49 protein-coding genes (2 of these 49 only partly in view) are annotated in these 55709 nt (G+C 71.0%); 15 read left to right on the forward strand and 34 right to left on the reverse strand.

Annotated features, from left to right (window positions below):
• The 10 genes from JMJ55_RS16335 to tssA form a co-directional block, all read right to left on the reverse strand.
• Nucleotides 1-441: the 5' portion of an OmpA family protein gene (locus JMJ55_RS16335; RefSeq protein ID WP_202826645.1), read on the reverse strand. It extends 240 nt beyond the left edge of the window; 441 of the gene's 681 nt are visible here — the first part of the coding sequence; it begins with the start codon at nt 439-441; the stop codon falls past the left edge of the window.
• 39 nt (nt 442-480) lie between these two features.
• Nucleotides 481-1056, reverse strand: a complete 576-nt coding sequence (locus JMJ55_RS16340; RefSeq protein WP_236033763.1) for an OmpA family protein — start codon at nt 1054-1056, stop codon at nt 481-483.
• Between the two features lie 133 nt (nt 1057-1189).
• A complete protein-coding gene (gene tssG, locus JMJ55_RS16345; protein ID WP_202826646.1) occupies nt 1190-2191 on the reverse strand; it encodes a type VI secretion system baseplate subunit TssG in 1002 nt (333 codons plus the stop codon).
• Complete coding sequence (gene tssF / locus JMJ55_RS16350; RefSeq protein WP_202826647.1) at nt 2188-4011, reverse strand: type VI secretion system baseplate subunit TssF; 1824 nt, start codon at nt 4009-4011, stop codon at nt 2188-2190. The genes tssG and tssF overlap by 4 nt, the downstream gene beginning before the upstream one ends.
• A gap of 3 nt (nt 4012-4014) precedes the next feature.
• A complete protein-coding gene (gene tssE, locus JMJ55_RS16355; RefSeq protein ID WP_202826648.1) occupies nt 4015-4515 on the reverse strand; it encodes a type VI secretion system baseplate subunit TssE in 501 nt (166 codons plus the stop codon).
• A complete protein-coding gene (locus JMJ55_RS16360; protein WP_202826649.1) occupies nt 4512-5315 on the reverse strand; it encodes a type VI secretion system accessory protein TagJ in 804 nt (267 codons plus the stop codon). Before JMJ55_RS16360 ends, tssE begins: the two co-directional genes overlap by 4 nt.
• A complete protein-coding gene (gene tssC / locus JMJ55_RS16365; protein WP_202826650.1) occupies nt 5312-6886 on the reverse strand; it encodes a type VI secretion system contractile sheath large subunit in 1575 nt (524 codons plus the stop codon). The genes JMJ55_RS16360 and tssC (JMJ55_RS16365) overlap by 4 nt, the downstream gene beginning before the upstream one ends.
• 12 nt (nt 6887-6898) lie before the next feature.
• Nucleotides 6899-8392, reverse strand: coding sequence for a type VI secretion system contractile sheath large subunit (tssC, locus tag JMJ55_RS16370; RefSeq protein ID WP_202826651.1), 1494 nt, complete (start codon nt 8390-8392; stop codon nt 6899-6901).
• Between the two features lie 3 nt (nt 8393-8395).
• Nucleotides 8396-8905 (reverse strand): type VI secretion system contractile sheath small subunit, encoded by a 510-nt coding sequence (gene tssB, locus JMJ55_RS16375; RefSeq protein WP_202826652.1) that lies wholly within the window; start codon nt 8903-8905, stop codon nt 8396-8398.
• 122 nt (nt 8906-9027) lie between these two features.
• Nucleotides 9028-10164 (reverse strand): type VI secretion system protein TssA, encoded by a 1137-nt coding sequence (gene tssA, locus JMJ55_RS16380; RefSeq protein ID WP_202826653.1) that lies wholly within the window; start codon nt 10162-10164, stop codon nt 9028-9030.
• Between the two features lie 143 nt (nt 10165-10307).
• Between tssA and tssH the strand changes: the two genes are divergently transcribed.
• From tssH to JMJ55_RS16395, 3 genes are all read left to right on the forward strand, one after another.
• Nucleotides 10308-12956: a type VI secretion system ATPase TssH gene (gene tssH, locus JMJ55_RS16385; RefSeq protein WP_202826654.1), complete on the forward strand. Its 2649-nt coding sequence runs from the start codon at nt 10308-10310 to the stop codon at nt 12954-12956.
• Between the two features lie 54 nt (nt 12957-13010).
• Entirely contained in the window at nt 13011-13487 is a 477-nt protein-coding gene (locus JMJ55_RS16390; protein ID WP_202826655.1) for an Hcp family type VI secretion system effector, read from the forward strand.
• Nucleotides 13488-13588: 101 nt separating this feature from the next.
• On the forward strand, nt 13589-14056 hold the full coding sequence (locus JMJ55_RS16395) for an Hcp family type VI secretion system effector (protein WP_202826656.1): 468 nt from the start codon (nt 13589-13591) through the stop codon (nt 14054-14056).
• On the opposite strand, the gene JMJ55_RS16400 is transcribed toward JMJ55_RS16395, so the two are convergent.
• The 12 genes from JMJ55_RS16400 to JMJ55_RS16455 all read right to left on the reverse strand — a co-directional run bounded on the left by JMJ55_RS16400 (nt 14053) and on the right by JMJ55_RS16455 (nt 28867).
• Nucleotides 14053-14787, reverse strand: a complete 735-nt coding sequence (locus JMJ55_RS16400) for a PP2C family protein-serine/threonine phosphatase (RefSeq protein ID WP_202826657.1) — start codon at nt 14785-14787, stop codon at nt 14053-14055. The two genes, JMJ55_RS16395 and JMJ55_RS16400, sit on opposite strands and share 4 nt — an antisense overlap.
• Complete coding sequence (gene tagF / locus JMJ55_RS16405) at nt 14784-15329, reverse strand: type VI secretion system-associated protein TagF (protein WP_202826658.1); 546 nt, start codon at nt 15327-15329, stop codon at nt 14784-14786. Before tagF ends, JMJ55_RS16400 begins: the two co-directional genes overlap by 4 nt.
• On the reverse strand, nt 15308-18775 hold the full coding sequence (gene tssM, locus JMJ55_RS16410) for a type VI secretion system membrane subunit TssM (RefSeq protein ID WP_202826659.1): 3468 nt from the start codon (nt 18773-18775) through the stop codon (nt 15308-15310). Before tssM ends, tagF begins: the two co-directional genes overlap by 22 nt.
• Nucleotides 18775-20172 carry a type VI secretion system protein TssL, long form gene (gene tssL / locus JMJ55_RS16415; protein ID WP_202826660.1) on the reverse strand — a complete coding sequence of 466 codons (1398 nt, stop codon included), beginning with the start codon at nt 20170-20172 and terminating at the stop codon, nt 18775-18777. The genes tssM and tssL overlap by 1 nt, the downstream gene beginning before the upstream one ends.
• Nucleotides 20169-21506: a type VI secretion system baseplate subunit TssK gene (gene tssK / locus JMJ55_RS16420; RefSeq protein ID WP_202826661.1), complete on the reverse strand. Its 1338-nt coding sequence runs from the start codon at nt 21504-21506 to the stop codon at nt 20169-20171. Before tssK ends, tssL begins: the two co-directional genes overlap by 4 nt.
• Before the next feature lie 24 nt (nt 21507-21530).
• Nucleotides 21531-23036 carry a type VI secretion system-associated FHA domain protein TagH gene (gene tagH / locus JMJ55_RS16425; protein ID WP_202826662.1) on the reverse strand — a complete coding sequence of 502 codons (1506 nt, stop codon included), beginning with the start codon at nt 23034-23036 and terminating at the stop codon, nt 21531-21533.
• Nucleotide 23037: 1 nt separating this feature from the next.
• The gene (locus JMJ55_RS16430) at nt 23038-23325 is read right to left on the reverse strand and encodes a PAAR domain-containing protein (protein WP_202826663.1); all 288 of its coding nucleotides are present in this window, start codon (nt 23323-23325) and stop codon (nt 23038-23040) included.
• Nucleotides 23325-23924, reverse strand: coding sequence for a DUF6931 family protein (locus tag JMJ55_RS16435; RefSeq protein WP_202826664.1), 600 nt, complete (start codon nt 23922-23924; stop codon nt 23325-23327). The genes JMJ55_RS16430 and JMJ55_RS16435 overlap by 1 nt, the downstream gene beginning before the upstream one ends.
• Nucleotides 23925-23928: 4 nt before the next feature.
• The gene (locus tag JMJ55_RS16440) at nt 23929-26010 is read right to left on the reverse strand and encodes a type VI secretion system Vgr family protein (protein WP_202826665.1); all 2082 of its coding nucleotides are present in this window, start codon (nt 26008-26010) and stop codon (nt 23929-23931) included.
• Between the two features lie 92 nt (nt 26011-26102).
• The gene (locus JMJ55_RS16445; protein WP_202826666.1) at nt 26103-27017 is read right to left on the reverse strand and encodes a hypothetical protein; all 915 of its coding nucleotides are present in this window, start codon (nt 27015-27017) and stop codon (nt 26103-26105) included.
• A gap of 18 nt (nt 27018-27035) precedes the next feature.
• Nucleotides 27036-27461, reverse strand: a complete 426-nt coding sequence (locus JMJ55_RS16450; RefSeq protein WP_202826667.1) for a hypothetical protein — start codon at nt 27459-27461, stop codon at nt 27036-27038.
• 17 nt (nt 27462-27478) lie between these two features.
• Nucleotides 27479-28867, reverse strand: a complete 1389-nt coding sequence (locus tag JMJ55_RS16455) for a carbohydrate porin (RefSeq protein ID WP_202826668.1) — start codon at nt 28865-28867, stop codon at nt 27479-27481.
• 164 nt (nt 28868-29031) lie between these two features.
• On the opposite strand from JMJ55_RS16455, the gene JMJ55_RS16460 reads away from it, so the two are divergent.
• The 3 genes from JMJ55_RS16460 to JMJ55_RS16470 all read left to right on the forward strand — a co-directional run bounded on the left by JMJ55_RS16460 (nt 29032) and on the right by JMJ55_RS16470 (nt 30649).
• On the forward strand, nt 29032-29739 hold the full coding sequence (locus tag JMJ55_RS16460) for an RraA family protein (protein ID WP_202826669.1): 708 nt from the start codon (nt 29032-29034) through the stop codon (nt 29737-29739).
• A gap of 71 nt (nt 29740-29810) precedes the next feature.
• Nucleotides 29811-30110 carry a hypothetical protein gene (locus tag JMJ55_RS16465; protein WP_202826670.1) on the forward strand — a complete coding sequence of 100 codons (300 nt, stop codon included), beginning with the start codon at nt 29811-29813 and terminating at the stop codon, nt 30108-30110.
• Between the two features lie 77 nt (nt 30111-30187).
• On the forward strand, nt 30188-30649 hold the full coding sequence (locus JMJ55_RS16470) for an acyl-CoA thioesterase (RefSeq protein WP_202826671.1): 462 nt from the start codon (nt 30188-30190) through the stop codon (nt 30647-30649).
• Here the strand turns inward: JMJ55_RS16470 and JMJ55_RS16475 are convergent.
• Complete coding sequence (locus JMJ55_RS16475) at nt 30646-31596, reverse strand: Bug family tripartite tricarboxylate transporter substrate binding protein (protein WP_202826672.1); 951 nt, start codon at nt 31594-31596, stop codon at nt 30646-30648. The genes JMJ55_RS16470 and JMJ55_RS16475 overlap by 4 nt on opposite strands.
• A 113-nt stretch (nt 31597-31709) precedes the next feature.
• On the opposite strand from JMJ55_RS16475, the gene JMJ55_RS16480 reads away from it, so the two are divergent.
• Entirely contained in the window at nt 31710-32462 is a 753-nt protein-coding gene (locus tag JMJ55_RS16480) for an enoyl-CoA hydratase (protein WP_202826673.1), read from the forward strand.
• Nucleotides 32463-32473: 11 nt separating this feature from the next.
• Complete coding sequence (locus JMJ55_RS16485; RefSeq protein ID WP_202826674.1) at nt 32474-33484, forward strand: NAD(P)H-dependent flavin oxidoreductase; 1011 nt, start codon at nt 32474-32476, stop codon at nt 33482-33484.
• A gap of 18 nt (nt 33485-33502) precedes the next feature.
• Here the strand turns inward: JMJ55_RS16485 and JMJ55_RS16490 are convergent, their stop codons facing one another.
• From JMJ55_RS16490 to JMJ55_RS16510, 5 genes are all read right to left on the reverse strand, one after another.
• A complete protein-coding gene (locus JMJ55_RS16490; RefSeq protein WP_202826675.1) occupies nt 33503-35032 on the reverse strand; it encodes a DHA2 family efflux MFS transporter permease subunit in 1530 nt (509 codons plus the stop codon).
• A 120-nt stretch (nt 35033-35152) separates the two neighbouring features.
• Nucleotides 35153-36244, reverse strand: a complete 1092-nt coding sequence (locus JMJ55_RS16495; RefSeq protein WP_202826676.1) for an HlyD family secretion protein — start codon at nt 36242-36244, stop codon at nt 35153-35155.
• Nucleotides 36245-36254: 10 nt separating this feature from the next.
• The gene (locus tag JMJ55_RS16500) at nt 36255-36746 is read right to left on the reverse strand and encodes a MarR family winged helix-turn-helix transcriptional regulator (protein WP_202826677.1); all 492 of its coding nucleotides are present in this window, start codon (nt 36744-36746) and stop codon (nt 36255-36257) included.
• Between the two features lie 27 nt (nt 36747-36773).
• A complete protein-coding gene (locus JMJ55_RS16505) occupies nt 36774-40571 on the reverse strand; it encodes a translocation/assembly module TamB domain-containing protein (protein ID WP_202826678.1) in 3798 nt (1265 codons plus the stop codon).
• Between the two features lie 3 nt (nt 40572-40574).
• On the reverse strand, nt 40575-42431 hold the full coding sequence (locus tag JMJ55_RS16510; RefSeq protein WP_202826679.1) for an autotransporter assembly complex protein TamA: 1857 nt from the start codon (nt 42429-42431) through the stop codon (nt 40575-40577).
• A gap of 64 nt (nt 42432-42495) precedes the next feature.
• Between JMJ55_RS16510 and JMJ55_RS16515 the strand changes: the two genes are divergently transcribed.
• Together JMJ55_RS16515 and JMJ55_RS31620 are read left to right on the forward strand one after the other, a co-directional pair.
• Complete coding sequence (locus tag JMJ55_RS16515) at nt 42496-43650, forward strand: amidohydrolase (RefSeq protein WP_202826680.1); 1155 nt, start codon at nt 42496-42498, stop codon at nt 43648-43650.
• Between the two features lie 135 nt (nt 43651-43785).
• On the forward strand, nt 43786-43911 hold the full coding sequence (locus JMJ55_RS31620) for a hypothetical protein (RefSeq protein ID WP_268885324.1): 126 nt from the start codon (nt 43786-43788) through the stop codon (nt 43909-43911).
• On the opposite strand, the gene JMJ55_RS16520 is transcribed toward JMJ55_RS31620, so the two are convergent.
• The gene (locus JMJ55_RS16520) at nt 43908-44927 is read right to left on the reverse strand and encodes a P1 family peptidase (protein WP_202826681.1); all 1020 of its coding nucleotides are present in this window, start codon (nt 44925-44927) and stop codon (nt 43908-43910) included. The genes JMJ55_RS31620 and JMJ55_RS16520 overlap by 4 nt on opposite strands.
• Before the next feature lie 62 nt (nt 44928-44989).
• Here JMJ55_RS16520 and JMJ55_RS16525 point away from each other — a divergent pair, with 62 nt between their 5' ends.
• Entirely contained in the window at nt 44990-45454 is a 465-nt protein-coding gene (locus tag JMJ55_RS16525; RefSeq protein ID WP_236033764.1) for a GNAT family N-acetyltransferase, read from the forward strand.
• Here the strand turns inward: JMJ55_RS16525 and JMJ55_RS16530 are convergent.
• On the reverse strand, nt 45412-46761 hold the full coding sequence (locus JMJ55_RS16530; protein ID WP_202826683.1) for a radical SAM/SPASM domain-containing protein: 1350 nt from the start codon (nt 46759-46761) through the stop codon (nt 45412-45414). The two genes, JMJ55_RS16525 and JMJ55_RS16530, sit on opposite strands and share 43 nt — an antisense overlap.
• Entirely contained in the window at nt 46758-47711 is a 954-nt protein-coding gene (locus JMJ55_RS16535; protein ID WP_202826684.1) for an alpha/beta hydrolase fold domain-containing protein, read from the reverse strand. The genes JMJ55_RS16530 and JMJ55_RS16535 overlap by 4 nt, the downstream gene beginning before the upstream one ends.
• Nucleotides 47712-47780: 69 nt before the next feature.
• Between JMJ55_RS16535 and JMJ55_RS16540 the strand changes: the two genes are divergently transcribed.
• Nucleotides 47781-50429 (forward strand): bifunctional acetate--CoA ligase family protein/GNAT family N-acetyltransferase, encoded by a 2649-nt coding sequence (locus JMJ55_RS16540; RefSeq protein WP_202826736.1) that lies wholly within the window; start codon nt 47781-47783, stop codon nt 50427-50429.
• On the opposite strand, the gene JMJ55_RS16545 is transcribed toward JMJ55_RS16540, so the two are convergent.
• The 3 genes from JMJ55_RS16545 to otnI form a co-directional block, all read right to left on the reverse strand.
• Entirely contained in the window at nt 50426-51310 is an 885-nt protein-coding gene (locus JMJ55_RS16545) for a helix-turn-helix domain-containing protein (protein ID WP_202826685.1), read from the reverse strand. The genes JMJ55_RS16540 and JMJ55_RS16545 overlap by 4 nt on opposite strands.
• 203 nt (nt 51311-51513) lie before the next feature.
• Nucleotides 51514-52401: a 2-hydroxy-3-oxopropionate reductase gene (locus JMJ55_RS16550; protein WP_202826686.1), complete on the reverse strand. Its 888-nt coding sequence runs from the start codon at nt 52399-52401 to the stop codon at nt 51514-51516.
• Between the two features lie 23 nt (nt 52402-52424).
• The gene (gene otnI, locus JMJ55_RS16555) at nt 52425-53207 is read right to left on the reverse strand and encodes a 2-oxo-tetronate isomerase (protein ID WP_202826687.1); all 783 of its coding nucleotides are present in this window, start codon (nt 53205-53207) and stop codon (nt 52425-52427) included.
• Nucleotides 53208-53327: 120 nt separating this feature from the next.
• On the opposite strand from otnI, the gene JMJ55_RS16560 reads away from it, so the two are divergent.
• The 3 genes from JMJ55_RS16560 to JMJ55_RS16570 form a co-directional block, all read left to right on the forward strand.
• On the forward strand, nt 53328-54410 hold the full coding sequence (locus JMJ55_RS16560; protein WP_202826688.1) for an AI-2E family transporter: 1083 nt from the start codon (nt 53328-53330) through the stop codon (nt 54408-54410).
• A gap of 65 nt (nt 54411-54475) precedes the next feature.
• A complete protein-coding gene (locus tag JMJ55_RS16565; protein ID WP_202826689.1) occupies nt 54476-55462 on the forward strand; it encodes an ABC transporter permease in 987 nt (328 codons plus the stop codon).
• Nucleotides 55463-55465: 3 nt separating this feature from the next.
• Nucleotides 55466-55709: the start of an ABC transporter permease gene (locus JMJ55_RS16570; RefSeq protein ID WP_202826690.1), read on the forward strand. It continues 671 nt past the right edge of the window; only the first 244 of its 915 coding nucleotides appear in the window; it begins with the start codon at nt 55466-55468; its stop codon lies beyond the right edge, outside the window.

Genomic DNA, 55709 nt, shown 5'->3' on the forward strand with positions numbered 1-55709 from the left:
CAGCTCGGGCGAGGCCAGGGCCTGGCCCAGCGGCGCCAGGGCCCGCTCGGCCTCCGGCGTAAGGGTGGCGGAGCCGCTGGCAAAGGTCACGGTGATGGAGACGGAGGGCGCATCCGCCGTGGTCTCACGGGGTGCCGCCGGGCGGGCCGCGGTGGGGCGGCCAGCGGCGGTCTGGGTCGGGGCAGCCGTCGGAGCAGGGGTGGCCGGGGCGGGGGCGCGGGCGGCAGCCGGCGCGCTCCAGACCGGCGCCGGGGCCACGACCTGGGTCGGCGCCGGAGAATCGCCGGGGATGCGGATGCCGCGGGTGCCGGAGCCGGCCGAAGGCTTGAGACGGTCGATGAGGGATTGCGCGGCGAGATCGCTCTGCGCCGTGGCGATGGTTGGCAGGGCGAACGCGGCCAGTAGCGCCGCGGTGCCAGCCAGCAGGGTCAAGCGGGCCATGGCAGGGTGTCCTTGGGAGAGAAGAAGGCAGGCATGCGGTCAGCTGCCCAGGTTGATGACCTGGACGCGGCGGTTCCGCGCCTCGGCTGTGTCGTCGGGTGTTGCGACCAGGAGCTGGCCTTCGCCCATGCCCACGGCCTCGAGCCGGCTGGGGTCGATCCCATGACGGTTGGCCAGGTAGTCGCGCACCGCCATGGCGCGGCGCTCCGACAGGGCCTGGTTCAGGCTCTGGCTGCCGACGGTATCGGTATGACCCTCGATCCGGAACCGGTAGGGGGCGAGCTGCTGGGAGGAGAGCGCCCGGCCGAGCGAGTCCAGGCTCTGCTCGGCCGCCGGTGTAAGGCTGGCGGAGCCGCTCGCAAACAGCACGCGCAGCGACGCCGCCGGCATGCCAGGGGGCGCGGTGGTGCCGGCGGCGGCCCGTGCCGGCTGCTCGGGCGCCGGGGCGGCCGGCGCCTGGCCCGGCATGCGGATGCCGCGGGTCGTCGGCTGCAACTGCTCGATCAGGTCCTGCATGCTCGGGTTGGTAGCCGGCGCAAACTGGGCGTCGGCCCGCGGCGGGGCCAGCAGGGAGATGGCCCCGACCAGCGCCAAGGTCCGTAACGCCATCGACATGATACGCTCCTCCTCAGAGGACATCGACTATAGCGAACGAACTCGCTACGCACATGTCCAGAAATGCATTATCCGCCTGGGTTGCAACCACCAAAGCGCAGATCTGTCGCAAATTCTGAGCCGATGCAGTTTTTCAACGAGACGTGACCGTGCTTCCATCGAAATGAGGTTCGGCCCCGTCCCGGCGGCGCGGCCGGGGCGCGGTGAGCCAGGTGCTCCAGCCGAGCCGCCCGCGACCGAGCGCCAGCGGCGGGATTTCGCCCGCCGCCAGCACGGGGTTGATGGCGAAGCCGGTATCGAGCCCGGCGAAAAGCCGGGCCAGGGACAGAATCCGGTCATGCCGCGGCGTACCGGGCAGAAGGGATTCGAAACCCTCGCGGCCCAGCGGGCCGAGGCGGATGACGAAGCGCGCCTGACTGTCCCAGGTCTCCGTCCCAGCCACCGCGCCGCCACCCAGCACCGCATGCTGGCCGCCAAGGCCGCGCCCGCGACCGCCGCGCGGCTCGCCGCCCGCCAGCCGGGTCCGCTCCTCGGGCGGCAGCCTGATCCAACCTCCGGTGAATTCCTGGATCTCGACCCGAACGCCCGTCTCCTCCTCCAGCATGGCCTGGAGCCGCGCGGCCGAGCGGCTGCGCGAGGCGAGGTTGCCGGCATGGTAGAGCAGCCGCTCCATCGGCAGGCCGATCCGGTCGGCCAGATGCGGCGTCGCCAGGCCGATCAGCGCCGCGAGGGCGGCCTCGGCCGGCCGCGGATCGCGGGTGGGGCGGTATTTGTCGCCCGCCTTCACATAGAGGCCGGTGAAGCGGCTGGCGCCGAGATCGAGGAAGGCGTGCAGCGCCCGCGACTGCTTCCGCTGCTCGGCCCCGACCAGCGCCGTGAAATGCCGTGGCAGCACGCCGCCGGCGCCGACCAAGCCGAAGGTCGGCGCTGCCAGCACCGCGGAGTCGCCGCGAAGCGCCGCGACCTCGCCCATCGGATAGCCGAGCCGCAGCACCGTGCGGTAGCGCAGCGCCAGCACATCCCCGGCCGGGGCGAGGAGATGCGCCGCCTGGTCGAGGGTGAAGCGCGTCGCCTCCCGCGCCAGCCGCTCCCGCGGGGGGCCGGGGAGGGGACGGATGGCCGTGATGGCGGTCACAGCAGGGCCCGGGTGCCGCTGCGCGCCGGCCAGCGCGCCGCATAGCCGCTGCGGCCGCGCAGGGCGACCGATGTGCGGACGAAGGCATTGACCGAGACCTGGAGGGCCAGGAAGCGCTCCAGCACCGCGGCCATCAGGTAGAGGCCGCCGCCCTGCCAGCGCTGCGCATCATAGGTGAGGGTCACGTCCAGTCCCCGCACCAGCGCTCCGGGCCGCCCGCCCGGCAGGCGGGCCACGCCGGGCTTGGCATCCACCGCCAGCAGCGCCGCCAGCGAGGCGCGGCTCTCCGGGCTGTCCCGCAGATCGTGCAGCCGCAGCACCTCGCGCAGCGCCAGTGCCCCAGCTTCCCCGCCGCTGACCGAGAGGTGGTTCAGCGCCAGATGTGAGACCAGCTTCCAGGCCCCCCGCTCGCGCAGATTGGGCCGCAGGGTGGGGGTCGGGGGTGTCAGCGCCTCGGCGAAGGCGACCGAAGAGGCGCCGGCGGCGATGCGGAGCTGCGGCTGGCCGCCGCCGAAGGGCAGCATGCTCGGCAGGTCGCGGTTGCAGCAGAGCGCCTCCACCGTCAGCACGCCATCGGCCGGGCGGCTCGGGTCGAAGGCAGCGTCGCGCAGGCTGAGCAGCGTCTCCGTCCCGCCCAGCGCCGGCGGAGCGGAGCGGCGGCTGGCGATGTAATGCGCTTCCGACGCCTCGCCCTCCGCCTCGGCCCGGCCGAGGCGGTGGAAGGGCAGCACGAATCGGCGGGAGCCATCGGCGCGGCTCTCCCGCACCTGCTCCACGGCATAGATCTCGAGCGCGGTTGGGCGGCGGGCATCCGGGACCACCAGCCATTCGGACTGGGTGCCATCGAGCGCGATCGGCTCGCAGCGCTGCGGGAAGAGGTTGACCGCCGGGCTGCAGCCAAGGGCGAAATTCTCGGCGTTGAGGGTCCGCTCCAGCTCCGGCATGGAGCGGGAGAGGTAGAGGAAGACCTCCAGCCGGTCGCCCTTCTGAACCAGGCTGCGGGCATCGAGCCCATCGATATCGAGGAAGAGGAATTTCTCCGGGAAGGCGAAGGATTCCGTCAGCAGCCGATGCCCGCCGAAGGCCCGGCGCGGCCAGGGCAGGGCGGCTTCCTCCGCCTCGAACCCGGCCGGCTGCAGGGCGCCGGCGCCGAGGATGGTCGGGCGAGGATCGGCCGGGCCATCGGCCAGCGCGATGGACAGCGTCGCGGTGCAGAGCAGCTCATGCAGCTGCGCCGCGACCTGGCCGATGCCGCGGAGATGCAGCCGCAGCCGGTCGAGCCCAAGCTCCGCAATCGGCAGGTCCGGCGCGGCGGTGCGGAGGGTGAGGCGCAGGCAGGCCACCGCCCCGGCGGCGCGCGGATTCGGCGGCGCGGCCAGCGGCAGGCCGGTCAGCCGCGCCGCCTCGATCACCAGCGGCCAGAGCGTCACGTCATGGCAGGTGCGGAAGCGCACCGGCTCCCCACGCACCGGCTCGGTCTCCACCGCCAGGCCGCGCGGCACCCGGACCGGCGCCCGGCTTTCGGCCGGCGCGCCGAGCCGCAGCATGGTCATGGAGGGGATCGGCGCCAGGAGATGCGGCGAGAGCATCTCCAGCAGCGCATCGGAGATCTCCGGCAGCTCGTCGTCCAGCCGGTGCTGCACCCGGGCGGCGAGGAAGGCGATGCCCTCCAGCAGGCGCGCGACGAAAGGGTCGTCCACCGTTTCGGCCGAGAGGCGGAGGCGCCCGGCGACCTTGGGGAAGGCCTCCGCGAATTCGCCGGCATCCTTGCGGATCGCGGCCAGCTCGCGGTTGAAATAGGGCAGCAGGGTTTCGGACATCGCCTAGTTCTCCCGCACCGCGACATCAAGGGTGACGGGGCGGAGATGGGTCTCGAAGCTGATCTGCTCCGGCACCGGGTCGCTGCGCAGCACCGCCTCCACCCGCAGCCGCAGCGTGCGGTCGAGGGTATCGGCGCGCTCGCGCGAGGCCTTGGCGAGCGTCACCCGCACATTCATCAGCCGCGGCTCGAAGCGGCGCACGGTGGCCTCCACCTCGGCGGCCAGGGCCTCGCGCCGCTCATCCTCGGTGAAGCTGCCGGCGGTCGGGTCGGGGATGCCATAGCCGAGCGGCGAGAGCGGCAGGGCGGCGAGGCCCGCCGGCAGCGGCACCCGCCGCCGCCGCGCATTCAGCAGGCTTTCCAGGTCGCGCCGCACTGCTTGGCGCAGCGTTTCCACCGCATAATGCGGGGTGATGGGTGGATCCACCGGCGCTGCCGGGTCGGCATCCAGCAGCCGGTCCAGCAGGGGCAGCCGGATGCGCCCGCCGCGCGGCTGGTCGCTCATGCGAAGGTCAGGCTGCCCGCCTCGGCCAGCGGCAGGGCGTCCTCCCCGGCCAGGAAGACGCGCTGGCCGAGGCCGCGCACCGGGCCCTCGCCGGCATCGGGCCAATCCGTCTCCCGCCCGAGCTTAAGGGCAGCCGGCGTCGCCGGATCGGTCCAGAGATAGATGGCGGGGACGAAGACCAGGCCTTCGGTGCCGTCCTTCAGGGTGAGGTTGGTGCGGCGCCAGAAAAGGTCGCGCGGCCGCCGCGCCGCTTCGAAGACCAGGCTCTGCAGCCGCTCGATCGGCACCCACATATAGTCGCCGCCGGCGGTCAGCACTTCGAGATGCGGGCTGAACAGGTCATCCGCGTCGCGGAAATCATCGAAAGCGGTGACGGTCCCGCCGGGCGCCTTGGCCTCACCGGGGGCCCGGGGGCGGAGCTCCTCGGCCTCGGCGGCGGCGGCGGCGGCATTGGCGGTCTCGCCGAGGCGCAGCAGGGTCAGCGCCCGCATCGCCGCGGTCTGCGCCGGCGTCGCCTCATCGCCCTGGAATTTCGGCAGCCGGCCTTCGCCGAAGACCTGGCGGCGCACGACCTCGGCGCGCAGCAGGCGGCGGAATTCGAGCACCGCCGGGGAGGGCTCCTCGGCAATGACGCTGTCGAGGGTGCGGTCGGCCCGCTCCACCTCACCGGAGAAGAGCAGCATCTCCGTCAGCAGCCAGCGCGCCCCGGCATCGCGCGGCGCGGCTTTCACCCCCGCCGTCGCGGCGGCGATGGCCGCGGGCAGGTCTCCCTTCTGGAATGCGTCACCGATCGTGGTCATGCGGCGGCCCTCGGCGCGGAAAGATCCGTGACCAGCCGGAAGGCAGCGCCCACCTCATCCAGCTGGAAATGCGGTTGCATCAGGATGGTGCAGCCATAGACCCCGGGCTGGCCCGGCTTCTCCCGCACCTCGACCTTGGAACTGCGCAGCGGCTGGCGTGCGCCGCTCTCGCCGATGGCGCCGCTGGTGGCGCTGGTGAACTGCATCAGCCAGCCCTGCAGGCGGCGCTCGATATCCTGCGGCGTCTTGAAGCTGCCGACCATGTCGCGGCCCATCATCTTCACGCAATGGGCGAAGCGGCTGACGCAGAGTACGGCATTGAACTGGGCCGAGAGGCGCTGGTTGGCATTGGCTGCGTCCCCGGTCATGCGCGGCGGCCGGTGGAAGCTGGGCGCCGCGGCGAAGACGGCTTCCGGCAGGCCTTCCAGCCCGATCAGCGGCAGCAGCCCGGCTTCGACAACCTGCCGTTCCTGGTCATCGGTCAGCGCCACCTCGACCGGCGGCCGCGCCGGCGGGCCGGGTGGGTCGGAGGCGAAGCGTTCCAGCGGCAGCCCGTCCACCACGCCACCGGAGGCGACGGGGCTGACCATGGCGCCGCGGATATCGGCAGGCCAGCCATAGCTGGCGAAGGCGCGCATCGCCACCGCCGCCATGGGATAGATGGCGTTCATCCAGGCCCGCGCCCCGGCCTGACCGGGATCGGGGCGGTAGCGGAAGCGGTCCGGCCGCGTGCCGTCATCCGGCCAGGGTGGCCGGGCAAGCACCCGCGGCAGCAGCACGGCGAGGAAGCGGGTATCCTCCCGCTCCTGCAAGCCGCGCCAGCGGCGGCGGTCGGGGCCGCGGATCGGCTCGGTCGGGTCGATTGCCGGCCCCAGCTCGTGCCAGGAATCGAGGCCGAGCAGCGCCGGATGCGCGGCGACGACCGTCGGCGCGAAGGCGGCTGCGGCGACGCCGGCCAGGGCATCGAGGCCCGCGACATCGTCGGTATTGCTGCCGGGGCCGGGAAAGGGGCGCAGCTCCCAATCGCCGCAGAGCAGGCCATAGGGCTCGCCGCCCGGCGTGCCGAATTCCTCCTCATAGACTTTCTTGAAGAGCTGGCTCTGGTCGAATTCGATGGCGCGTTCGAAGTCGCGGCAGAGCTCCGCCCAGCGGAGGTTCAGCAGCTTGACCTTGCAGCTGCGGCCGGCAGGCAGGCGGCCCGTGAGCCAGTGCAGGCCGCGCCAGGAGCCCTCCAGCCGGCGCAGGCGGTCCTGCCGCAGCACGGCATCCAGTTGTTCAGAAACCATGCGGTCGGTGGTGGCGAGGTCGCGGTCCACCGCTTCTTCGAGCCGCTGGATCGCCTCCGCCCGGCCGCGGGCGGTGCCGTCATGGGCCAGCAGCGCGGCCAGTTCCGCGGCGCCGAACCACATGCGCAGCGCTGTGGCAGGACCCTCGACCAGGAAGCTGGCCACCGCATCGATGGAGGCAGCGGCGGACCGGCCGAGGAACTGCCCGGCCAGCACCGCCTGCCGGAGGGCAGGCGGCGTGGTCGTGCCAGGGTCGGCTGGGGCCGTGGCCGGCGATCCGTCCATGGCCCTGCCGGATCAGGACTTCTGCGGAATCCGCGCGACCATCCGCATGGAGGTCGAGAGCTCCTCCATCTGCAGCCAGGGCTGCAGATAGGCGACCGCGTTGTAGGAGCCGGGGCGGCCCGGAATCTCCTTCACCTCGACCTTGGCATCCCGCAGCGGATAACGCGCCTTCGTCTCCGGCCCCGCACTCGGGTTGCCGTTGACGTAGTTGTTGATCCAGCGGTTCAGCCAGGCCTCGCAATCCGAGGCCTCCATGAAGGAGCCGATCTTGTCCCGCGCCATGACCTTGAGGAAGTGCGCGAAGCGGCTGGTCGCCATCAGATAGGGCAGGCGGGCCGAGATGGCGGCGTTGGAGGTCGCTTCCGGCCGGTCATACTTCTTCGGCTTCTGCGTGCTCTGCGCCCCGAAGAACACCGCGTAATCGGTGTTGCGATAGTGGCAGAGCGGCAGGAAGCCGAGCGAGGAGAGCTCTGCCTCGCGCCGGTCGGTGATGCCGATCTCGGTCGGGCACTGCGCGTCCATGTCGCCGTCATCGGAGGTGAAGACATGGGTCGGCAGGTTCTGCACCTTGCCGCCGCCCTCGGCGCCGCGGATGGCGACGCAGAAGCTGGTCTGGGCGAAGGTGTCGGTCAGCCGCTGCGCCATGGCATAGGCGGCGTTCATCCAGCAGTAGCTGTTGTGGTCCATCGCCTTGGCATTGCCGGCGGCGTCGAAAGGCGCCTCCTCATAGCCGAATTCCTCGACCGGCACGGTGTTCTTGCCATAGGGGAGGCGGGCGATGACGCGCGGCATGACCAGGGTGACGAAGCGGCTGTCCTCCGTCTCCCGGTAGGAGCGCCACTTGGTGTATTCGGCCGTCTCGAAGATCTTGGTCAGGTCGCGCGGCTTCGACAGCTCCCGCCAGTCGGAGAAGCCGAACATGCCGGCGCCGACGCCCGAGATGAAGGGCGCGAAGGCGCTGGCCGCGACATTGGAGGCAAGGCGCAGAGTCTCGATGTCGTCCGGATGGTTGGTCCATTCATAGTCGCCGACGAGAGCGCCATAGGGCTCGCCACCCGGCGTGCCGAACTCGTTCTCGTAGATCTTCTTGAACATCTGGCTCTGGTCGAACTCGACCGCGCGCTGCAGGTCGCGCGAGAGCTCGCGCTTGCTGCATTGCAGCATCCGGAGCTTCAGTGAGCTGCCGGTCTCGGAATTCATGACCAGGTAGTGCAGCCCGCGCCAGGAGCCTTCCAGCTTCAGGAAACGCTCGTTGTGCATCACGGCGTTCAGCTGGGTGCTGATCTTGGCGTCCAGCTCCGCGATCGCCCGGTCGAAGGTCTGGGTCAGGTTGCGGCTATAGGTGACGGTGCCCTTCAGCGCTTCCTCGGTCAGGGCCTTGATCAGGTCCTGAGCGCGGTCGCGCTCGGTCTGCTTGGTCGCGCCGAGCACCTGGTCGAGGAGGCCGAGGCCGGCCTCCTCGGTGACGGTCGTGGCGCCTGCCGCTGCGGTTTGCGTCTCGCTCATGGCTCAGCCCCCCTGCTTGTCGAGACCGAGCTGCGACGACAGCGCCGCCAGCTTGTCCTTGTCCTGCAGGACCTCCTCGAGGAGGCCTTCCAGCTCCTCGGAGCGGTCCACCTTGCTCATCAAGTCGCGCAGCTTGGCGCGGGTATCGAGCAGCGCCTTGAGCGCCGGCACCTGCTCCGCGACCTTGGCCGGCTCGAAATCCTCGATCGAGCGGAACTTCAGGTTCACCGCCATCTGGCTGCCATCGCCGGTCAGCGTGTTGTCCACCTTGATGTTCAGCCCGGGCTGGATGCGCGCCATGACATCGTTGAAATTGTCACGGTCGATCTGGACGAATTTCCGCTCCGCGAGCGGCTTCAGCGGCTCGGAGGGATCGCCGGCGAAGTCGCCCATCACCCCGACGACGAAGGGCAGCTCGCGCTCGATTGCGGCGCCCTCGGTCTCGACCTCGTAGGTGATATGGACACGAGGCTTGCGGACCCGAGCCAGCTTCTGATGGACGCTGCCGCTCATCCCTGTTTCTCCCAAAACGCACGCGCAACGGTTTCGCCGGACAACCTACACGATACAAGGCGCGGGGAATTCCCGTCAACGAAACCCTTGCCGAATGGTCAACCCCTTATGTCTCGTTTGTCTCACTCGGGCTCGTTCACCTTGATGCCGAGCATGGTCAGCATCGCCTGCCGTGCGCCGCTATCCGGCAGCACTTCGGCCAGCAGGTCGGGCAGCGGCATCCTTGCCCGGCGAACGGCATCGGCCAGGGTATAAGCCAGGGGCGAATGCGGCTCGGTCTTACGGAAGAACTCCGCCAACTCCTCGATCTGACGGATCGCATCCTCCCGCGTCCTCAGCGCCCGCGGCGCCGCCAGCATGCCAGTCATGGCCGGTCCCCCCTCCGCCACCGCCAGGTCCTCCTGTGCCGCTACCGCCTCGGCCGCCGCTTCGCCGGACGGGGCGGCCTCGGCGACCGGTCCGATCAGGCGGGTCGCAATCTCCACCATGCGTACCAGCGCCTCCGACACCCGGCGCGTATTGGGGGCAAGGTCGCCGAAGCGGGCATCCATCTGGGTGCCGAGCGTCGCCCAGCTTCGCTGCGCCTGCATCGCCAGCTGGGCGGTGCGGCGGAGGGTGGCGGCATCGACCCGCGCCTCGTTCTCCAGCGCCTTCATCTCCGGCACGCCGGCCTCGTAGCGGGACTTCCGCCGCTTCCGGTTGTCCCCCTCATCGGGGATGGCGTCCGTATCCTCGGCGATCTTCCACAAGTGCAGGCCGACCGCCCGGCCATCGGGCCGTCGGAACATCGCCAGCCGCCGCAGCGGCTGCATCAGCGTGCCGTCCACGCCATCGCCCGAGAGACCGCCGAGCGGCGCCGCCCTGACATCCATCCCGTCCTCATCCGGCTGCGGGAAGCCGGGCTCCCAGTAGCGCTCCAGCAGACCGGTCAGCAGCTCGCTGCCGGCGATCAGCCCGGGCAGCCCGTCCAGCCGGACCAGCGCCTCCAGCAGCCAGGCAGCGATCTCGAAATCCTTGCTGCGCTCGCCGATGCATTGCAGCCCGACCCGCTTCACCTCGCGCCAGCTTTGCGGCACGGCGGGATCGGCCTCCTCGGAGGTTTCGAGCGCCCGCTCCTCCGCTCGCGCCTCGGCCCGCGCGTCGCGTAGCTTTTGGTAAAGCGAGGTCGGCGAATAGTCGGTCCGGAGGTCGGTCCCGGCGCCGCCCTCGCCATCCAAAGGCGCGAGCAGGGCCTCGATATCGAACAGGCTTTCCGACATGAAGGCTGCAATCTCCCGCGGTTTGGCCCCCTGCCAACCGCATTACAACTGCGACGCTATCATGCTGGACAGGCCTCGCCCAAGCCGTTTACGTTCCGGCCCATCAAAGGAACGGCCGTCGGTTAACGGGAGATGAGCGGGCCATGGTGGCGATCGATCTGAAGTCTCTCGTTGGTCGTCTGAGCTCCCTGTGCCGTCGCCAGCTGGAGGCTGCGGCCGGGCTGACTCTGTCCCGCTCCCACTACAATGTCGAGATTGAGCATCTTCTGCTCAAGCTTGTCGAGACCCAAGGTTCCGACGTCAACACGCTGCTGCGCAAACAGGGAATCGATAGCGGCCGGGTCATCGCCGAGATCACCCGCGCACTCGACAAGCTGCGCACCGGCAACGCGCGCGCGCCGTCGCTCTCGCCCGACATCGTCACCTGGCTGCGCGAAGCGTGGCTGCTTGCCTCGCTCGAAGGCGGCACCGGCAAGATCCGCTCGGGCCATATGCTCGCGGCACTGCTCGCCGACGAGACTTTGTCGCGCACTGTCAAGGACAGTGCGCCGAGCCTGCTCTCGATCCCGGCCGATGCGCTGCGTCGTGGCGGCCTCGACGCGCTCTGCGAAGGCAGCACCGAAGCCGAGGAAGTCGCGTCGCCGCTGCCCGGCGACGCCTCCGCCGGTGCCGCCGCGGCGCCGGGCGAGGCTCCGCGCGGTGGCGGTCCGCTGGAGCAATTCTGCACCGACCTGACCGCCCAGGCGAAGGCCGGCAAGATCGACCCGATCCTCGGCCGCGATGGCGAGATCCGGCAGGTCATCGACATCCTGACGCGGCGACGGCAGAACAACCCGATCCTCACCGGCGAACCCGGCGTCGGCAAGACCGCGGTTGCCGAGGGCCTCGCGCTGCGCATCGCCGCCGGCGACGTGCCGGAGGCGCTGCGCAAGGTGAAGCTGATGTCGCTCGACCTCGGCCTGCTGCAGGCCGGCGCGGGCGTGAAGGGCGAGTTCGAAAACCGGCTGAAGGGCGTCATTGACGCGGTGAAGGCCTCGCCGGTGCCGATCGTCATGTTCATCGACGAGGCGCATACGCTGATCGGCGCCGGTGGCGCGCAGGGGCAGAACGATGCCGCGAATCTTCTGAAGCCGGCGCTGGCGCGCGGCGAGCTGCGCTGCCTCGCCGCCACCACCTGGGCCGAATACAAGAAGTATTTCGAGAAGGATGCGGCGCTGACGCGGCGCTTCCAGGTCGTCTCGGTTGGTGAGCCCAGCGTGACGCTGGCCCAGGCCATGCTGCGCGGCTTGGTTGCGACGCTCGAGAAGCACCACGGCGTCCGCATCCTCGACGAGGCGGTGGAGCAGGCCTGTATTCTCTCGGCCCGCTACATCCCGGCGCGGCAGCTTCCCGACAAGGGCGTGTCGCTGCTCGACACCGCCTGCGCCCGCGTGTCGATGAGCCAGGCGGCGATCCCGGCGCCGGTCGAGGACCGACAGCGCCGCCTCGACCTCATCGCCACCGAGCTCGGCGCCATCGCGCGCGAGACGGCGGCGGGTGCCGACCACGCCGCGCGCGCCACGGCGCTGGAGGAGGAGCGGGACCGGGTCAAATCCGAACTCGCCGCGCTCGAAGCCCGCTGGCAGGAAGAGAAGGCGCTCGTCGCCCGCATCCGCGAGCTGCGCACGGAGATCGAGGAGGGTGTCGGCAGCGCCGGCAATACGCTGGCGCAGCGGGAGGAACTGGCCTCGGTCACCAAGGCCCTGCATGCGCTGCAGGGCGAGGAGCCGCTGGTGCATCCGGTGGTCGATGGCGCGGCGGTGGCCGAGGTTGTGGCCACCTGGACCGGCATTCCGGTCGGCCGCATGGTCTCGGACGAGATCAAGACCATCCTGAACCTGAAGGAAAAGCTGGAGGAGCGCGTTGTCGGCCAGCCGCATGCGCTGGCCGCGATAGCCCAGGCGATCCAGACCAACCGCGCCGGCCTGACCGACCCGCGCAAGCCGATCGGCGTCTTTATGATGGTCGGCACCAGCGGCGTCGGGAAGACCGAGACGGCGCTCGCCGTCGCCGACCTGCTCTATGGCGGCGAGCAGAACCTGACGACCATCAACATGAGCGAGTTCAAAGAGGAGCATAAGGTCTCGCTCCTGATGGGCTCGCCCCCGGGCTATGTCGGCTTTGGCGAAGGCGGCGTGCTGACGGAAGCCGTGCGCCGCCGGCCCTACAGCGTCGTGCTGCTGGACGAGATGGAGAAGGCCCATCCCGGCGTGCAGGACGTGTTCTACCAGGTCTTCGACAAGGGCAACATGAAGGATGGCGAGGGGCGGGATATCGATTTCCGCAACACCGTCATCATCATGACCTCGAATGCCGGCACGGACACCATCGCCAAGCTCTGCGCCGATCCGGACCTGATGCCGGAGCCGGAGGCGCTGACCGAGGCGCTGCGGCCCGACCTGCTGAAGGTGTTCAAGCCGGCCTTCCTCGGCCGCTGCAACATCGTCACCTACTACCCGCTGGCGGACGACATCATGAGGATGATCGTCGGCCTGCAGCTGAAGCGCATCGGCCGTCGGGTGAAATCCGCCTATGGTGTGGAATTCGAGGTCGAGGACAGCGTCCCGACCGAGATCGTGGCGCGCTGCAAGGAAGTCGAAAGCGGCGCGCGTAATATCGAAAATATCCTCAATCGTACGATGCTGCCCGAACTCTCCGCCCGCATCCTCGCGCGGCTGGCGGAAGGCGGGGAGATCGGGCGTGTGCAAGTCGGAATGGGCGAAGGCGACGCATTCCGCTACGATATCGGCTAGGCGCTGGCGCAGGGCCAACGCCGGGAAGCCGGGCAGGACAGAAGGAGTGGACCAATGCCGATCCTGGTGAAGTATCCGGACGTGAAGGGTGAGTCGAAGGTCACCGGTTTCACCGACCATTTCGAGGTCAGCAGCTTCCAGTTCGGCGTCGGCCGGGCGATCTCCTCGGCCTATGGCACCTCGACCCGTGAGGGCAGCGTGGTCTCCGTCAGCGAGATCACCATGACCAAGGTGAGCGACGGCACGACCATAAAGCTGTTCGAAGAAGCCCTGCATGGCGAGCTCGACAACAAGGTCGAGATTAAGTTCGTCCGCACCGGCAAGGGCAATACCCCGGTCGTCTATTTCAGCGTCGAGCTCGAGGGCTGCGGCGTCTCCGGCTTCTCGATGAGCTCGGGCGGCGACCGTCCGACCGAATCCCTCAGCCTGAACTTCGACAAGGTGAAGCTCGGCTACAGCCCGGTCGGCGACGACCTGGACGGCAAGCCGGTCTACTACAGCTGGGATCTCTCCACCGCCAAGGGCGCCTGAGGTCAGCTTCCTGTCCGGGGGCGGGGTGCGGCATGCCGCATCCCGTTTCCCCCGGCCGGCCTGCGCCGGCCGCCATCCCTTAGCCTTCAGGCAGGCCCCGCATGGCGATCTTCATGCTCTATGACGGCATCGATGGTGAGCACACCTTCGATGGCACACCGGGCTATATCGAGCTGCAATCCGTCTCCTGGGGCATGACGCGCAGCAGCGCCTCGGTGCGTCCCAGCCTGCGTTCCCGCATCGAGCCGGCCGTGCAGGAAGTGGCCTGCACCAAGATCATCGATGGCAGCTCGGTCGCGCTGGTCACCGAAGGGCTGACCGGGAAATTCGACCGTACGGTCACCATCAAATTCGTCCGCCAGGGCACGTCCCAATTGCTGCCCTATCTCGTTTACACGCTCTATGAAGCCGGCCTCACCAGCTTCCAGCAGGCCGGCAGCGGCGACGGCACGCCGGTCGAGAGCTTCACGCTCAACTTCACCGCGATCGATGTGCAATACACCGTCTATGAGGATGACCTGACCGGCATCCCTTCGAATGTCCTCTACCATATTGGGGATAGCGGCTAGCCCGCCTCGTCCAGGGCGCGCAGCAGCACCACGCTGACATTGTCCCGCGCGCCGCGGGACACCGCGGCCTCGACCACCGCCGCCGCGCCGGCGCCCTGGACCAGCATCGCGGCCAGATCGGGCTCCGGCAGCGCCTTGAACAGGCCGTCGCTGCAGAGCAGCAGCGCATCGCCGGGCGCGATCCGGCCGCTGACCTTGTCCAGCACCAGCTCGCCGGCCGCGCCGACGGCACGCAGGATGATATTGGCCTGCGGATGCGTCTCCGCCTCAGCCTCGGTCAGCGTGCCCTGGTCCACCATCTCCTGCACCAGGGAATGGTCGCGCGTCACCCGCTGGAGCATGCCGCCGCGCAGCAGATAGGCGCGGCTGTCGCCCGCCCAGAGGCAGGCGAAATGCCCGTCCCGCGCCAGCAGCACCACCACGGTGGTGGCAATGATCCGCCCCTCGCCGAGCGCCGCCGCCTGAGCCTGCAATTCGGCATGCACGCCAGAGAGCCGCAGCCGGGCCTCGGCCAGGATCTCGGCGGCGGAGAGGCCGGGCGGGATCCCCTCCAGCGCCGCCTTCACCGCCTGGCTGGCGACATCCCCGGCGCCATGCCCGCCCGCGCCATCCGCCACGGCCCAGAGGCCGAGATCGGGCCGGTGGACCAGGCTGTCCTCATTGCGCTTCCTGACCGCACCCGGATGGGTCGCGGCATCGGAGGCAAGGCCGGGCTCGATCGAGGGGGTCATGCCGGGGCATCCAGCAGCAGGGCGAATTCGGAAGGCTCCGGCAGGCCGGACAGGGGCCAGACCAGGCCGGGCTCGCCGGCAGTCCACCAGCCGGGCGCGGGCGCTTCGGCGGGGTCCGCCTCGCCGGGTGTGGGCAGCAGGGCGAGCAGCGCATCGGCATCCAGCCCGCCTGCCTGGGCATGGCGGAGCGCGCCTTCCAGCGCGGCGAACCAAGCGGCGGGCCACAACGCCTCGATCCGGCCCGGCGCGGTTGCCGCCACGGTCAGCGGGAAGCGCCGCCCGACGGCATCGGCCGAGGTCGCCATCACGCCCGCCACGGGATCGGGGCCGCAGGCGCCGGCCGGCAGGGCGAAGCGCCAGGCCGGCGCCGCATCCCAGAGCCGCTCCCAGTCCTCCCCGAGCGCATCCCGCGCTGCGGCGATGCCGGCTTGCAGCCAGTTATCCCAAGGGTCGCAGAAGCTGCTCGGCAGGCCACGGCGCACGAAATCCCCATGCGCCGGCAGCTTGCCGTACAGCCCTGTCACGGCGCCAGTTGCGGGCATCGGAATTCCTGCAGCTCGCGCAGGCCGAAGGGGTGGATGCTGCTGCCGGTCCGCAACTCGAAGACGATGGAGCGGTCGCCCTGGGTCACCGTCGCCCGCAGCCGATCCGCCTGGCCAGTGGATTGCAGCGCCGCCTGGCGGCCGGTCACCAGCTTGAAGGCGGACCAGCCGCCATCCAGCGCCAGCGGCCCGGCGGAGGAAGCCGGCTCGAAATTCAGGGTGACATTACCCCGCGTCGGCCAGCTCAGCGGGATCGGTCGGTTGGGTCCGCCGCGCGCCATCTCATGCCGCGTGCCCTCGACCTCCAGGATGGCGCCCTGGGCATTCGGGTCGAAGCCCTGCGGCACCAGCTCGAAGCGGAGGCCGCCCATCATGGCGCCGCCTGGGAAGAAGGCATCGCGGATCGCCTGGGCGCGCTCGAATTGCTGCACATCGGCCTGGGTCACCGGCGGGGCGAGGCCGGCCGTCGCCACCAGCCGCCAGGGCTTCTGCGTGGTGTCCACATAGGGGCGGATCCACTGGGCGAAGAACTGGTCGAGCGACCCGCCCGGCCCGAAGAGCCGCGCGAAATCATCGACCGGGATGTCCTGCGCCGCATCCCGGCGGAAGGGGAAGGGGATGGCGCGCGGATCGCCCAGCGCCCGGCAGACCGGTCCGAGCGCCTGGCCGCCGGCGGCGGCAATGGCCGCCTTGGCGCCGCCGCTGCGCTGGGTCGCGGTGGACTGGCCAAGCGCGGTCAGCCAGCGGGCCAGGGGCTGCGGCTGCCGTGCCGCCTCGGCCAGCAACCGCTGCCCAGGGTCGAGCCCCGCCGCCGGCGCCGGCACCACCGTCCCCGGCGGGGAGGAGGCAAGCCGCGCCACCTGCACATAGAGCTCGTTGACGATGGCCAGCACGCCATCCAGCGGCTGCCCGGCTGCGGTGCGGAGCGCCTGGAAGCGCGTCTCGACCAGCTGGGCCACCGGCTCCGCCCCGGTCGGCGCCGGGGCCTGGCCCTGCGCCGCCTGCACCCGCTGCGCCTCGGCGCCGCGGCCCGGTGCCGCCCAGCCATCCGGCGGCGTGCCGGGCGAAAGCTGCCGCGCCGCCGCCCGCAGCAGGTCGCGGATGGGGGAGGTGGGCGCGCCCAGCACGTTCAGCCCCTCGGCAGCGTCGATCAGGTTGCGGAAGGGCGGCAGCACCAGGTCGTCGAGCAGGGTCTGCCAGGCGCGGGCATAGTCCTCGGCATAGAGGCCGAGCACGGCCGCCTCCAGCCGCGCCGGATCCTCGGCGCCGGCGGCGCGGGCCTCAGGCCCGAGCACCCAGGACTCCGCCGCCGCCGCCCGCACGGCATCACCCAGCGCCGGCATCAGCGTCCGGTAGAGCCCATCGATGGTGAAGAGGCCCGGCACGCCTTCGGTCAGCGGCCGGCCGGAGGCGCGGGTGAAGAAGCGCTGCCCCGCCGGGCCCAGCGCCTCGGCCGGCGTCCAGGGCCGCAGCGACTGGCCAAGCGGGCGCAGGCGGGAATAGACCCGCTCCGCCATCGGCAGGCGGGAGAAGACGCGGCGGGCGCCATCCACCAGCGCGCCATCCAGGGGATAGGCGGAGAATTCCATCGCCAGCAGCGCGTCGAGATGGCCGAGCAGCGCCTCCCGCTGCGGCGCGCCGGTGGCGCCGGGGAAGGCACGCAGCCAGTCGGCCAGCAGCCATTCCCGCACCAGCGGCTTGTCGAGCGGCCCCTGCCGCCCGAGCATCAGATAGACCCGCGTCGCCTCATAGAGGTAGTCGGCGCGCTGGAAATTGGTGCGGATCTGCGCCTCGAGCCCAGCCAGCAGGCGCGGCAGCATCACCCGGTCGAGCACCCGGCGATAGGCCGCTTCCGCGCCCGCGGCCAGCTCTGCCTCCTGCGAAAGACCGAGGCCGCCGCCCGGCGCATGCGCCGCCGCCGGCAGGGGCTTCGCCGCATCGAGATAGGGCAGGGCGCTGGCGAGGTTCGCATCCACCACCGGGTCGAAGCGCACGGTGCGGCCGGCGCCCTCGGCCTTGGCCAGCGCCTCCTCCAGCGCCGCGGCCCGGCGCTGCTCGGCATTGTAGGCGCTATAGGCCCAGGCGAGGCCGCCCGCCGTCACGACCAGGGCGAGGCTCCAGGCGGCGATCGCCACCATCCGCCGCCGCCGCTCCGCCCCGCGGTCACGCGCGGCCAGCCGTGCCTCGTTGAAGACCACCTCGCGCAGCAGCCGGCCGAGGAAGAAGCTGCGCCCCTTCTGGCCGAGCACGCCGACGGGCCGGCGCGGATCAAGTCCGAAGGCGCGGCTGAGAGCGCCGGTCAGACGGTCGATCGGCGTGCCTTCCTGGGTGCCGGAGGCGAGGTAGACACCACGCAGCATCGGCGCCGGGTCGAGCCGGGTGCCGCCAAAGGCAGCCGCGGCGAAGGCGCCAACCGGCTCGGCCAGGGAGGCGACCTGGCCCGGGAAAGCCATGATGGCGGCACGCTGCGAGGGGCCGCGCTCGGCCTGCAGCCGTTCCAGCAGCCGGTCCTGGAGGCGGCCGAGCAGGGCCCCGAATTCGCCGGCGAATTTGCCGGCCACGCCTTCGGGGCCGGCCTCGACCGGGAAGGTCATGCCCCAGACCTGGGCGCGCGTCTCCTTGTCGAGGTCGTCGAAGAACTCGGTGAAGCCCGAGAGCAGGTCGGCCTTGCTGATCAGCAGATAGACCGGCAGGCGCTGGCCGAGCTTCTCCTCCAGCTCCTTGATGCGCTTGCGGACGGCGCGGGCATGGTCCTGGCGGCCCTGGGCGTCGAGCTTGCTCAGCATGTCGACGCCGAAGCAGACCAGCACGCCGTTCAGAGGCTGGCGCGGCCGGTTGCGGCGGAGCATGGCAAGGAACCGGTCCCAGCCCGCCTTGTCCGCGGCGGCGTCGCTGTCCTGGGTGGTGTAGCGGCCGGCGGTGTCGATCAGCACGGCACGGTCGGTGAGCCACCAGTCGCAATTGCGGGTGCCGCCGACGCCGGAGACCTTGCCCTCGGCAAGCGGGAATTCCAGGCCGGACTGGGCGATGGCCGTGGTCTTGCCGCTGCCGGGCGGCCCGATGAAGACATACCAGGGCAGCTCATACAGATAGCCGCCCTTGCCGCCGGTGGCCTGCTTGAGCTGGGCGAGCGCGGTGGTCAGCTTCTCGCGCAGCGCCGCCTCTTCCTCGGCACTGGCCTGGGCGGCGGGGTCGGGCGCCGCGGCCTCGGTCACCAGCGCCTGGTCGCGCTTCGCCCGGCGCAGGCCAATGAGGATGACGGTGACGAGGAAGACGATGACCGGCAGCGAGGCCAGGATCAGCCGGGGGATGAAGCCCTCGAATGGGAAGACGTCTCCGGCACCGATCAGCGGCCCGTAGACCCAGAACACCGCCGCCAGGGCGAGGGCCGCGACCAGCCCGGCCAGCGCCGGGACGCTGCCGAGGACGGAGAGCAGCGCGCTCATCAGCCGGCCCCCCCATAGGTCACGATCACCTCGATGCGGCGGTTTTCCTCCCGCCCTTCGGGTGTCGCATTCGCTGCCACCGGCTCGCTCTCGCCGCGGCCCTCGAAGCTTAAGCGGCCGCGGTCGCCGCCGGTCGCGGTGGCGATGACATCCTGCGCCGCCTGCGCCCGGGCCGCCGAGAGGTGATAGTTGGACGGGAAGCGGGCGGTCTTGATCGGCTGGTTGTCGCTATGGCCGAGGATCTGCACCCGCCCCGGCTCCTCCCGCAGCGCCTCGCCGATGCGGTTCAGCAGGGGAAGGAAGCGCGGGTCGAGGCTGGCGCTGCCGGAGGCGAACATGCCGCGATTGCGGATCCGGACGATGACGCGGTTCGGGTCGGAGAGCACGCTGACCAGCCCCTGCTGAATCTCGGGCGCGAGGAATTGGCGCAGCCGCGTCTGCAGATCCGGCCGGCTCGGCGCCGGTGCGGGCGGCGGCGGGGCCGGGGGCACCGGCGGCGCGGCACGCTGGATGGTCGGCAGCGCCCCCGGAGGCAGGCCCGCGAGGCGGGCGAAGAGATCCTCGCTGCGGCCGGACAGCGCATTGGCGAAGCCGGCATAGCCGAGGCCGAGAGCGGCGATGGCGAGCGCGCCGGCGACCCAGCTCGGCACGCTGCGGCCGGTGCGACGATGTGGTGCATTCACGCCACGCCAATGCGGCGACAGCTCCCGCTCATAGGGACCACGCAGCTGGACCAGCAGCTGGTAGAGACCCTCGCGGATGCGGTCCAGCTCGGCGGCGCCGCGCGGCGAGAGTCGGTAGCGGCCCTGCAGCCCGAGGGCGAGGCAGAGATAGGCCACTTCCAGCGCCTGCCGGTAGCGGCCGGGATCCTTCTGCATGCCGGCCAGCATGTCGAAGAAGCGGTCGCCGGCCTTCACCTCCTGATGGAAGGTGGAGACCAGCGAATGGGCGCCCCAGCCGCTCTGCTGGCCCCAGGGCGTCGCCATGGCCACATCGTCGATGGCGGCGCAGAGGCCGTAATGCGCGGCCCTGATCTCATCGGGGTTGATATCGGCGCCGCGCGCCTCCGCCTCGAAGCTGCGGAGCGCGCGGATGGCGCGTTCGCGCAGCTCAGTGGGATTGGGCACATGCACGCTGGCGACGAGGCGCGAGAGCAGGTCGAGCAGCGGCGCGGCGGCGGCCGAGAGCGGGCCGAGGCCGATTTTCGGCAGCGTCTCCGCCTCGCCCGCCATACGCGGTGTCGGACCGAAACTCGGGGCCGCCGCAGCCGTGGGCGGGGCGCCGAAATTGGGCGGCACGGCCGGGGCGGCGGCCGGCATGGGCGCAGCGGCGCGGGCCGGGCCGCGGACCACCGTGCGGTCGCTGTCATCCGGCTCGGAGAAAGGATTGTCGCTCATGCGAGGATCGCCCACAGCTCCATGCGGAGGTTCGGGAACTCACCGGAGACATGGATGGCGAAGCCGCCCGATGTCTGCATCTGCTGCCAATGCGGGCTGCCGCGATCCAGCTCGAAATAGGTGGCGCCGGCATGGAAGGGGATCTGCCGTGGGGCGACCGGCAGCGGACGTACTGCGATGCCGGGCAGGGCCACATTCACCAGCTCCCGGATATGCTCGACCGCGCCGATCTTCACTTGGTTCGGGAAGAGCCGGCGCAGATGCTCGGACGGCATGTCCGCCTGCACCGCGAGCACGAAGGAACCGGCGCGGAGCCAGTTGCGGTCGGTGATCGGGCCGATGCGGACGCCGTGCCGCGCATCCCGCAGCGGGATGGCGACGGCATTCTGGTCGATATCGGCGGACAGCGCCCGGCGGAGATCGGCGATGACCGGGGCGAAGCTCCGTTGCAGATCCTCATGGCGGTAGCCGGGATAGCTGCTGGCACGGCGGCTCGGATCGGTGAAGGTGGCGAGCTCGCCCGCCAGCTGCACCAGCGTGGCGTAGAAGGCCTCTGGATGGACATTGCCGGCATCGGCCCAATGCGCCAGCAGCGGCTGCCAGCGGTTCAGCGCCTGGAGCAGCAGGAATTGGCTGACATCGGCGACGCCGCGCGTGCCCGGCTGCGCCAGCCGCCCGGCCAGCGCCTCGGCGCGCTGGCCGATCATCCCGACCAGCTCGGCGATCAGGTTCGCCAGGGGTGGCGCGGCGGAGATGCGGAGGCAGGTGGGGATATAGCGCTCATCGACGACGACGCGCCGGTCGGCCTGGACCTCGACGATGCGGGCGATGCCGATGCCGGTGAAGCCGGCGCGCTCCTCCGTCTCCAGCATGAAGCGAAGACGCGGGCGGCCGACCTGCAACTCGGCCGGCAGGGTGCTGTCGGAATGGGTGTCGAAGGCCTCGAAGCTGCGCAGCGCATAGCGCGCACCGCCGCTCTCGGGCCCCTCGGTGAAGGCGATCTCGGGGCTGCCCGGCTGGCGGATTGGCGCCGCCAGATAGACCACGGCGTTGCGCGTGCCTTCCGGCAGGTCGAGCGGTAGGGGTTGGTCAGCCTGGCCGGGGATGGCGAAGGGCGTGCCGTCCTCCAGCACGCCGGCGGCATTGGCGAGGGCGAATTTGCCGGCCCCCAGCAGGTCGCGGTCGAGGGACAGCTCCGTCACCCCCCAAGGATGCGGGCGCAGTGGCGCGGTGCGCGCCTGGAGCAGATGCTCGAGATACCGGTCCTGCTGCTGGAAGTGCTGGGCGCGGAGGAACATTCCCTCCTGCCAGACCACCTTGTCATACCAGCTCATCCCCACTCCCCCCGGCGGTGCCGGCTACCGCCTGCCATCCTTGCGCGACGCTTCCTCATAGGCCCGCGCGAAGGCCTTGCCGAAGGCGCTGTCGAAATCATCCTCGAACTGGTCGAGCAGCTGCGTGTGCAGCGCCTTGTAGGCTTCCCAAAGCCGCTTCTCCTTCGCGCCGAGGAAGCCGCCGCCCTTATCGCCGGCCTCAATCCCCGCGGGCGCCAGCTTGTCGAGCAGGGCCCGCGCCGCCGCCTGGGTTGCGGCCAGCGAGGCAACCTGATGCGCGTTGAGGTCGGCGACCGTCTCCTCGACCGCCTTCACCATCGGCTTCGGGCCAAGCAGCGCGGCGAGGGCGGCGTCGTCGGTGGCGGCGAATTTCAGCGGGTTGTTGCCGGCGGCACGGAGCATGGTCTGCTCGATGCGGAATTCCCGCTTCACATCGGCCCGCGCGATCAGCAGGGCGCGCAGCCCGGCAACGGCGGCGCGCAGGCTGGCCCCGGCGGCGACCAGCGCGGCGGCCGGATCGGCCCCGGCCAGCGCCGTGGCCGGCAGGCCGGCGCCTTGCAGCACCAGGGCGAGCGCCGCATCCGGCCCCATGGCGGCCGGGGCGGGGGCTGCGGCGGGCGGCGCCACCGCCGGGGCGGCGGGCGCCACCGGCGCGACCACCGCGGGCGCCGGGATGGCGATGCTCGGCACCCCCTCCTCGGCGAAGGGATCAGTGGAGTCTGCCGCCGGCGGCGGGGCCGCGACCGGGGCCGCAGGCGCGGGTGGTGGCGGGGGCGGCGGCTCCCAGGCCGGCGCGGCCGGCGGTGCTGCAACCGGCGGGGGCGTCTCCCGGGCGGGGGCAACGGGCGGCGCGGCCACCGGCAAGACCGGTGGCGGGTTCGTGGACGGCGCAGCCGGCGGCGTCAGATCGAAACCAAGGTCCCAGTCATCCGGGATCGGCGCCGCCTTGCCGACCGTCCGGGGCGGCATGAAGGCATCAGAGGCCGCGGGCCGGTGGTCCGGCATCGGCGGCTCGTCGCCGAAAGGGTCGAAATCATCCGGCAGCGCCACTCCGGCCGTCGGCAGGGGCGGCGTGGCGAAGCCGGGCGAGGGACCGGAAGAGGGCGGCGGCGCGAACGGATCGGCGAAGGGGTCCGGCACCGCCCGCCCCATGCCGGCGGAAGGAGCGCCTCCCCAGGCGGGCGCCGCGGGCGAACCGAAGCCCTGGCTGGCGGCGGCGCTGATCCGCACCTCGATCTCATAGCTGCCGAGCCGCAGCCGGTCGCCATCCGAGAGCGAGGCGACCAGGTCGCGCCCGATCGGCGCCGTCGCATGGTTCAGGAAGGTGCCGTTGGTCGAGAGGTCGCGCACCTGCCAGAAGCCGCCGCGAAACTCCAGCACGCAATGCCGCTTCGACAGTACCCGCTCGGGGTCCGAGAGCATCCATTCGCATTCGAGGCCGCGGCCGATCGTCAGGTCGCCGCCGGAGGAACGGCGGCTCTCGGGCACTGCCGCTTCCGGGCAGCGCAGCACGTTCAGCGTCAACTCCATCTCAGCTCACCAGCACAGTCGGGCAACCCAGTATCACCGTCCCGCCATGCGCGGTGAGGCTGCCCATATAGGCTGCCGGCATTCCCTTGATGAGAACTTTCACCGAGCCCATGGCGATGACGTCCGGTGGCCCGACGCAGACGCACATATCGCCGACCCGCGCCGCCGGCAGCCCGCCGATCAGCACCGTCATCCCGCCCGGCGGCAGGACCGGCCCGCCGACATGCGGCACGACGCCGGTTACCATCGGGCAGACATGCATATCCGAGACGCGGGAGGCGGGCGGCATCAGCCGCCCCCTTCGGGCGGCATCCGGCCAGCGCCGCCGAGACCGATATCCCGGGCGCTGGCGATGAAGCGCGGATAGCGCTGGGGCGCCTGCTCCGGCGCGACGCGGACGGTGGCCAGCACCACTGCGCCCGCCACCGCGACGCCGGTCAGATGCTCGGCCGGCGGCACCACGGGCTGGCCCTCGGGCGCCATGCTGCCGCCGGACCAGAAGGCGCCGACCGCGGCCCAGGCCTCGGTGCTGCGGAAGCCGGCCTTCTCGGCCGCGGCCATGGCGGCCCGGCGCGCCGGTTCCTCCGGCCGGCGAACCCAGGATTCGGCGGCATCCAGCGCGGCCTGATCCTCCGGCTTGGCGGCCGGGTCGGGCACGGCGCGGGCGCACATGCAGGCCCACCAGACCGCTTCGCGCTTCGGCAGGGCATGCGCCAGCAGCCGCAGCGCCTCGGTCATCTTTCCAGAGGATTCGAGGCAGCGCAGCGCCGCCTCGGCATCGGCGAGGCCATGGAGCAGGGCGCCGCATTCGGGATCGAGCTCCAGCCGCGGCAGCAGCGGGGGCAGGGCGACCAGGAGCTTGGAGGAGGGAGGACGGGTTCCGCTCATGGGCTCAGCCGATCATGATGATGGCGCCGGAGACCTGGGTCATGGCATCGCCCTTGACCGTGGTCATCAGCCCCTTCGCCTCGAGCATCACTGTGCCCTCGAGCTTCACCATCATCCCCTTGATGCTGACACCTGTCTGATCGACCTTCACCTCCGAGGCGCCGACCTTCAGCGTGATCCCCTGCATCGCCTCGATCGTGACGGCGCCAAGATCAAGCTTCAGCCCGAAATTCCCCATGGCGAGCTTGGTGCTCATATTCCCCATGGAGAGTTTCAGATCGTAATTGCCCTTGTCCAGGGTCTGCGACAGGTTCCCGGTACTGAGCTTGTAGGTGTCGTTGCCGGTCTTGATCGTGGTGGAGAGGTTGCCGGTCGACAATTCGTAAGTGTCGTCTCCCTGTTTGATCGTGGTGGTCCGGTTGCCTTCCTTCACCGTCAGGGTCTCGTCGCCCTTGATGGTGGTGGTCCGGTGGCCGGTGTTCTGATCCTTGTGGTCGCCGACCACGTCGCGGACCTCGTCGCCGCCGACGGTCGTCTTCAGCTGCCGCTCGACCTCGACATTCATGTCCCGCTCGGCGTGGATCAGGACCTCCTCGCTGTCCTTCTTGTCGTCGAGGCGGATGATGTTCGCGGTGTCCTTGCTCTCCGATTTCGAGGAACGGGTGCGGATGCCGCTTTGGGTCTTGTTGTCGGGCAGCGGGAAGGGCGGCTTGGCATCGGCATTGTAGAGCGAGCCTATGACCACCGGCCGGTCCGGGTCGCCATCGAGGAAGGCGATCAGCACCTCATCGCCGATGCGCGGCAGGAACCAGGTGCCGCCCCAGGCGCCGGCGAAGGGCTGCGCCACCCGGATATAGCAGGAGGAGGTCTCGTTCTTCTTGTCGTCCCGATGGTCCCAGAGGAAATGCACCTTCACGCGCCCATGCGCGTCGCAATGGATCTCCTCGCCCGAGGGGCCGGTGACGATCGCCGATTGCACGCTCGGGACCAGCGGCCGCGGCCGGTGGCGCGGGCTGCGCCAGGCCTGCTCTGCGGGGATCACCGTGAAGCTGTTGGAATAGCCCGCGCTGCCCGCCTCCTCCATGCCTTGCAGGCGGGTCTCGTCATAGGCCTCGTGCGTGACCTCGGTGATCAGCCAAGGCGCCGTCGCGCCGGTTCCGTCCGTGATCTGCACCTTGTGGCCGGGCGAGAGCGGGGCGAATTGCGACCGCCCGGTGCGGAGGCGCGCCGCCGCCTCGTGCCGCCGCATGCGCAGATCGGCGGTATTCCCCGCCTCCGGCCGAACCGTCTGGCCGCCGGGCCAGCGATAGACCTGCAAGGCTTCGGCGAATTCGTCGGGCAGCGGCAGCACGGTCGGTGCCGTATTCTCGGTGAGCTGAGTGGGCTTGAGATTGTCGAAATCGACCGTCTTCAGCTTGCCTGGCTGCGCGACCGTCACCGAGGACCAGCCGGTCACCGCCACCGCCTTGTCGGCATTGCCGCGCACCTCGAGGGTGATGCCGTCGAGTGCGGGGAAATTGCTCGGCTCGCCGCTGATGGTGAAGCCGTGGGAGCCCTCGCCATGGACGAAGTAGTAGGTGCAGCCGGCCTCATCCAGCAGGCGGCAGATGAAGTCGAAATCCGTCTCGTTGAACTGGGTGCAATAGGGCCGCGGATCGCCCGGCATGCCGCGGAAGGTCACCGGGCCGACATTGCATTCGTCGATCAGCGTCTGGATCACCGTCTGGACCGGCTGGTCCTGGAAGATCCGGCAATCCATCGTCCGGGTCAGGAACCAGAATTTCGGCACCGCCTCGAAGCGGTAATGCGAGAGGTCGTCGCGGCGCGAGCCGCCGCTGCCGAAGCTGCTGATGATGCCGTGGAAATGCCGCCCGGTGCCATTGTCATGGTCGGCAATGGTGCAGGTGATGGCGGTGCCGATCATCTCCGCCGCGGTGATGTCGTCCCGCTCGGCGACGAGGTTACCCTGTATGACGAAGGGCTGTTCCAGGGCCTCGCTGACCACCAGCCGGCGCAGCAGGACCGCATCCTCGCCAAGCACGGTCTTGGCCCGGAGCATCCGCTGCGATTGGTTCAGCCCGGCCATCCAGCGTCTGCTCCCGACCCACTCGTTTCCCCAAGATAACCCCCTTATACCCTAGGTTGGAAGTGAAGCAGCGCCTCCCTCTGTCGCAAGCGTCACCGGGCGGGGCAGACGCAGGCGAAGCCGCTGCAATTGAGCGGGATGCCGGAGCGCATCGCCTGGCTCGCCGCATGCGCGTCCTCGGGGAAGACCACCCGCTCCGCCACCATGCCGCCGACCACACCGCCCACCAGCCCGGCGACGAGGCCCACGGTGATGACCACCCAGCCAGGCGGCGTGGCGACCAGCAGGCCAAGCCCGACGCCGGCCAGGGCGGCCGCGGCCTCCCCGCCAACCACGCCGCCGGCGAAGCCGACCGCCTGGTGCTTCGCAAGGTTCGCCCGCTGCTCCGGCGGCGCCTCGGCGATCTCATGCGCCGAGTAAGCCAGGGCAAGGCCGGCCAGGATGCCGCCGCCGAATCGCAGATGCCGCGCCGAGCGTGGTATGCTGGCATCGACCCCGGCATTGGACTGGGTCGCACTCAGGATCAGATTCTCATAGGCAGTGGCGCCGGTGAAGCCGCCTCCCTGTTGGCGGCGCAGGAGGTTCTGATAGGTGCGGCCGCCGAAGCCATATTTGCGCCAGTCCCGCACTTCCAGCCGGACCTGCATGGCGGGCCCGGTGGGGATGCGCCAGAGCCGCGCGGCCTGGGCCCGCCGCCGCACCGCCCATTCTGACAGTTCCCGGAGCGCCGCCTCGCTCGGAGCTGGGCCCAGCTTCGCCCGCCGCTCAGCGATCTCGGCGGCCGCTTGGCTCAGGGCCTGGTGATAGCGGTGCCGCACGGGCTCCAGCACGCTGCCAAGATAGAGGTTCCGCATTCCCTCGCCGGCGAGGCCGCTGCCGGCCTCGTGCAGGATGGCGATCGCCTCCTGCTCGTTCCTGGCCGGGACGGTAACGCTGTAGCAGAGCCCGGCCGCGTCATCCTCGACATGGACGGTGACGAGGCTGATGCCGGAGATCTCATCGGCCATGGCACGACGCCTTCCTGTTCAGGGGATGACCGGGAGGTCGCGGGGGGAGGGGAGATGGCGGAGCGCCCGGTCCCGCAGCGCCGCCGCCTCGGCCAGGGTGAGGCTGGCGACGCCGTCCCGGCTGCGCCGCAGCGCCGCCGGCGCCTCGGCCAGTTCGACCAGCAGCACGCCGCCCGCGGCTTCCAGCACCGGCCGCAGCGGGCCGCGCAGGGCCGGCTCCGCGCCGCGGCACTCGATGCTGATGGCGGTCGCACCCCCGGCTTCGGGCAGCACCCACCAGCCGGCCTCGCCGCCCGTGAAGCTGTCGCCGATCCGGATGAACATCGCCTCGCCCATCCCCCGGAGGCCGATCCGCCGGGCCTCGCCGCCAGGGCGGCGCAGCAGGAGGGCCGTGCCGGACGCGTCCGGCATCGCCTCAGCCCTGGCGCGTCCGAGCCAGCCCAAGCCCGCCTCCTTCAGTCCTAGAATGCGGCATGCAATCTTAGGCCGAAAACCGGTACCGGCCCACGATCGGAATTATAGGCCGGGTTCACCAGCAGCTGGGCATTGGCCGCGAGGTTCAACCCCGGCGCCAGGTTCCAATCGTAATAGGTCTCCATGATCGCCTCCGGCGCATAGCGCAGACGCCCGTCGCCGGTGATGAAGCCGATACCGCCCGCCTCCAGGAAGCGGCGATGCGCGCCGGACAGGCCGCCGACATTGAAGCCGAAGCCGAGCGTATCCAGCGCCCGGCCCCAGGTATGCCCCTTGACCGAGGCACCGGCCGAGACCGACCAGTCCATCTCGGTGAACATCCAGTTCTGCGCTCGCCCGTCATTCCAGCCGAGCCGGGCGAAGAGGCCGAGGCTGTCGCTCACCTCCTGCTCAAGGTTCAGTGCCGCCATGCCCTTGGTCCGGTAGCCGCGCAGCGGCTCGGTATCCTCGACGCCGGCCTCGACCGCCGAGGTCAGCCGGTTCCAGGTGGAGGAGCGCGTGCGGGAGAGGCCGCCGAGCAGCCGCAGCACCCCCGGCCGCCGGCCGATCTCCCAGGCCTGCTCGAACTGCGTCAGCCACTGCCAGGCCCGGCCGATATTGGTGTCGAGCGAGAGGCCGTTGGCCTGCCGTGCCACCATGAAGGCGCCGGTGCGGATGGCATTGGTGCCGTTCTCCCATTCCAGCACCAGCCCGTTGGTGAAGCCCCGCGCATCGGCCGCGTAGTCCACGGCCCCGGCGGCGACCAGCGCCCAGTTCAGGAACTGGCTGCGCGCATCATGGGCGTAGCGGTTGTCGTCGAAGAAATCCCAGGCGGAGACCTTGCCGATGGTGATGGTGATCCTCTCCCGCGCCAGCGGGCCGGTGAAACGCATCGGGTCGGGGTCCTGCCCGGCGGCATCGGCGGACAGGTCGATGGTCTGCCGGAGGAAGATCCGCGACATGAATGCGTAAGGGTCGTTGCTGCCGAGCCGGAAGGCCTCGTTGTTCGGGAAGGCCGCCGCGCCGCGGGCATTGGAGAGGCCGAAGCCGCGGGTGACGGAGGGCACCGCGATCACCTCCGCATTGCTCCAGAGCCGGCGGCCGAGCACGATGTCGATCGACTGGGTGTTCTCCAGCGAGAATTTCGGAGAGAGGCTGTTCTCCCCCTGATAGGGCGAGCGGAAGCGGGTATGACCCTGCAACACGCCGGTGAACTGGCCTCGCAGCAGCCAGCCCTCCGCCTCCCGCCGGGCCAGCCATTCCTCGCCACCATCGATCAGGGCATCGATATTCGGCTGGTAGATCGGTCCCGCCGTGCCACGCTGCGCCCGCGCCGGCGCGGCCCAGGTCAGCGCCGCCAGCAGCACGAGGCCTATCCGTCCAAGCCTTGCCTTCATGCCACCGACTCCCGCCTCGCCCGGCGCTGTTACGCGAGCCGCGGGGCCGGCGGCAACCGGCCGGGCTGCACTGTCCCGGAAGCGTCATGCAGCCGGAGCGGCGATCCGGGTTTGACCCGGGACCGGGCCTCCCCGAAGCTAGGGCAGTCGGGAGGACAGACAGCATGACCGAACGCCCCTTCACCCGTGCCGACCTGGATCTGCTACGGCGCTGGGACACGCCCACCATCTGCAATGCGCTGGAGCTGGTGGCGCCGGCCCGGCGCGGCCGCGGCTTCACCCTGAAGCCCTTCACCGCCGCCGATCCGTCCCTGCCGCCGCTCTGCGGCCTGGCCCGCACCGGCCAGATTCGTGCCGCCGCCCCCTCCGGCCGGACCCGGGAGCAGGACCGCGAGGCGCGGATCGGCTGGTACGAGTATGTCGCCGATGCCGACCTGCCGACCATCGTCGTTATCGAGGACCTGGACGAGACGCCCGGCATCGGCGCCTTCTGGGGCGAGGTGAACAGCAATGTCCATAAGGGCCTCGGCTGCCAGGGCTGCGTCACCAGCGGGTCCTTCCGCGACCTCGACATGCTGGCGCCCGGCTTCCAGATCATCGGCGGCATGATCAATCCGAGCCATGCGCATGTGCATATGGTGGATTTCGGCCGCGACGTGATCGTCCACGGCATGCCCTGCATGCATGATGATGTCGTCCATGCCGACCGGCACGGCGCCGTCGTCATCCCGGCCGATGCGGTGCGGCAGCTCCCTGCCGCGATCGATCTCTGCACGCGGCGCGAGGCGGTGATCCTGGAGATGGCGAAGCGCGACGATTTCGACATCCACAAGCTGAAGGACGCGCTCTCCCGCGCCGACGACATCCACTGATCCGGGGCCTGCTGCCGGCGCTGCTGCTGATCGCCGCGCCGGCGCTGGCCGAACCGGGCTGGGAGGCGGCGGTGCCGCAGATCCTGCCGGCGCTGCGCGCCTGCCTCGGCGGCGATCTCGGGGCCTTCGTGGACGATGTCCGGCCGAGCGGGAATGGCCGGCTGGAAATCCGGGTGCGGCGCGGCCGCGCGACGGAACGCTGCCTCGCCAGCCCCGCCGGCCAGGTGGCGATGCGCCTGCCGCTGCCCGATGCGGCCCCGCCGGAGCCGGCGGCGACGGCCTTCTTCCTCGAACGCCGCTGCGTCGATGCGCGGCGCGTCGCGGCGCCGGGCGGCACGATCCTGGGCTGGCTGGCCTATCCCGCCTGTTGAAGCGGTTCGGCCTCTCGCCGGCCCCGGCTGGACAAGCGGCGTGTCTTGCGGAGGATGGCGCCCGCAGGAGGGTGCGGATGGCGGAATCTGGCAGGCCGGTGCTGACGGTGGTGCGCCCCGATTGGGTCGACCATTACGGCCATATGAACATGGCCTTCTATCTGGCGGTCTTCGACATGGCGACCGACCAGCTCTGGCCCAGCCTCAATCTCGGCCCGGCGCTGCATGCGCAGGGTTTCGGCACCTTCGCCGCAGAGACCTGGGTGAATTATGTCCGCGAGGTGCGGGAGGGCATGCCTCTCTCCTGCACCAATGAGGTGCTGGCCTATGACGGCAAGCGCCTGCTCGCGCTGCATCGGATGTTCCATGCCGAGGAGGGCTGGCTCGCGGCGGAGAACGAGGTGCTCTATCTCTGCATGGACCTCTCGGTGCGACGGGTCGGGCTCTGGCCGGAGGATGTGCTGGCCCGCTTCGCCGCCCGCTGCACCGGCAACCCGCCGCGCCGCCTCTCGCTGCAGCGCCGGCCGCAGCCCTCCTAGTCGATGCGGAGATTCATGCGTTGCAGCACGGGCGCCCAACGCGCCGCCTCCTGCCGCATGAAATTGGCACATTCCTCCGGCCCGCTGCCGATGGCGAACTGCCCTTCGCCCAGCAGCCGGTCGCGGAGACCGGGCTCCTGCAAGGCCTGGCCCGCCGCCGTGGCCAGGCGTTCGATCATGGGGCGCGGCGTCCGGGCCGGGGCGACCAGGCCGAAATACGTCTGCGCCACCGCCTCCGGCGCGGTCTCGGCGAAGGTCGGGATCTCGGGAAAGCCGGGCATGCGGCGGTCGCCGGTCCAGCCGATGATATGGCCCTGGCCGTTCCGATGGGTCCCGATGGCCGATGCGCCACCGACCACCAGCAGATCGAGCGTGCCCGCCAGGAAGTCGTTCAGCTGCTGCGCGTCGCCGCGATAGGTCACGTCCTGCATGCGGATGCCGAGGCTGTCCGCCACCAGCACCGCGGCGATGTTGTTGAAGCTGGACGGTCCGTTGGTGCCGTAGTTCAGCTGACCAGGTCGCGCCTTCGCCAGGGCGACGAAATCCGGGATGGTCTTCGGCAGCCGGTTCTGCAGCACGAAGGCGAAGGGCAGGATGCTGAGCAGCGAGACCGCGGCGAAATCCTCGGGTCGGTAGGAGAGGTTGCGCATCAGCAGGGGGTTGAGGGTCAGGGTTGTGCCGGAATTGACTAGCAGCGTCAGCCCGTCCGGCGCCGCCCGTGCGACATACTCCGCGCCCACCACCGTCGCCGCGCCCGGCCGGTTCTCTACCTGCACCGGCTGGCCGAGCAGGGGCGCCATGCGTTCGGCCAGCAACCGGCCCATCACATCGGTCGAACCGCCGGGCGGGAAGGGCACCAACAAGGTCACCGGCCTCGCCTGGGCCAGTGCCGGTGCCGCAAGGCATAGCCCGAGCGCGGCGCGCCGGCCGATCCTGGTCCAAGCCATCCTGGTCCTCCCTTGGTCTTTGGGCGGAGCCTCGCATGCCCGGCGGCGCAGGGGGAGGGCCGCTTGACGCCGGCCGAACGAACCGCCCCAATGCCAACCAAGGAGAGGGTGCCATGACCGAGAACATTCAGGTGGCGGTGGAGAACGGCGTCTGCACCGTCACCATCGCCCGGCCGGAGAAGAAGAATTCCCTGACCCGCACCATGTATGCGGGCCTTGCCGGGGCGATCGAGAGCAGCGCCGCCGACCCGGCCGTGCGCTGCCTGCTGCTGACCGGCGCGGGCGAGGTCTTCTGCGCCGGCAATGATATCGGCGAGTTCCAGAACCGGGCTCCGGAAGATCCTAACGCGCCGCCGCCGAGCCGGCGCTTCTATTATGGCCTGGCGAATTACGAGAAGCCGATCGTCGCCGCCGTGCCCGGCCTCGCCATCGGCATCGGCTGCACGATGCTGATGCATTGCGACATCGTCTATGCGGCGCCGGAGGCACGGTTCCGCATGCCCTTCGTCGATCTCGGCCTGGTGCCGGAGCTTGGCTCCTCGATGATCGTCCCCTGGATGGTCGGGCGGCAGAAGGCGGCGGAGCTGATGCTGCTCGGCGATTTCTTCGATGCCGCGGCGGCGAAGGAGATGGGCTTCGTCAACCGCATTATCGACCGGACCGAATTGCTGGCGAAGGCCCGCGCGACCGCCGCCATGCTGGCGGCGAAGCCGCCCGAGGCGATGCGGCTGACGCGGCGGCTGCTGCGGCAGCACCATGCCATCCTGCTCGAGCGGATGGAGGAGGAGAGGAGTATCCTAGGCGCACAACTCCGGACAGCCGAGACCCAGGCCATCATGGCCAATGTGCTGAAGCCGAAGCGCTGAAGGAGGCCCGCATGTCCCTCATTGATTCCTTGAAGGGCCGGCTCTCCTTGCCGCTCATCGGCTCGCCGCTCTTCATCATCTCGGTGCCTGATCTGGTCGTCGCGCAATGCACGGCGGGCATCATCGGTGCCATGCCCTCGCTCAATGCACGGCCGGCGGAGCAGTTCGAGGAATGGGTGATCGAGATCAAGGAAAGGCTGGCGGCGCATGATGCGCGGCATCCGGATAGGCCGTCGGCGCCCTTCGCCATCAACCTCATCGTGCATAAGTCGAACGACCGGCTGGAGCATGACCTCGCCATCTGCGTGAGGCACAGGGTGCCGCTGATCATCACCTCACTCGGCGCGCGGCCGGAGGTGAACCAGGCGGTGCATTCCTATGGCGGCTATGTGCTGCATGACGTGATCAACCAGCGCTTCGCGCATAGCGCCATCGACAAGGGGGCGGATGGGCTGGTGCTGGTCTGCGCCGGCGCGGGCGGGCATGCGGGGGCGCTCTCGCCCTTCGGCTTCATGCAGGAGACGCGGGCGTGGTTCGACGGGCCGATCGCGCTGTCGGGCGCCGTCGCCAATGGGCGGAGCGTGCTGGCGGCCGAGGCGCTCGGCGCCGACTTCGCCTATGCGGGCAGCGCCTTCATCGCCACACAGGAGGCGCGGGCGCAGCCGGAGCAGCAGCAGATGATGCTGGAGTGCGGGGCGGAGGACATCATCTACACCAACCTCATCACCGGCGTGCACGGCAACTACATGAAGCCGAGCCTAGTGCGGGCGGGTCTCGACCCGGACAACCTGCCGGGCAGCGATCCGAGCAAGATGGATTTCAGCTCCGACCGGAAGAAGCGCTGGAAGGATATCTGGGGCGCCGGGCAGGGGATCGGCGCCGTGAAGGCGGTGGAGCCGGCGGGCGATGTGGTGGCGCGCTGGCGGCGGGAGTACCACGCGGCGCGGGCGCGGCTCGGGGCCGGCTGTCCGCTGGTCAACCCCGCCTGGGAGAAGGTGATGGAGGCGGCGGCGGCCGAGTAGGCCGCCGCCCGTCGCGCATCAGTCCATCGCCGCATGCGCCGGGTCGGGCGCGGCGGCCTTGGGCGGGCGCTTCATCAGCGGCAGCAGGACGAGCATCGCCAAAGCGAGGATCATCAGCAGCCAGTAGTCGTCGGCATAGGCAATGATGCTGGCCTGGCGCGTGACCTCCTGGTTCAGCAGCGCGGCGCCGGGGACGGTGGAGGGGTCCCACCAGCGGTGGATCGCCGGGATGTCGAAGACCCGGTTCAGCGGCGAGACGTGCATCGCGAGATCCGCATGCACGATCTGGGTGTTGCGCGTCAGCATCGCCGACATCGCCGAGATCCCGATGGCGCTGCCGAGGTTGCGCAGCAGGCTGATAAGCGAGGTGCCGTCGGTGCGGAGCGTCTGGTCGAGCGTTGCGAAGGCGACGAGGTTCAGCGGGATGAAGACGAAGCCCAAGCCCACGCCTTGCAGGATGGTTGCCGTGACCAGCGTCCGCATCGAGACATCGGGCGTCCAGCCGGTCATCTCCCAGAGCGTCCAGGCGAGGATCAGCACGCCCATCGCCATCACCTTGCGCGGATCGAAGCGGCTGGCCAGGCGCCCGGCGATGAACATCGCGGCCATGGTGCCCAAGCCCCGCGGCGCCATCGCTAGGCCGGCGGTGAAGACGGGGTAATTGCCGAGCGTCTGCAGGTAGGGCGCGAGGAGCGCCGAGGTGGCGAAGAGGATGACGCCGACGGCGAACATGATGCCGAGCCCGGCGGCGAAGTTGCGGTCGCGGAAGATGTGCGGCGGGATGAAGGGCCGCTCGGCCGTCGCCATGTGGACGAGGAAGAGGTAGAGGCCGAGCCCGGCGAGCACCGCCTCGACGATGATCTCGGTCGAGCCGAACCAGTTCAGCAGCTCGCCGCGGTCGAGCATGATTTGCAAGGCGCCGACGCCGAGGGCGAGCACGCCGAAGCCGAACCAGTCGAAGCGGCGGCCGGATTGCGACTCACCTTTGGGCAGGAAGAACATCAGGCCGAGCAGGGCGAGGATGCCGAAGGGCAGGTTGACGTAGAAGACCCAGCGCCAGTTCAGGTTCTCGGTCAGGTAGCCGCCGAGCGTGGGCCCGAGGATCGGGCCGACCATCACGCCCATGCCCCAGATCGCCATGGCGGAGCCGCGCTGCTCGGGCGGGTAGATGTCGAGCATGGTCGATTGGCTGAGCGGCACCAGCGCGGCGCCGAAGGCGCCTTGCAGCAGGCGGAAGATCACCATCTGGTCGAGTGACTGCGCCGCGCCGCAGGCGACGGAGGCGAGGGTGAAGCCGCCGACCGAGGCGAGGAAGACGGCGCGCCGCCCGAAGCGGGTGACGAGGAAGCCGACCGGCGCCGTCAGGATCGCGGCCGCGGTGATGTAGCTGGTCAGCACCCAGGTGATCTGGTCGGAGGTCGCGGCCAGCCCGCCCTGCATATAGGGCAGGGCGACATTGGCAATGGTGCCGTCCAGCGCCTGCATCAGCGTCGCCACCATGGCGCAGACGGTGATGATGCCGCGATGCGGCACCGCTTGCTCGCTCATTGCCTGTTCCTGCCCTGGCCGGTGCCGATCCGCGGCTCTGCCGCGGACCGCGTGCCGAAATCTCGGGCGTGGGGGAGATCGGGGCCTCCGCGACGCCGCGCAGCGGTGTCGCGGGGAGAACTAGAAGATATCGGAGAGATGCCGCTCATGGCCGGTATCGATGGAGACAATGGCGCTCATCCCCGCGCGCAGCGGCGGCGCGCCGTCCTGCGGCTCGACGCGGATGCGGACGGGGATGCGCTGCACCACCTTCACCCAGTTGCCGGAGGCGTTCTGCGCCGGCAGCACACTGAAGGTGGAGCCGGAGGCGGGGCTGATGCTCTCGACCACGGCCTTCCAGGTGATGCCGGGATAGGTGTCGATGGTGACGGTCGCCGCATCGCCCGGCTTCACATAGGTCAGGTCAGTCTCCTTCGGCAGCGCATCCACCCAGACCCGGTCGGAGGAGACGAGGGCGAAGGCCGGCGAGGCGGCAGCGAGATACTGGCCCGGCTGCAGGCTCGAGACCTGCGTCACGGTGCCGGCGAAGGGCGCCCGCAGCGTGGTGTGGTCGAGCTGGCGCTGCGCCTCGGCGAGGCGGGCCGCGGCCTCCAGATAGTCAGGATGCTGTTCGACCGGCATGTCCGGCTTCCCGCCAAGCTTGGCAAGCTGCACCTTCGCCTGGGCGCGCAGGGATTCGAGCTGCTGCTGCGCCTGCTGCAAGCCGTAGCGCGCCTGGTCATAGGCGGAACGGGTGACGGCGCCGCTGTTCACGATCTGCGCCGCGCGATCAAAGGTCGCCTGGGCAAGCTGCACCGCCGCCTCCTGCGCCGCCGCGTCGCGCAGCAGGCGCTGGTAGTCGGCCTCCATGGAGGTGAGGGTCAACGCGATCTGCTGCTGCTGTGCCCTGGCCTGGTCGAGCGCATGCTGGAACGGGGACGGGTCGAGCTGGACCAGCACCTGGCCCTCGGTCACGCGATCGCCTTCGCGCACCGCGATGCGCTGGACGATGCCGGAGATATCGGTCGCCAGCAGCAGCCGGTCGGCCTGGACATAGGCATCGTCGGTGCCGGCATAGCGGCCGCCATTCAGCCAGAACAGGCCGGAGCCCGCGACGACGGCGAGCACGCCACCCACCATCAGCACGGGCCGCAGCCAGCGCCGGCGGCGCTTTGGCGCCTCCGCCGCAGGCTCGGCCTCGGGCTTCGCAACGCGAATCGAACCTTCGGGCATGGGAATTCTCTCAGGCAGCGAAGCCGGCTTCGTCATCGCCGGCCAGCAGGTTGGATTTCATGAGCAGAAGGGCATCCCGAACCGCAGCGCGTTGTGCCTCGGGGAGGTTGCGCGTGGTGGTCGCATCGAAGGCGGCCTTCGCCTCGTCGATCTCGGCCAGCACCGGCGCCGCTTCCGGCCGCAGATGCAGGCGCCAGCAGCGGCGGTCGCTGGGATCGGCCCGGCGCTCGATCAGGTTGCGGGCCGCCAGGCGGTCCACCAGCCGGCCGACGGTGATCGGCTCCACCTCCAGCAGTTCCGCCAGCTCGCGCTGGGTCAGCCCGTCATGGCGGCGGAGGCGGACCAGGATCATCCATTGCGCGCGGGTCATCCCATGCGCTCGGGCGACCCGGTCCGCCATGGTGCGGATCAGCCGCGCCACATCGGTCAGGAGCAGCAGGAGGTCATCGTTCGGCGGGATCGTCACGCCGCTGAAGATAAGCCGCGTTATTATCAGCCGCATCAGGGCCGACGCGCACGTTCCTGTGTTTTAGTATTCGAACTCGTAGGAAAGCCCGAGCCGATCGCCCGCTGGCCCGGTCGCGGTCTGGCCTTCGAGCTTGATGTTGGGGGTGATCTCGACCTGCACCCCGACACCGGTCTGGCCCCCATTGGTGCCCTGCCGCACGCCGAGGAAGACGCCCGGCGCCACATACCGCCCTGCCTCGACCGTGGCGCCGGAGGTATTGCCGGCCGTGCCGCTCGACACCCCCAGCCGATCGAGGCCGAGCGCGCTCCGCACTCGGTCCAACGCCCCGGCCCCGCCACCACCGACGCCCGTGAGCTGCGCCACCGCGGCGGCAAGCTGGGCAATCTCGAAGGGCGAGAGGTTGCTGGTCGAGCGGTCGAAGAGGAGGCGCGCCAGCACCTCATCCTGCGGCAGCTCCGGCGAGGAGGTGAAAGCCACCTCCGGCGCGGTCGGGGTGCCGGTGACCGCGACGGTGATGGTCGTGCTGCCGCTGACCGTCGCCTGGGCCGCGAGATCGAGCTGCGGCGTCAGATTGCCCGAGACGAAGCTGATCGTGCCGCGCTGGAAGGTCAGCGTCCGCGTGAGGATGTTCAGCGTGCCCCGCCGCAGCTCGAGATTGCCCGAGGGCACCGGCGCCGCCACCGTGCCGCCGACATCGATGGCGCCGCCCATCTCGACATCGATCCCTCGTCCGCGGATGAAGACCCGCTGCGCCCGCACCTTCACCGCGAGGCCGAGCGGCGGCGCGCCGGGGGCAGGGGGGCCGCTGGCCGGCTTCGGTGGCGGCGGCTGCACCACCCCGGCGGGGGGGCGACCGCGCTGCCGTACATTGGTCAAGGTCGGGACACTGGCCGGAATTTTCTCCGGCACCCGCACCTCTGCCTGATCAATCCGCACCTCGCCCGTGACCTGGCCGCCGCCGGTGATCGGCCCCACCACTTTGAGGTCGGCGCCGATGCGGGCGGTGACGAGGTCGGAGGTGACCGGCCTGGCATTGCGCGCGGTGATGGTGAGGTCGGCAGGGAAACCGGGCGCCCCGGCATCGAGGCTGCCGCGGACACCGATCGTGCCGCCGCCTGTGGTCTTGCCCTCCAGCCGCTCGATCACCAGCCGGGTGCCATCCCCCGTCACGACGCCGCCGAGATCGGAGATGCGCACGCCGGTCGCCGCATTGCGGTAGTCGCCGCCCGACAGCGTGGCCCGGCCGCCGAAGCGCGGCGCGCCGATGCTGCCTTCCGCCCTCAGCGCGAGCGCCAGCCGGCCCGTCACCCGATCCGCTCCGGCGGCGAGGAAGGGTCCGGCCAGCGGCGCCAGGTTCAGCGTGCCATCCACTCCGGCCGTCAGCGGCGCCTCCGTCCCGAAGCCGCCCGGCAGCCGGGCCGTCGCCACCACCGTCCCGGCCGGGCCGGCGCCGATCTCGGCCCGCAGTTCCGCGGCCTGACCGGTCATGCCACCCTCGGCCCGCAAGGTTACCGGCGGCAGGCCGCGCGCCCAGTCGGCGCCGAGGCCGATGCCACTGCCGTTCAGCCGCGCCCGGATCTCCGGCCGCGCGACCGGGCCGGTGGCGCGGACCTCGCCGGTCAGCATGCCCTGGGGCTTGAGGTCGGGGGCGAACCGCTCGGCGAGGGAGAGGGGCAGGGCGGCGATGGTCACACCGAGATCGGCCCGCTGCGGCCCCCAGCGCCCGGCGGCCTGAACCCGGCCGCCCTGGCCGATGGCGAGTGCCAGACCCGCCACCTCCACCCCGCCATCGCCGCCGAGGTTGATGCGTGCCGGGCCGGCGAGGCGCAACGTCTCACCCATCGCCTGCGCCTCCAGCGCCGCGAGGTCGAGCCGCCAGCCGCCTTCCGCCGAGGCGAGGCGGCCGCGGCCGGAGACCTCGCCTTCCGTCGCCTTGCCCCGCAGGGTCCAGTCGAGCGCCGCGGGCGTGCCCCGGGCCGTCGCCTGCAGGCTGCCCTGCTGCCCGGCATAGAGCAGGCGCGGCGCATCGAGCCGGATATCGAAGCCTTGTACACCAGAGTCCGGCGCCAGCTTCGCTTCCAGCACCAGCCGCCCGCCGAGCCCGGCCTGCCCGGCCAGCCGCCCGAGCGGCGCCAGGTCGGTGGCCTCCAGCCGCGCCTCGCCGGTGAAGAGCTTCGCCGCCGGCTCCAGCCGGCCGCTGGCGGTCAGTTGGGCCGGGCCCAGCCGCGCCTCGGCGGCCTCGATCTGCACCGCATCGCCGTCGGGCTGGCCGCGGAAATCGATCACCGCCGGCAGCCCGTCGAGCGTCGCCGTCAGATGGGCCGTGCCGCGCGGGGCCGAAGCGGGGGTCGCCACCTGGGCGTCGAGCACCAGTCCTTCCAGCACCCGGCCCGCCGCGGCGATTCGGCCGGAGCGGGCATTGATGGTCAGGTCGGGATCGGCCAGCTTGCCGGCCGCATGGACGGTCGCCTCCAGGGCACCCTCCGAGCCGGCACCAAGCACCTCGAGCCGCGGCAGGGAGAGGGTGGCGTCGAGCCGCACCGGCTCGGCCAGGTTGCCGCGGGCGGCGAACCGTCCCTCGGCGCCGTCCAGACTCGCATCGAAATCGGGACCGGGCAGCGCGCCGCGGAGCGCGAGGCGCGGCGCCGGGCCCAGCACCGCATCGGCCTGCGCCACGCCGGTGGCGAGGCCGGCGGGGGTTGCCGTCATCTCGACCGCCGGCTTCGCCATGGTGCCGGTGACATGCGCCTCGGCCGCCACGCCCTGCCAGGCGAGCCCGGCCGGCAGCAGCGCGCCGAACCGGGCGGACTCCGCCAGGGCCAGCCGCAATCGCAGGTCCAGCGCCTCGGTGCCGAGATCGGCGGTGCCGGTCGCATCCAGCCGACCGGCCGGCAGGGTCAGGCCGAGCCCGTGCAGCGCCAGCCGCCGGTCGGCCGGGAGGTCGGCATCCAGCCGGAAGCCGAGCGGCACCGCGAGCGGCCTCAGATCGGCCGGCAGCAGCGGTGCTGCCCGCGCTTCGCCCTCCAGCGTCGCACCGAAGGCACCATCCGGCGCGGCCCGTACGGTGCCCTTCGCCGCCAACGCCACCTCCGGCCCGAGCCCGGCCTGGAGGTCCAGCGCGGCGCCGGAGGCCGGCCCGTCCAGGGTCAGGGCCAGCCGCAGCGGCGCATCGCCCCAGCCACCCTCGGGCGGCGGGATGAAGCCGGCGATCAGCCCGCCCGGTGCCTCGTCGAGCTGGAACCGCGCCGAGAGCTTGTCCGCAGCTGGGGTCAGGGCGAGGTTGAGCGAGGCGGTCAGCTCCGCATCCAGCCGCCGCAGATCGAGCGAGGCCAGCAGCGCGCCGGAGTTGAGCCGCGCCTGACCCTCCAGCGCCAGCACCGCCGCCTGGCCAAGCACGGGTTGCCCGAGTTCGATCCGCCCGATCGTCAGCCGGTCGAGCGCCACCGCGACCGGCAATTGCGGCAGATGCGGGAGCACATTCTCGGAGGCGGGCGTGGGTTCGGCCGGCTGATCGCCGCCGGCCGGCAACCGGGACAGCGCCACCCGCGCCACCTCGATCCGCTCCACCCGGAGGGTGCGGGAGGCGAGGGCGAGGAGGTCGAGGTCGATCCGCCCATTCTCCAGCACGACCCATTCGCCTGCATCATCGGCATAGGCAATCCGGTCGAAGCCGAGATGGCCGGGCAGGGGCCCGCGCAGCCCCTCGATCCGCAGGCCGGGGACGAAGCCCATCGCCTGGCGCGCCAGGAATTCCCGCCCGCCCTCGGTATTCACCCAGGCCAACGCCCCAGCCAGGACCAGAACCGGCAGGAGGATCAGCAGCGCCAGGGCGCCCAGCAGCCATCGGAGCCAGCGCATCGGCTAAAAGGCCTGCCCGATGCCGACATAGAGGCCGTAGCCGGAGGAATTCGGCTCCCGGATCACGGGCAGGGCGACATCCGCCCGGATCGGCCCGATGGGGGTGTAATAGCGGAGGCCGAGCCCTGCCCCGACCCGGAGGTTGGAGGTATCGGGCAGCGACCCGGTGCCGACCGTGCCGGCATCGACGAAGACCACTCCGCCGATATCGCCCCAGACCCGCTGCCGCCATTCCACACTGGCTTCGAGAAGGCTGGCGCCGCCCGAGGGCTTGTTGCGCTCATCCCGTGGCCCGATCGACTGGTAGTCGAAGCCCCGCACCGAGCCGCCGCCGCCGGCATAGAAGCGCATATGACGCGGCACGCTGCCCCGGCCCGACCCCATCAGGGAGCCGAGCGTGCCGCGGACGGCGAGGATGCTCCGCCGGTCGCCGAACACATCCCAATAGGTGCTGCCGGTGATCCGCACCGGCAGGAAGGGCTCACTCTCGCGGAGGCTGTAGGAGGGGGTGACAGTCCCATCCGCTCGCCAGCCCTTGGACGGGTCGAGAAGGCTGTCCGTCCCGTCATAGCGGGCGCCGAACAGGACGCCTACGATCTGGTAGGGGCTCAGCTTGCCGTCCGGTGGCCCGATCGAGCCGAATTCCGCCATGGGCCCGGCGCGGACCGTGAGTTGGTCGCTCAGCCGCCGCTCGAACAGGATGGAGGCGGCGAGGGCGTCCCGGTCATAGGCTTCCAGCCTTTCCCGCAGCGCGCCGATGGTGGCGACGAGGGTCAGGTCGCGGCCGAAGATGCCGGGGCTGCGATAGGTGGCGGCGGTGCGGTAGGTCATCTGGTCGACGCCGCCGCCGGTGCCGATCCGCGCCACCTCGCCCTCCAGCCGCAGCCGCTCGGCGCCGCCGAAAAGATTGCGGTGTTCCCAATAGACCCGGATCGAGGGGCCGTAATTGGTCTCATAGGCGGCGGTCGCGCCCACCGCATGCCGGGCCCGCTCGGCGACGGTGAAGGTGACGGGCAGCCGGCCTTCGGCATCCAGCCGCTCCGCCGCCCGCGCCCGCACCGAGCCGAAGGGGCCGAGCGCCATCAGCTCCTGCCGCTGTTTCTCCAGCCGCTCGGGGCTGTAGATGTCGCCGGTCATGTGCCCGGCTTGGCGGCGGAGGAAATCGGGATCGACCCGTACCGCGCCTTCCACCTGTGGCGGGGCGAAGGTTGCGACCGGCCCGGGGGCAAAGCGCCAGGCGATCTCCATGGTCTTGCTGCCATGATCGACCAGGGTCTCCCGCCCCGCCTGGCTCGCCAGGGGATGGCCGGCCGCCAGCAGCCGGTCGAGCATGGTCCGCTCGGCGGTCAGCACCGGCTCGGCCCGCGCCACATCGCCTGGCGCGATGCCGATCGGGGTAGCCAGCACCTGGTTGATAGACGGCTGCTCGGCGGGGGTGGTGGCGCGGATGGAGATGCTGCCGATCCGATAGGGCGTGCCCGGCTCGGCCGTGATCCGCACCGGCACCGGCCGCTCGGGCGGGTTTTCCAATCGGATCGGCAGATCAGGATTGCCGAGCGGCAGGCCAGCCAGGGTGATCCGGGCGACGCCGCCCCAATAGCCCTCGGATTGCAGCGCCTGCTGCAGCCGCTCCCGGTCGCCCTCGGCGCGTCCCAGCACGCCGCCGGCACTGGTCGGCGCCTGGTCCTGCAGCGCGACGAGCTGCGAGACGGCGCGGAGGGCGGCGTCGAGCCGGCTGTCGCCGGTCGGCGCGATCTCGACCCGATAGGGCAGGGTGGCCGGATCGCCATCCTGCGCCAGGGCGGGCGAGGCGGCGAGCAGGGCCAGGAGCAGGAGGATGGAGCGCAAGCGGGACAACACGGGGGCGAAAGCATCCTCCTATGCCAGGGTTCCCTCGGCAGATAGGGCGGATTAGGGTTCTTTCATGGATCAAGCCCTCGCCGATACGCTCACCACCTGGCGCCGCCACCTGCATGCGCATCCCGGATTGACCCTGAACGAAGGGGAGACCGCCGCCTTCGTCGCCGCCCGGCTCAAGGAAATGGGGATCGAGGTCACTGAAGGTGTCGGCGGCCATGGCGTGGTCGGCACGATCCGCCGCGGGGCCGGGGGCTCCAACCGCTCGGTCGGGCTGCGCGGCGACATGGATGCACTGCCGATCCAGGAGCAGAACGAGTCGCTGCCCTATCGCTCCACCATCCCCGGCGTGATGCATGCCTGCGGGCATGACGGGCATACCACGGCGCTACTCGGTGCCGCCGCGCTGCTGATGCAGGATCCGAACTGGACCGGCACCGTCCAGCTGGTCTTCCAGCCGGCCGAGGAGGGCGGCGGCGGTGCCCGGTCGATGATCGCCGACGGGCTGTTCCAGCGCTTCCCGATGGAGCGCATCTTCGGCTGGCACAACTGGCCGGGGCTGGAGGCCGGGACCGTGGCCGTGCATGAGGGGCCGGTCATGGCCGCCGGCGCCCGGTTCGAGATCGCCTTCACCGGCCATGCCGGCCATGCCGCCCTGCCACATCTGACGCGCGACCCGATGCTCGGCGCCGGCCACGCCATCGTCGCCCTGCAATCGATCGTCGCCCGCAATATCGACCCGATGCAGGCGGCGGTGGTCAGCGTCACCGTGGCCGAGGCCGGCGAGGCGCAGAACCAGGTCCCGAACCGCGCCGTGCTCAAGGGCACCGCCCGCTGGCTGCTGCCGGCGACCGGTGAGGCGATCGAGGCCGGCATCCGCCGCGTCGCTGCCGGCATCGCCGCCACCTTCGGGCTGGAGGCCGAGGTGCTGTTCCGCATCGGCGTCGAGCCGACCGTCAACCATCCGGCCGAGCGGGAACTGGCGGCCGCCGCTGCCGCGGCGGTGACCCCGCTGCGCCGTGACATGGCTCCGGCCATGACCGGGGAGGATTTCTCCTTCTTCCTGAAGGAAGTCCCCGGCGCCTTCGTCTGGATCGGCAATGGCCCGGGCGAGGGCGGCTGCGAGCTGCACAACCCCGCCTATGACTTCAACGACGCCATCCTGCCGGCGGCGAGCGGCTTCCTGGCCGAGGTGGCGAAGCGGGCCCTGGCCGGGGGCTGACCATCCACCACATGGATGGCGGCCATCCGGACTCCGGCTTGGCCTTTCGCCATGGGCGGCACGATCTTCCTGGCCAAGCAAGGCCGGCCCAAGCGGTCAACCCATGGGGTCGGCCCCGGACCAGGAGATCGAATCATGCGTGCCATCGCCCATGCCGCCACCGACCACGTCGGTGAGGCTGCCACTTACGCCGCCGCCGCGGCCTATTTCACCGGCTTCGTCCTTGCCATCGAGGTGGCGCTGAGCAAGCTGGTCTACTAGGCGGCGACGGTCCCGTCCTCCCCGAGGTCGCACCAGCCCGGCCGATCGCCCACCGCCGTTGCGTGATAGACCCCACGCGCCACCGCCCGCGCCAGGGTCTCCGCCGCCAGATGGCCGAGCCGTGCGAGCATGGCCGGGCCGCTGAGCGGAATCCGCCCGGTCGCCAGGGCGAAGACGCTGTCCCCATCGAAGGGGGTGTGGATCGGCCGGATCGACCGCGCCAGCCCGTCCTGCGCCATGATCGCCAGCCGTTGCAGCTCCCCCTTCGACAGCGCCGCATTCACCGCCACCACGGCGATGGTGGTATTGGCCATCGGGTTCAGCGCCGAGCCGAGCGGCAGCGGCATCTCCGGATCCGGCCGCCAGCCCGGCGAGGGGGCGCCGAGGCCGCCGAATTCCGTGCCCATCTCGTAAGGCCAAGCCCAGAAATGCCGGCTGCCGGGCATGACCGTGCTGCCGAAGCTGTTCACCGCGACCAGCGCGCCGACCTGCACCCCATCCGCGGTCACGCAACTGGCGCTGCCGAGCCCGCCCTTCACCCGCCCGGCCCGGGCGCCGACCCCAGCCCCGGCATTGCCCAGCGCGAATTCCTCGCCCACTGAGGCCAGTGCCGTCCGGCCGAGCGCGGCATAGGGCGGCGTCTCGCCCCAAGCCTTGTCGCCGCCATTCATCAGGTCGAACAGGATCGTCCCCGGCACCACCGGCACGGTCGCCCCGCCGAAGACGACGCCCCGCCCGCGTGACCCGAGCACCGCCACCACCGCCCCCGCCGCATCCAGCCCGTACATCGAACCGCCGGAGAGCACGATCGCATCGACGGTATTGCCGAGGCTCGCCGGATCCAGCGCGTCGATATTCAGCGTGCCGGGCGCCCCGCCCCGCACATCGGCGGCGGCGGCGCAGCGCTCGGCCGGGTAGATCACGGTGGTGCCGGTGCGAACCCGATGGTCCTCGGCATTGCCGACGAGGATGCCTTCGACATCGGTGATGAGGTTGCGCGGGCCGGGCTGGATCATGGCGGGAAGCCTCGCATGCCGCCCGGCTTCGCGCTATCCGCAGCGGCATGCGCTGGCGCCCGATGACCAACGCGGACCTGCCCGCCGTCCTGGCCCTGGCCGCGGCGCTGCATCCGCATCACCCCGAATCCCCCGCCGTCTTCGCCGAACGCCTGGCCCTGGCGCCGGAGGGGTGCTGGGTGCTGGGCGAGGGTCGGGGCTATGCGGTCGCGCATCCCTGGGCCGGCGCGCCGCCGCCGCCGCTCGACACGCTGCTCGGCGCCCTTCCGGCGTCGCCGGACGCGCTGCACCTGCACGACATCGCCCTCGAACCCGGGATGCAGGGGGCCGGCCATGCGGCGGCATTCGTCGCGGATTTGCTGCGCGATGCCGAAGGCCGAGGCCTCCGGCGGGCGACCCTGGTCGCGGTCGATGGGAAGGATGCCTATTGGGCCCGACAGGGCTTCCGGCCGCTGCCCGGGGCGGCCGGCCCGGCGCTCGCCAGCTACGGCCCCGATGCGGTGGCGATGGCCAGGCTTCTCGCCTGAGCCTCGGCGCGGGAGGCTGCGGCCGCGGCCTGGGTCGCCGCGGGATCGTCGAACAGGCAGGTCCGGCAGCCCTCGATCTGCTGCCAGTCGCGGTGGCGGAGCTGGCGGAACAGCCTCTCCCGCCGCGCATCGGCCAGGATCGTGTCCAGCGGCGCCGTCGCCAGGGAGCCGAGATTGCTGCGCTTGGCGAAGTCGTTGCAGCAGGTCAGCACCCGCCCATCCCAATCGACGATCAGGTCATAGGCGAGATCCTGGGTGCAGGCCCCCGTCACCGGCGAGAGATGCAGCGCCGTCACCGCCGGGTCGAGATTGGCGCGGTTGGTGAAGGACTGATGCTCCACCCCACCGCCACCGAGCCGCCGCCACCAGGCTTCGAGATCGGCGATCTCCGCCCGGTTCCGCTGGTGGACCGGCAGGGCGAGGATCGCCTTCGGCCCGGCCAGCGCCACCAGCCGCTCGACCCGGGGGATCACCTCGGCGAAGCGCAGCGGCGCCATCAGCGCCTCATAGGTCTCGGGGACCAGGGATTCGACATGCACCCCGATGGAATCCACCGCCTCGACCACCGGCGCCTGGCGGGGCACGAAGGCGGCGCCGGTGGTGCTGACCGTCACCGGGACCCCGGGCAGGAGGGCTTTCAGCCGGCGGATGCGCTCGGCCAGGCGGCGGTCGATCAGCGGGTCGCCGAACAGGCCGAAGCCGATGCCGCCGATCGGCAGGCCACAGGTGGCGAGCCCCTCGGCCAGCCGCTCGAAGATCGCCTCCGCCATCACCTCGCCCCGCGGCACCGGGAGCCAGGGCTTGTTGGTCGGGCAATGCAGGCAGGAGGCGGTGCAGATGCCGCTATTGCCGACCATGACAAAGCGGATGCGATCCAGCGGCCAGAGATTCAGCCGCCCATGCGTCCCCGACCAGTCCAGCGCCTGCCCCGGCACCGCCCGCTGCAATTTGGCCGCCCGTAAATAGAAGCTGCCGGCGCGGGTGGAGGCGGTCAGCCGCAGCGTCACCCGCTGCGGCGCTTCCAGCGTGAAGGCCATCATCAGGTGGTCGGCGGCCTCGGGCGTCTCCGCCGCGACCGGCCAGCTTACGGTGGCGAGCACCTCGCCCTCCTGACCCAGGATCTCGGCCGTGACGCTCTGGCCCGGCGGCAGGTCGGGCGGCAGCATGAGCTGGATGCGCCCGGCCATGGTGGCGGCCGGCAACGGGACGCTGCGGCTGTAGAAGCAGCCGGGGCCGTGCGGATCGGGCAGTGCCGGGCGGTGCCGCGGCGGCGGCGTTACCTGTTCGAAGAGGATGTCCTGAATCATGCCGATCCAAGTCTAGCACACAGCCAGGCGGCGGCGGTGGCAACGGATCGGTCCGCGGCGCCGACATGGCCAAGGGCACGCAGGAAGCCATGCACCGTGCCGGGAAAGAGCGCCGTCTCCAGCGGCACCCCGGACGCCTGCAGCCGCGCCGCCATGGCGTGGTTCTCATCCACCAGCACGTCGAGCTCGGCGATATGCATCAGGCAGGGCGGCAGGCCACGGAGATCGGCGCGGATCGGCGCCGCCACAGGGTTGAGCCGGTCGGAGGGGCGCGGTGCATAGACGCTCCAGTAGAAGCGCATCCGCTCCTCGGTCAGGCCGTAGCTGGTGGCGAATTCGCGGTAGCTCGGCCGGTCGAAGCGGCAGTCATAGACCCCGTAATTCAGCAGCAGCCCGCGCAACGGCACCGGTGCCCCGCCATCCCGCAGCGAGAGGGCGAGGCCGGTGGCGAGGTTGGCCCCGGCGGAGTCGCCCCCGACCACGATCCGCCCCGGATCGAGCCCCCAGGCCGCACCTTCGGCGGCAATCCAGCGCAGCACCGCCTCGCATTCCTCGAGCGCCTGGGGGAAGACCGCCTCCGGGCTCAGCGCGTAATCCGGCCCGATCACCGCGCAGCCGGCCGCGACGGCATATTCGCGCATCAGCCGGTCATGGGTGTCGATGCTGTTCCAGACCCAGCCGCCGCCATGCAGATAGAGCAGCACCGGATGCGGCCCGGGTCCGGCAGGCAGGTGGACGCGGCACTGGATGCGCCGGCCGCGCACCGGCAGCCAGCGATCCTCGCTCACGGCCGGCGCCGGCCCGCCGGCGGAGAGCGGGACGTTCAGCGCCTCGGTCAGGGCGCGCGGCCGGTCAAAGGGCAATTCCAGGCAAATCGGCGGCAGGGCGGCGGCGCGCTGCTCCATCATTGCGTTGAAGGCTGCCATCTCCGGATCCAGCCGCGGGTCCATCCTGCCTCTCCTGTCCTGGGTGGCGCATGGTTGCCGCCCGGCCGGGCCCGGTCCATCCTGCGCCGCACCATGCCGACAACCCTGCCGCGCAGCCTCGTCAAAGGCTATCATCCGGCGGCCCTCTTCCGGCCCCGCAGCCTGGTCCTGATCGGCGACCCGGTGCAGCCGGAAGCGCCGATCCTCGCCGCGAACATCGCCGCCGGTGGCTTCCGCGGCAATGCCTGGGCCATAGGCATCGAGGCGCTGGGGCTGCGCCCGGTCGAGTCGGTCGAAGCCCTGCCGGAGGCCCCCGACCTCGCGGTGCTCTGCCTGCCGCCCGCGGCGCTGGAGCCGACCATGGCGGCGCTGGCCCGGCGCGGCTGCCACGCCGCCATCATCCCCGGCCCGGCGCCTGACCTCGGCGCCATCTCCGCCCGGACCGGAGTGCGCGCCCTTGGCCAGGGCAGTTTCGGCCTCTGCATTCCGGCGATCGGGCTGAACGCCTCGCTCTCGCATATCGCGCCGGCGACCGGGCGTTTGGCCCTGGTCACCCAATCCGCCGCGCTCGCCCGCGCCGTGCTGGACTGGGCGGCGGCGGAGCGGCTGGGCTTCAGCCATGTCATCGGCATCGGCGGCAATGCCACGCTCGGCTTTGCCGCCAGCCTCGACTGGCTGGCGCGGGATGCGGCGACGGGGGCGGTGCTGCTCGACCTGCGCCGGGTGCGCAATCGCCGTGCCTTCATCTCCGCCGCCCGCGCCGCCGCCCGCACCCGGCCGGTGATGGCGATCCGCGCCGGCGGGCGGACCGCGGATGCCAGCGGCCTCGATGATGCGGTGATGGAGGCGGCGTTGCGCCGCGCCGGCGTGCTGCGCCTGGCGGGGCTCGAGGATCTGCTCGCCGCCACCGAGACCCTGGGCCGCGTCCGCCTGCGCCCGGCGGCCCCTGGCCCGCAGGGGGAGCCGCCGGCGACGCGGATCGGGATCGTCACCAATGGCATCGGGCTCGGCCATCTCGCCGCCGATGCGGTAATCGCCGGGGGCGGCACGCTGGCCAGGCTTCGGCCTGAATCCCTGGCCGCCTTCCAGGTGCTGATGCCTTCCGGCTGGGTGGTGGGCAACCCGCTCTCCCTCGGCCCGCTGGCCGGTCCGCGCCTGGCCGAGGCCGCCGCCATGCTGGCCGGGCTGCCGGAGGTGGATACGGTCCTCGCCCTGCATGCCCCCGCGCCCGGCGAGGCGCCGCCCGATGCCGCCGATGCCGCGGCCGAGGCGATGATCGCCGCCGCCCGGGCCGGCGGCGGGCGGGCGGCACCGATCCTGGTCGGCTGGGTCGGCCAGGCGACCGCGGGCCGGCAGCGCCGCGCCATGGCGGAGGCCGGCCTCGCCGTCTTCGCCACGCCCGAGGCGGCGGCGCGCGGCGCACTGCATCTCGCGGCCGATCGGCGCAACCGGGCGGCGGCGGCCGAGCTGCCCTCGCGCGAGGTGCTGGAACTGGCGCCCGACCGCGCCGCGGCCCGCCGGATCCTGGCCGGCGCCCGTGCCGCCGGGCGGCTGGCCCTGACGGTGGAGGAGGGGCTAGGCCTGCTGGCCGCCTATGGCATCCCCGCCGTGCCCGGCCGCCGCGCCGCCGGGCCGGAAGAGGCAGCGGCCGCCGCCGCCATGCTCGGCTTCCCGGTGGTGGTGAAGGTGCTGAGCCCCGACATCCCTATGAAGAGCGAGATCGGCGGCGTCGTCGCCGGCTTGGCCAGCGCCGAGGCGGTGCGGGCGGCAGCCCAGACGATGTTGGCCCGCATCCCGGCCGCCCGGCCCGGCGCGCGGATCGAAGGGCTGCTGGTCCAGCGCCAGGCCGCCCGGGCGCTGGAGCTGCGACTCCGCCTTGGCGAGGAGGCGATGTTCGGCCCCTGGATCGGCTTCGGCCCCGGCGCAAGCTTCGCCGCCGTGGCCGGCGAGGAGGGGCTGGACCTGCCGCCGCTGAACCTCGCGCTGGCGCATCAGCTGATCGCCCGATCCGGCGCCGCCCGCCTGCTCGCCGGCTTCCGCGGCCGCCGGCCCGCCGACCATGGCGCGGTGGCGGAGGCTCTGGTGCGGCTGTCCCAGATTGCCGTCGATTTCCCCGAGATCGCCGGCCTTACCATCGACCCGCTTTTCGCCGATGCGGATGGCGTGCTGGCGGTGGATGCGGCCTTGACCCTGCGGCCGCAGGGCGAGGTGGGGGAGCTGTCGATCCCGCCCTATCCGGCGGAGCTGGCCCGGCCCTTCCGCCTGCGCTCCGGCGAGGTGCTGGAGATTCGCCCCATCCGGCCCGAGGATGCCGCGGCCCTGGCCGAGGCTTTCCGCCGCCTCGACCCCGAGGATATCCGCCGCCGCTTCTTCTCGCCGCTGAAGGAGCTCTCGCCGGTGCTCACCGCCCGCCTCACCCAGATCGACTACGACCGGGAAATGGCCTTTGTCGGCTGCACCGCGGACGGGGCGATCCAGGGCGTGGCGCGGCTGATCCGGGACCCGATGGCGCCGGCCGCGGAATTCGCGGTGATCGTCGCCAAGGCGATGAAGGGGCAGGGCCTCGGCCGGCACCTGATGGAGCGGCTGTTCGAATGGGGCCGCGAGGCGGGCGTGACGGAAATCGCCGGCCAGGTCCTCACCGAGAATCGGCCGATGCTGGAATTCGTCCGCCGACTCGGCTTCAGCCTCCGCCGCTCCCCCGAGGAGGAGGAGGTGATGGAGGCGCGCCTTCTTCTCTAGCCCTGTTCGGCGCGGGTCGCCGCGATCAGCTCCCGCACCCGCGCCGCGGCGGTGCTGCCCTTCAGCGCATCGCGCCAGGCCGTCTCGGCGACCCGCTGATGGACGGAAATCGCCTCATCCGCCGCAGTGATCATGGCGACGCCGAGGCCGGCGGTGGGCGGCGCATCGGGCGGGAAGGGGCTGCCGACCACATGCGCGCGGTCGCGGCCGCGCAGCACGATGAAATTGCCCGAAGGGTCGGGCCCGGCAGTCAGGCCGAGCTGGAGGCCGATGGGGACGCTTTCCATCAGATTGGCAATGCTTTCCGCCTCGGTCAGCGCGGCGGCGCGGCAGCGGGACCGGCTGCGCTCCGGCAATGGGATGCCGGCGGCGACGCCATCCTGCAGGAAGCGCCGGAGCGCGCCTTCGGAGAGGATGCCGATGATGTTCGGCCGGCGCTGCTGGTGGACCTTCTTCCGCGCCGCCAGCAGGCCGAGCGCCTGATCGGCCATGGCCCGCGCCGGCACCCGGTCGGGCGCAGCATCGGCCGCCTCGGTCCAGGCCTCGGCCAGGGCGCCTTCGAAGGCTTCGGTGGAGACCTGGTAGCAGAGCGCACCGCCGACCATCAGGATCTGGTCGGCCTGTTCCTCGACCTGGCGAAGCCGTTCCTGAAAGGCGACGGGACGGGAAAAATACTCGACTCCGATCCCGAGCAGCGACAGCGGGGAAATCTTCAGCAGTTCGGCCAGCCGCCGGATCGTATCCAGCTTGATGACCTCGCCCTTCTCATAGCGGTAGAGCGCAGCACGGGAGACGCCCAGGCGGGCGGCGATTTCCTCTGCCCGCAGGCCGGATTCCAGCCGGTAGGCCCGCAATTGCTGCCCGATATCCGCAAACCGCATAGTCGCCTCCGAGACGTCTCAATGCCTTGCCATTTTGGCCGCGCCATCTGGACCTGAAATGGTTAGCTTTTTGAGAAGATATCTCACGCCGATGACGGAACGCGCAAAAGCTTGCCGCGCACCGATGCCGAAATCAAGTAACTGAGATCATTGCAACGCTTCTTCATGGGGCCGCGGGCCGTTCGCCTGCGGCCCCATGCGCGTCAGCCAGGCTCGGCCGCGACCGGATGCGCCGCCATCACCTCCAGCGCCTTCACCAGCCCGGAATGGTCGAGCTGCCCGCCGCCGGCGGCGATGCAGGCCGAGAAGAGCTGCTGCGTCGAGGCAGTGTTCGGCAGCGCCACGCCCAGCTCCTTGGCCGAGGTCAGGGCCAGGTTGAGGTCCTTCTGGTGCAGGACGATGCGGAAGCCCGGATTGAAGGTCCGCTTGATCATCCGCTCGCCATGGAGCTCGAGGATGCGGGAGGTGGCGAGGCCGCCCATCAGCGCCTGGCGCACCTTGGCCGGATCGGCGCCGGCCTTGCTGGCGAAGACCAGCGCCTCGCCCACCGCCTCGATCGTCAGGGCGACGATGATCTGGTTGGCGACCTTCGTCGTCTGCCCGGCACCGTTCGGTCCGACCAGGGTGATGTTCTTGCCCATCGCCTCGAACAGCGGCTTGGCGCGCTCGAAGGCCTTCTCCTCGCCACCCACCATGATGGTGAGGCTGGCCTGCTTGGCGCCGACCTCGCCGCCCGAGACCGGGGCGTCGAGATAGTCGCAGCCGAGGGCATTGACCTTCCCGGCGAAGGTCTTGGTCGCGGTCGGGCTGATCGAGGACATGTCGATCACCAGCTTGCCGGCGGACAGCCCCGCCGCCACGCCGCCCGGGCCGAACAGCGCCGCCTCGACATCCGGGGTATCGGGCACCATCAGGATGATGACCTCGGCCGCCTTGGCGACGGCGGCGGCGTCGGCGGCAACGGTGAAGGCCGCGCGCGACTCGGCATCGAGGCTCCGCCGCTCCGGCACGATGATCTCGTGGCCCGCAGTCTTCAGATGCCCGGCCATGGGCTTGCCCATGATGCCGAGGCCGATGAAGCCGATCTTCATATCCGGCTGATCCTTCTTGCTGGTCAGGATTTGTAGGGGGCGAACCAGCCGAGCCCGGCCTCGGTCTCGCCGGCGGGCCGGTATTCGCAGCCGATCCAGCCCTGGAAGCCGAGCCGGTCGATCGCCTGGAAGACGAAGGGCCAGTTCACCTCGCCGGTGCCCGGCTCGTTGCGGCCCGGATTGTCGGCCACCTGCATATGCGCGATCAGCGGCATCTGCCGCTCCGCGGTCTTCACCAGATCGCCCTCGGTGATCTGGCAGTGATAGAGGTCGAATTGCAGGCCGAGCTTCGACGGCCCGCCGACCGCGGCGATGATCGCCGCCGCCTCATCCGTGGTGTTGAGGAAGAAGCCCGGGATGTCACGGTGGTTGATCGGCTCGATCACCGGCAGCACCCCGGCCTTGCCGCATTCCTCCGCCGCCCAGGCCAAGTTGGCGGCATAGACCGAGAGCATCGTGTCGCGCGCCATGCCGGCGGGGACCAGCCCGGCCATCAGATGCAGGCGCGGGCAGGCGAGGGTGGTGGCGTAGTCGAGGGCCTTCCGGACGCCCTCGCGGAATTCGGCCTGCCGGCCGGGAAGCGCCGCCTGGCCGCGCTCGCCCTTCGCCCAGTCGCCGGGCGGGGCGTTGAACAGCACCTGGGAGAGGCCGTTATCCTTCAGCCGGGTCGCGATCTCCGCCGCCGGGAAGTCGTAGGGAAAGAGGAACTCCACCGCCTCGAAGCCCGCCGCCCGGGCCCGGGCGAAGCGGTCGAGGAAGGGCACCTCGTTGAACATCATCGACAGGTTGGCGGCGAAGCGCGGCATGGTCCCCCCCCGGCAGGCTTTCGGCGCGCACGCTACTCAGAGCCGGCCGCCCTGGCTACAGGCCCGCTGGTCAGTCCTGCCGGGCATGCGCTGTAGCGCGGCGGATGATACGCTGGGGGCATGACGGAGCGACGCATCCCACCCGAAGCCTTCACCCCGGTCGCGCTGCTCGGCCTGCTCGCCGCCCTGGCGCTGGCGGTCGGGTGCCTGCTGGTGCTCTGGCCCTTCCTCTCGGCGCTGCTCTGGGCGGCGATCCTGGTCTACTCCACCTGGCCGGCCTACAGGGTCCTGCGGGAGCGCACCCGGCTCTCGCCCGGGCTGGCCGCCGGGGTGATGGTGCTGCTGGAATTCCTGCTGATCGGCCTGCCGCTGGTCTTCGCCACGCCCACCCGGCGGGAGGATATCGAGGGGCTGCGGCGGGCGGTCGAGACCTTCCTCACCCAGGGCATGCCGGGCCTCGGCACCTGGCTCGGCAATCTGCCGCTGATCGGTGGCTATCTCGGCCATTACCTCGAAGGGGTGGATTTCGGCTTCTCCGGCCTGACCGACCTGCTCAGCCCCTATGCCGGAACGCTGGCGCAGAATGCGCTCTCGGTGCTGCTCGCCGTGCTGTCCGGCCTGGCCGAAGTGCTGGTCGCCATTTTCCTCGCCTTCTTCCTCTACCGCGACGGGCCGGCGATTGCGCTCCGGGCCGAGCAGGCGCTGGAGCGGCTGGCCGGCGACCGGACCCGCCACCTGGTGGCGCTGACCGGCGATGTGACCCGGGGCGTGGTTTATGGGCTGCTCGGCACGGCGGTGGTGCAGGGGATCATGACGAGCTTCGGCCTCTGGATCGCCGGCGTGCCGCGGCCGGTGCTGCTCGGCGTCGTGGCCGGCGTCATTTCCATCATGCCGGTCGGGGCGCCGCTGGTCTGGATTCCGGCGACCCTCTGGCTGTTCAGCCAGGGCTCGACCGGCTGGGCCGTCTTCCTCGGCCTCTACGGCGCCTTCGGCATCAGCAGCGCGGATAATGTGATCCGGCCCTGGCTCATCTCCCGCGGCGCCGACCTGCCGCTATTGTTGACCCTGCTCGGGGCGCTCGGCGGGGTCTTCGCCTTCGGCTTCCTCGGCCTGTTCCTGGGGCCGGTCCTGCTCGCCGTCGGCTATACCCTGCTCAAGGACTGGGCAACGGAAGGGTCGAAGCCGGCCGGAACATCCGGCTAACACCCTTTCGCGGCAGGGGCCTGCGGCCTATAGGGGCGCGATCCGCCCAGGGACGGTCCCCCCGCATGCTCGCCTTCGTCATCTCCCGAATCCTGCAGGCCCTGCCCGTGATGGCGGTGGTGGCGCTGATCAGCTTCGCCATGTTCGCCTATGTCGGCGATCCGGTGGCGATCATGCTCGGCCAGGACTTCACCGAGGCGCAACGCCAGGCGCTGGTGGCAAGCCTCGGGCTCGACCAGCCCTTCTTCGTGCAATTCGCCAAATTCCTCTGGAATGCGCTGCACGGCGAATTCGGCCTGTCCTACCGGCTGTCCCGCCCGGTGGCGGAGCTGATCGCCGAGCGCGCGCCGGCGACGCTGGAACTCGCCTTCTGCGCCGCGCTGGTCTCGATCTGCATCGGCGTGCCGATGGGGGTCTATACGGGGCTCTACCGCAATTCCTGGCTCAGCCGGCTGTTCCTGACCTTCAGCCTGATCGGGGTCTCGCTGCCGACCTTCCTGATCGGCATCCTGCTGATCCTGGTCTTCTCCGTCTGGCTCGGCTGGCTGCCGAGCTTCGGCCGGGGCGATACGGTGCAGGTCGGCTGGTGGAGCACCGGATTGCTGACCGCCTCCGGCCTCAAGGCGCTGATCCTGCCCTCGATCACCCTCGGCCTGTTCCAGCTCACGCTCATCATGCGGCTGGTCCGGGCGGAGATGCTGGAGGTGCTGCGCACCGACTACATCAAATTCGCCCGCGCCCGGGGCCTCGCCAACCGGGTCATCCATTTCGGCCATGCGCTGAAGAACACGCTGGTGCCGGTCATCACCGTCGCCGGGCTGCAGCTTGGCGGGATCATCGCCTTCGCCATCGTGACGGAGACGGTGTTCCAGTGGCCGGGCATGGGCCTGCTCTTCATCCAGTCGGTCAACTCCGCCGATATCCCGGTCATGGCAGCCTATCTGATGCTCATCGCCCTCGTCTTCGTCACCATCAACCTTGTGGTGGACCTGCTCTACTACGCCGTGGATCCGAGGCTTCGCGTCGGCGGCGGCGCGGCGCGGGGGCACTGAGCCATGGCCGCCGCCATCGCCCGCATGCTGGACAGCGACCTCTGGTGGTCCTTCCGGCGCTCGCCTGTCACCATCGCCTCGGCGGTGGTGGCGCTGGTCTGCATCCTCGGCGCCGCCTTCGCGCCCTTCCTGGCGCCGCATGATCCCTTCGACGTGGCGACGCTGAACCTGATCGATGCCTTCAAGCCGCCGGCCTGGGCGGCAGAGGGCGACGCTGCCTACCTGCTCGGCTCGGACGACCAGGGGC

It is taken from the genome of Belnapia mucosa (assembly GCF_016775475.1).
GTDB lineage: Bacteria > Pseudomonadota > Alphaproteobacteria > Acetobacterales > Acetobacteraceae > Belnapia > Belnapia mucosa.

What these genes read in the sequence shown, in the direction of transcription:
- JMJ55_RS16340 (WP_236033763.1), bottom strand. Translation starts at nt 1,056, where the DNA reads ATGTCGATGGCGTTACGGACCTTGGCGCTGGTCGGGGCCATCTCCCTG.
- tssF (WP_202826647.1), bottom strand. Translation starts at nt 4,011, where the DNA reads ATGTCCGAAACCCTGCTGCCCTATTTCAACCGCGAGCTGGCCGCGATC.
- tssE (WP_202826648.1), bottom strand. Translation starts at nt 4,515, where the DNA reads ATGAGCGACCAGCCGCGCGGCGGGCGCATCCGGCTGCCCCTGCTGGAC.
- JMJ55_RS16360 (WP_202826649.1), bottom strand. Translation starts at nt 5,315, where the DNA reads ATGACCACGATCGGTGACGCATTCCAGAAGGGAGACCTGCCCGCGGCC.
- tssC (WP_202826650.1), bottom strand. Translation starts at nt 6,886, where the DNA reads ATGGACGGATCGCCGGCCACGGCCCCAGCCGACCCTGGCACGACCACG.
- tssC (WP_202826651.1), bottom strand. Translation starts at nt 8,392, where the DNA reads ATGAGCGAGACGCAAACCGCAGCGGCAGGCGCCACGACCGTCACCGAG.
- tssB (WP_202826652.1), bottom strand. Translation starts at nt 8,905, where the DNA reads ATGAGCGGCAGCGTCCATCAGAAGCTGGCTCGGGTCCGCAAGCCTCGT.
- tssA (WP_202826653.1), bottom strand. Translation starts at nt 10,164, where the DNA reads ATGTCGGAAAGCCTGTTCGATATCGAGGCCCTGCTCGCGCCTTTGGAT.
- tssH (WP_202826654.1), top strand. Translation starts at nt 10,308, where the DNA reads ATGGTGGCGATCGATCTGAAGTCTCTCGTTGGTCGTCTGAGCTCCCTG.
- JMJ55_RS16390 (WP_202826655.1), top strand. Translation starts at nt 13,011, where the DNA reads ATGCCGATCCTGGTGAAGTATCCGGACGTGAAGGGTGAGTCGAAGGTC.
- JMJ55_RS16395 (WP_202826656.1), top strand. Translation starts at nt 13,589, where the DNA reads ATGGCGATCTTCATGCTCTATGACGGCATCGATGGTGAGCACACCTTC.
- JMJ55_RS16400 (WP_202826657.1), bottom strand. Translation starts at nt 14,787, where the DNA reads ATGACCCCCTCGATCGAGCCCGGCCTTGCCTCCGATGCCGCGACCCAT.
- tagF (WP_202826658.1), bottom strand. Translation starts at nt 15,329, where the DNA reads ATGCCCGCAACTGGCGCCGTGACAGGGCTGTACGGCAAGCTGCCGGCG.
- tssM (WP_202826659.1), bottom strand. Translation starts at nt 18,775, where the DNA reads ATGAGCGCGCTGCTCTCCGTCCTCGGCAGCGTCCCGGCGCTGGCCGGG.
- tssL (WP_202826660.1), bottom strand. Translation starts at nt 20,172, where the DNA reads ATGAGCGACAATCCTTTCTCCGAGCCGGATGACAGCGACCGCACGGTG.
- tssK (WP_202826661.1), bottom strand. Translation starts at nt 21,506, where the DNA reads ATGAGCTGGTATGACAAGGTGGTCTGGCAGGAGGGAATGTTCCTCCGC.
- tagH (WP_202826662.1), bottom strand. Translation starts at nt 23,036, where the DNA reads ATGGAGTTGACGCTGAACGTGCTGCGCTGCCCGGAAGCGGCAGTGCCC.
- JMJ55_RS16430 (WP_202826663.1), bottom strand. Translation starts at nt 23,325, where the DNA reads ATGCCGCCCGCCTCCCGCGTCTCGGATATGCATGTCTGCCCGATGGTA.
- JMJ55_RS16435 (WP_202826664.1), bottom strand. Translation starts at nt 23,924, where the DNA reads ATGAGCGGAACCCGTCCTCCCTCCTCCAAGCTCCTGGTCGCCCTGCCC.
- JMJ55_RS16440 (WP_202826665.1), bottom strand. Translation starts at nt 26,010, where the DNA reads ATGGCCGGGCTGAACCAATCGCAGCGGATGCTCCGGGCCAAGACCGTG.
- JMJ55_RS16445 (WP_202826666.1), bottom strand. Translation starts at nt 27,017, where the DNA reads ATGGCCGATGAGATCTCCGGCATCAGCCTCGTCACCGTCCATGTCGAG.
- JMJ55_RS16455 (WP_202826668.1), bottom strand. Translation starts at nt 28,867, where the DNA reads ATGAAGGCAAGGCTTGGACGGATAGGCCTCGTGCTGCTGGCGGCGCTG.
- JMJ55_RS16460 (WP_202826669.1), top strand. Translation starts at nt 29,032, where the DNA reads ATGACCGAACGCCCCTTCACCCGTGCCGACCTGGATCTGCTACGGCGC.
- JMJ55_RS16470 (WP_202826671.1), top strand. Translation starts at nt 30,188, where the DNA reads ATGGCGGAATCTGGCAGGCCGGTGCTGACGGTGGTGCGCCCCGATTGG.
- JMJ55_RS16475 (WP_202826672.1), bottom strand. Translation starts at nt 31,596, where the DNA reads ATGGCTTGGACCAGGATCGGCCGGCGCGCCGCGCTCGGGCTATGCCTT.
- JMJ55_RS16480 (WP_202826673.1), top strand. Translation starts at nt 31,710, where the DNA reads ATGACCGAGAACATTCAGGTGGCGGTGGAGAACGGCGTCTGCACCGTC.
- JMJ55_RS16485 (WP_202826674.1), top strand. Translation starts at nt 32,474, where the DNA reads ATGTCCCTCATTGATTCCTTGAAGGGCCGGCTCTCCTTGCCGCTCATC.
- JMJ55_RS16490 (WP_202826675.1), bottom strand. Translation starts at nt 35,032, where the DNA reads ATGAGCGAGCAAGCGGTGCCGCATCGCGGCATCATCACCGTCTGCGCC.
- JMJ55_RS16495 (WP_202826676.1), bottom strand. Translation starts at nt 36,244, where the DNA reads ATGCCCGAAGGTTCGATTCGCGTTGCGAAGCCCGAGGCCGAGCCTGCG.
- JMJ55_RS16500 (WP_202826677.1), bottom strand. Translation starts at nt 36,746, where the DNA reads ATGCGGCTGATAATAACGCGGCTTATCTTCAGCGGCGTGACGATCCCG.
- JMJ55_RS16505 (WP_202826678.1), bottom strand. Translation starts at nt 40,571, where the DNA reads ATGCGCTGGCTCCGATGGCTGCTGGGCGCCCTGGCGCTGCTGATCCTC.
- JMJ55_RS16515 (WP_202826680.1), top strand. Translation starts at nt 42,496, where the DNA reads ATGGATCAAGCCCTCGCCGATACGCTCACCACCTGGCGCCGCCACCTG.
- JMJ55_RS31620 (WP_268885324.1), top strand. Translation starts at nt 43,786, where the DNA reads ATGCGTGCCATCGCCCATGCCGCCACCGACCACGTCGGTGAGGCTGCC.
- JMJ55_RS16520 (WP_202826681.1), bottom strand. Translation starts at nt 44,927, where the DNA reads ATGATCCAGCCCGGCCCGCGCAACCTCATCACCGATGTCGAAGGCATC.
- JMJ55_RS16525 (WP_236033764.1), top strand. Translation starts at nt 44,990, where the DNA reads ATGACCAACGCGGACCTGCCCGCCGTCCTGGCCCTGGCCGCGGCGCTG.
- JMJ55_RS16530 (WP_202826683.1), bottom strand. Translation starts at nt 46,761, where the DNA reads ATGATTCAGGACATCCTCTTCGAACAGGTAACGCCGCCGCCGCGGCAC.
- JMJ55_RS16535 (WP_202826684.1), bottom strand. Translation starts at nt 47,711, where the DNA reads ATGGACCCGCGGCTGGATCCGGAGATGGCAGCCTTCAACGCAATGATG.
- JMJ55_RS16540 (WP_202826736.1), top strand. Translation starts at nt 47,781, where the DNA reads ATGCCGACAACCCTGCCGCGCAGCCTCGTCAAAGGCTATCATCCGGCG.
- JMJ55_RS16545 (WP_202826685.1), bottom strand. Translation starts at nt 51,310, where the DNA reads ATGCGGTTTGCGGATATCGGGCAGCAATTGCGGGCCTACCGGCTGGAA.
- JMJ55_RS16550 (WP_202826686.1), bottom strand. Translation starts at nt 52,401, where the DNA reads ATGAAGATCGGCTTCATCGGCCTCGGCATCATGGGCAAGCCCATGGCC.
- otnI (WP_202826687.1), bottom strand. Translation starts at nt 53,207, where the DNA reads ATGCCGCGCTTCGCCGCCAACCTGTCGATGATGTTCAACGAGGTGCCC.
- JMJ55_RS16560 (WP_202826688.1), top strand. Translation starts at nt 53,328, where the DNA reads ATGACGGAGCGACGCATCCCACCCGAAGCCTTCACCCCGGTCGCGCTG.
- JMJ55_RS16565 (WP_202826689.1), top strand. Translation starts at nt 54,476, where the DNA reads ATGCTCGCCTTCGTCATCTCCCGAATCCTGCAGGCCCTGCCCGTGATG.